This window comes from Pseudomonas libanensis (assembly GCF_001439685.1).
GTDB classification, from domain to species: Bacteria; Pseudomonadota; Gammaproteobacteria; order Pseudomonadales; family Pseudomonadaceae; genus Aquipseudomonas; species Aquipseudomonas libanensis.
The window spans coordinates 1-57,671 of record NZ_JYLH01000020.1 but is presented as its reverse complement, the minus strand read 5'-3'; the positions used below and the strand labels follow the sequence as shown (position 1 = coordinate 57,671).

The 57,671-nt window shown below is 61.3% G+C and carries 48 protein-coding genes (1 of these 48 running past the window's edge); 34 read left to right on the top strand and 14 right to left on the bottom strand.

The window, feature by feature from the left end; all coding sequences use genetic code 11:
- Positions 1-190: the start of a sigma-54-dependent Fis family transcriptional regulator gene (locus tag TU73_RS24840; protein WP_057014411.1), read on the bottom strand. It extends 1,631 nt beyond the left edge of the window; only the first 190 of its 1,821 coding nucleotides appear in the window; its start codon is at positions 188-190; its stop codon lies off the left edge, out of view.
- Between the two features lie 352 nt (positions 191-542).
- On the opposite strand from TU73_RS24840, the gene TU73_RS24835 reads away from it, so the two are divergent.
- The 10 genes from TU73_RS24835 (at position 543) to TU73_RS24790 (ending at position 11,533) form a co-directional block, all read left to right on the top strand.
- Positions 543-1,637, top strand: coding sequence for an ABC transporter ATP-binding protein (locus TU73_RS24835; RefSeq protein ID WP_057014410.1), 1,095 nt, complete (start codon positions 543-545; stop codon positions 1,635-1,637).
- The gene (locus TU73_RS24830; protein WP_057014409.1) at positions 1,637-2,734 is read left to right on the top strand and encodes an ABC transporter ATP-binding protein; all 1,098 of its coding nucleotides are present in this window, start codon (positions 1,637-1,639) and stop codon (positions 2,732-2,734) included. Before TU73_RS24835 ends, TU73_RS24830 begins: the two co-directional genes overlap by 1 nt.
- On the top strand, positions 2,731-3,597 hold the full coding sequence (locus TU73_RS24825) for a carbohydrate ABC transporter permease (protein ID WP_005789024.1): 867 nt from the start codon (positions 2,731-2,733) through the stop codon (positions 3,595-3,597). Before TU73_RS24830 ends, TU73_RS24825 begins: the two co-directional genes overlap by 4 nt.
- A gap of 10 nt (positions 3,598-3,607) precedes the next feature.
- Positions 3,608-4,408: a carbohydrate ABC transporter permease gene (locus tag TU73_RS24820; RefSeq protein ID WP_003232361.1), complete on the top strand. Its 801-nt coding sequence runs from the start codon at positions 3,608-3,610 to the stop codon at positions 4,406-4,408.
- Positions 4,409-4,419: 11 nt separating this feature from the next.
- Positions 4,420-4,692 (top strand): DUF2160 domain-containing protein, encoded by a 273-nt coding sequence (locus TU73_RS24815; RefSeq protein ID WP_003232363.1) that lies wholly within the window; start codon positions 4,420-4,422, stop codon positions 4,690-4,692.
- 32 nt (positions 4,693-4,724) lie between these two features.
- A complete protein-coding gene (locus TU73_RS24810; RefSeq protein WP_003192009.1) occupies positions 4,725-6,467 on the top strand; it encodes an ABC transporter substrate-binding protein in 1,743 nt (580 codons plus the stop codon).
- A 278-nt stretch (positions 6,468-6,745) separates the two neighbouring features.
- A complete protein-coding gene (locus TU73_RS24805; RefSeq protein ID WP_057014408.1) occupies positions 6,746-8,125 on the top strand; it encodes an iron-containing redox enzyme family protein in 1,380 nt (459 codons plus the stop codon).
- An 11-nt stretch (positions 8,126-8,136) separates the two neighbouring features.
- Entirely contained in the window at positions 8,137-9,081 is a 945-nt protein-coding gene (locus tag TU73_RS24800) for a methyltransferase (RefSeq protein ID WP_057014407.1), read from the top strand.
- Between the two features lie 5 nt (positions 9,082-9,086).
- Positions 9,087-10,205, top strand: a complete 1,119-nt coding sequence (locus TU73_RS24795; RefSeq protein WP_057014406.1) for a carboxylate-amine ligase — start codon at positions 9,087-9,089, stop codon at positions 10,203-10,205.
- Positions 10,206-10,288: 83 nt separating this feature from the next.
- A complete protein-coding gene (locus TU73_RS24790) occupies positions 10,289-11,533 on the top strand; it encodes a zinc-dependent alcohol dehydrogenase (RefSeq protein WP_057014405.1) in 1,245 nt (414 codons plus the stop codon).
- 116 nt (positions 11,534-11,649) lie between these two features.
- Here TU73_RS24790 and TU73_RS24785 read toward each other — a convergent pair whose 3' ends face one another.
- Together TU73_RS24785 and TU73_RS24780 are read right to left on the bottom strand one after the other, a co-directional pair.
- Positions 11,650-12,081, bottom strand: a complete 432-nt coding sequence (locus tag TU73_RS24785) for a hypothetical protein (protein WP_057014404.1) — start codon at positions 12,079-12,081, stop codon at positions 11,650-11,652.
- 492 nt (positions 12,082-12,573) lie between these two features.
- The gene (locus TU73_RS24780; RefSeq protein WP_057014403.1) at positions 12,574-13,362 is read right to left on the bottom strand and encodes an AraC family transcriptional regulator; all 789 of its coding nucleotides are present in this window, start codon (positions 13,360-13,362) and stop codon (positions 12,574-12,576) included.
- Positions 13,363-13,447: 85 nt separating this feature from the next.
- Between TU73_RS24780 and TU73_RS24775 the strand changes: the two genes are divergently transcribed.
- The 3 genes from TU73_RS24775 (at position 13,448) to TU73_RS24765 (ending at position 16,312) form a co-directional block, all read left to right on the top strand.
- Positions 13,448-14,446 (top strand): bile acid:sodium symporter family protein, encoded by a 999-nt coding sequence (locus TU73_RS24775; RefSeq protein ID WP_057014402.1) that lies wholly within the window; start codon positions 13,448-13,450, stop codon positions 14,444-14,446.
- Between the two features lie 96 nt (positions 14,447-14,542).
- On the top strand, positions 14,543-15,730 hold the full coding sequence (locus TU73_RS24770) for a sugar transporter (RefSeq protein ID WP_057014401.1): 1,188 nt from the start codon (positions 14,543-14,545) through the stop codon (positions 15,728-15,730).
- A gap of 21 nt (positions 15,731-15,751) precedes the next feature.
- Entirely contained in the window at positions 15,752-16,312 is a 561-nt protein-coding gene (locus TU73_RS24765) for a hypothetical protein (protein ID WP_057014400.1), read from the top strand.
- 54 nt (positions 16,313-16,366) lie between these two features.
- Here the strand turns inward: TU73_RS24765 and TU73_RS24760 are convergent, their stop codons facing one another.
- A complete protein-coding gene (locus TU73_RS24760) occupies positions 16,367-17,311 on the bottom strand; it encodes an aliphatic sulfonate ABC transporter substrate-binding protein (protein ID WP_057014399.1) in 945 nt (314 codons plus the stop codon).
- A 206-nt stretch (positions 17,312-17,517) separates the two neighbouring features.
- Here TU73_RS24760 and TU73_RS24755 point away from each other — a divergent pair, with 206 nt between their 5' ends.
- From TU73_RS24755 to TU73_RS24745, 3 genes are read left to right on the top strand one after another with little or no spacing between them, the layout of a single operon-like run.
- Positions 17,518-18,576 carry an ABC transporter substrate-binding protein gene (locus tag TU73_RS24755; protein WP_057014398.1) on the top strand — a complete coding sequence of 353 codons (1,059 nt, stop codon included), beginning with the start codon at positions 17,518-17,520 and terminating at the stop codon, positions 18,574-18,576.
- Positions 18,563-19,552, top strand: coding sequence for an ABC transporter permease (locus TU73_RS24750; protein WP_057014397.1), 990 nt, complete (start codon positions 18,563-18,565; stop codon positions 19,550-19,552). The genes TU73_RS24755 and TU73_RS24750 overlap by 14 nt, the downstream gene beginning before the upstream one ends.
- Complete coding sequence (locus TU73_RS24745; RefSeq protein ID WP_057014396.1) at positions 19,546-20,334, top strand: ABC transporter ATP-binding protein; 789 nt, start codon at positions 19,546-19,548, stop codon at positions 20,332-20,334. The genes TU73_RS24750 and TU73_RS24745 overlap by 7 nt, the downstream gene beginning before the upstream one ends.
- 177 nt (positions 20,335-20,511) lie before the next feature.
- Here the strand turns inward: TU73_RS24745 and TU73_RS24740 are convergent, their stop codons facing one another.
- Positions 20,512-21,183: a helix-turn-helix transcriptional regulator gene (locus tag TU73_RS24740; RefSeq protein ID WP_173668884.1), complete on the bottom strand. Its 672-nt coding sequence runs from the start codon at positions 21,181-21,183 to the stop codon at positions 20,512-20,514.
- 229 nt (positions 21,184-21,412) lie between these two features.
- Entirely contained in the window at positions 21,413-22,657 is a 1,245-nt protein-coding gene (locus tag TU73_RS24735) for a methionine gamma-lyase (protein ID WP_057014394.1), read from the bottom strand.
- A gap of 123 nt (positions 22,658-22,780) precedes the next feature.
- Here TU73_RS24735 and TU73_RS24730 point away from each other — a divergent pair, with 123 nt between their 5' ends.
- Complete coding sequence (locus TU73_RS24730) at positions 22,781-23,251, top strand: Lrp/AsnC family transcriptional regulator (protein ID WP_056846504.1); 471 nt, start codon at positions 22,781-22,783, stop codon at positions 23,249-23,251.
- Between the two features lie 19 nt (positions 23,252-23,270).
- Here the strand turns inward: TU73_RS24730 and TU73_RS24725 are convergent, their stop codons facing one another.
- Positions 23,271-24,695 (bottom strand): aminotransferase-like domain-containing protein, encoded by a 1,425-nt coding sequence (locus TU73_RS24725; RefSeq protein ID WP_057014393.1) that lies wholly within the window; start codon positions 24,693-24,695, stop codon positions 23,271-23,273.
- A gap of 158 nt (positions 24,696-24,853) precedes the next feature.
- On the opposite strand from TU73_RS24725, the gene TU73_RS24720 reads away from it, so the two are divergent.
- The 5 genes from TU73_RS24720 (at position 24,854) to TU73_RS24700 (ending at position 29,045) form a co-directional block, all read left to right on the top strand.
- Entirely contained in the window at positions 24,854-25,036 is a 183-nt protein-coding gene (locus TU73_RS24720; protein ID WP_057014392.1) for a rubredoxin, read from the top strand.
- A gap of 27 nt (positions 25,037-25,063) precedes the next feature.
- Positions 25,064-25,933: a sugar phosphate isomerase/epimerase family protein gene (locus TU73_RS24715; protein ID WP_057014391.1), complete on the top strand. Its 870-nt coding sequence runs from the start codon at positions 25,064-25,066 to the stop codon at positions 25,931-25,933.
- Between the two features lie 68 nt (positions 25,934-26,001).
- Positions 26,002-26,631 carry a LysE family translocator gene (locus tag TU73_RS24710; protein WP_057014390.1) on the top strand — a complete coding sequence of 210 codons (630 nt, stop codon included), beginning with the start codon at positions 26,002-26,004 and terminating at the stop codon, positions 26,629-26,631.
- A 78-nt stretch (positions 26,632-26,709) separates the two neighbouring features.
- Positions 26,710-27,768: a diguanylate cyclase gene (locus TU73_RS24705; protein ID WP_057014389.1), complete on the top strand. Its 1,059-nt coding sequence runs from the start codon at positions 26,710-26,712 to the stop codon at positions 27,766-27,768.
- Between the two features lie 47 nt (positions 27,769-27,815).
- Entirely contained in the window at positions 27,816-29,045 is a 1,230-nt protein-coding gene (locus TU73_RS24700; RefSeq protein ID WP_057014388.1) for a M20/M25/M40 family metallo-hydrolase, read from the top strand.
- Positions 29,046-29,275: 230 nt separating this feature from the next.
- Here TU73_RS24700 and TU73_RS24695 read toward each other — a convergent pair whose 3' ends face one another.
- The 4 genes from TU73_RS24695 to TU73_RS24680 all read right to left on the bottom strand — a co-directional run bounded on the left by TU73_RS24695 (position 29,276) and on the right by TU73_RS24680 (position 38,837).
- Complete coding sequence (locus TU73_RS24695; protein WP_057014387.1) at positions 29,276-29,695, bottom strand: hypothetical protein; 420 nt, start codon at positions 29,693-29,695, stop codon at positions 29,276-29,278.
- A 3-nt stretch (positions 29,696-29,698) separates the two neighbouring features.
- A complete protein-coding gene (locus tag TU73_RS24690; RefSeq protein WP_156421254.1) occupies positions 29,699-34,507 on the bottom strand; it encodes an RHS repeat-associated core domain-containing protein in 4,809 nt (1,602 codons plus the stop codon).
- 146 nt (positions 34,508-34,653) lie between these two features.
- A complete protein-coding gene (locus TU73_RS24685; protein WP_057014386.1) occupies positions 34,654-37,728 on the bottom strand; it encodes an efflux RND transporter permease subunit in 3,075 nt (1,024 codons plus the stop codon).
- Positions 37,729-37,730: 2 nt separating this feature from the next.
- Positions 37,731-38,837, bottom strand: coding sequence for an efflux RND transporter periplasmic adaptor subunit (locus TU73_RS24680; RefSeq protein WP_057014385.1), 1,107 nt, complete (start codon positions 38,835-38,837; stop codon positions 37,731-37,733).
- A gap of 101 nt (positions 38,838-38,938) precedes the next feature.
- Here TU73_RS24680 and TU73_RS24675 point away from each other — a divergent pair, with 101 nt between their 5' ends.
- The 4 genes from TU73_RS24675 (at position 38,939) to TU73_RS24660 (ending at position 43,187) form a co-directional block, all read left to right on the top strand.
- Entirely contained in the window at positions 38,939-40,144 is a 1,206-nt protein-coding gene (locus TU73_RS24675) for a Bcr/CflA family efflux MFS transporter (protein WP_057014384.1), read from the top strand.
- 75 nt (positions 40,145-40,219) lie between these two features.
- A complete protein-coding gene (locus tag TU73_RS24670; protein WP_057014383.1) occupies positions 40,220-41,086 on the top strand; it encodes a pirin family protein in 867 nt (288 codons plus the stop codon).
- Between the two features lie 124 nt (positions 41,087-41,210).
- On the top strand, positions 41,211-42,656 hold the full coding sequence (locus TU73_RS24665) for a mechanosensitive ion channel family protein (RefSeq protein WP_057014382.1): 1,446 nt from the start codon (positions 41,211-41,213) through the stop codon (positions 42,654-42,656).
- Between the two features lie 93 nt (positions 42,657-42,749).
- The gene (locus TU73_RS24660; protein WP_057014381.1) at positions 42,750-43,187 is read left to right on the top strand and encodes a carboxymuconolactone decarboxylase family protein; all 438 of its coding nucleotides are present in this window, start codon (positions 42,750-42,752) and stop codon (positions 43,185-43,187) included.
- A 19-nt stretch (positions 43,188-43,206) separates the two neighbouring features.
- Here the strand turns inward: TU73_RS24660 and TU73_RS24655 are convergent, their stop codons facing one another.
- Positions 43,207-45,357 carry a TonB-dependent siderophore receptor gene (locus tag TU73_RS24655; RefSeq protein WP_057014380.1) on the bottom strand — a complete coding sequence of 717 codons (2,151 nt, stop codon included), beginning with the start codon at positions 45,355-45,357 and terminating at the stop codon, positions 43,207-43,209.
- A 190-nt stretch (positions 45,358-45,547) separates the two neighbouring features.
- Between TU73_RS24655 and TU73_RS24650 the strand changes: the two genes are divergently transcribed.
- Positions 45,548-46,327: an acetoin reductase gene (locus tag TU73_RS24650; protein ID WP_057014379.1), complete on the top strand. Its 780-nt coding sequence runs from the start codon at positions 45,548-45,550 to the stop codon at positions 46,325-46,327.
- Between the two features lie 510 nt (positions 46,328-46,837).
- Here TU73_RS24650 and TU73_RS24645 read toward each other — a convergent pair.
- The gene (locus TU73_RS24645; protein ID WP_057014378.1) at positions 46,838-48,694 is read right to left on the bottom strand and encodes a sigma-54-dependent Fis family transcriptional regulator; all 1,857 of its coding nucleotides are present in this window, start codon (positions 48,692-48,694) and stop codon (positions 46,838-46,840) included.
- A 309-nt stretch (positions 48,695-49,003) separates the two neighbouring features.
- Here TU73_RS24645 and TU73_RS24640 point away from each other — a divergent pair, with 309 nt between their 5' ends.
- The 3 genes from TU73_RS24640 to TU73_RS24630 are packed head-to-tail and all read left to right on the top strand — an operon-like array spanning position 49,004 to position 52,127.
- The gene (locus TU73_RS24640; protein WP_057014377.1) at positions 49,004-49,981 is read left to right on the top strand and encodes a thiamine pyrophosphate-dependent dehydrogenase E1 component subunit alpha; all 978 of its coding nucleotides are present in this window, start codon (positions 49,004-49,006) and stop codon (positions 49,979-49,981) included.
- Between the two features lie 26 nt (positions 49,982-50,007).
- Complete coding sequence (locus TU73_RS24635; protein WP_057014376.1) at positions 50,008-51,027, top strand: alpha-ketoacid dehydrogenase subunit beta; 1,020 nt, start codon at positions 50,008-50,010, stop codon at positions 51,025-51,027.
- Positions 51,024-52,127, top strand: a complete 1,104-nt coding sequence (locus tag TU73_RS24630; protein ID WP_057014375.1) for an acetoin dehydrogenase dihydrolipoyllysine-residue acetyltransferase subunit — start codon at positions 51,024-51,026, stop codon at positions 52,125-52,127. Before TU73_RS24635 ends, TU73_RS24630 begins: the two co-directional genes overlap by 4 nt.
- A 54-nt stretch (positions 52,128-52,181) precedes the next feature.
- On the opposite strand, the gene TU73_RS24625 is transcribed toward TU73_RS24630, so the two are convergent.
- Positions 52,182-53,078 (bottom strand): helix-turn-helix domain-containing protein, encoded by an 897-nt coding sequence (locus TU73_RS24625; protein ID WP_057014374.1) that lies wholly within the window; start codon positions 53,076-53,078, stop codon positions 52,182-52,184.
- A 138-nt stretch (positions 53,079-53,216) separates the two neighbouring features.
- Between TU73_RS24625 and TU73_RS24620 the strand changes: the two genes are divergently transcribed.
- Genes TU73_RS24620 through TU73_RS24605 form a run of 4 tightly spaced genes read left to right on the top strand, consistent with a single transcriptional unit; the run spans position 53,217 to position 57,283 of the window.
- Entirely contained in the window at positions 53,217-54,575 is a 1,359-nt protein-coding gene (locus TU73_RS24620; protein ID WP_057014444.1) for a glutamine synthetase family protein, read from the top strand.
- Between the two features lie 25 nt (positions 54,576-54,600).
- Positions 54,601-55,689, top strand: a complete 1,089-nt coding sequence (locus TU73_RS24615) for a polyamine ABC transporter substrate-binding protein (protein WP_057014373.1) — start codon at positions 54,601-54,603, stop codon at positions 55,687-55,689.
- Positions 55,686-56,978, top strand: a complete 1,293-nt coding sequence (locus TU73_RS24610) for an NAD(P)/FAD-dependent oxidoreductase (protein ID WP_057014372.1) — start codon at positions 55,686-55,688, stop codon at positions 56,976-56,978. Before TU73_RS24615 ends, TU73_RS24610 begins: the two co-directional genes overlap by 4 nt.
- Positions 56,979-57,007: 29 nt before the next feature.
- Positions 57,008-57,283 carry an EamA family transporter gene (locus TU73_RS24605; protein WP_082642664.1) on the top strand — a complete coding sequence of 92 codons (276 nt, stop codon included), beginning with the start codon at positions 57,008-57,010 and terminating at the stop codon, positions 57,281-57,283.
- The last annotated feature ends 388 nt before the right edge of the window (positions 57,284-57,671 follow it).

The window sequence follows — 57,671 nt, the reverse complement described above, 5'->3', positions numbered from 1 at the left end:
TGTTCTCGTAGTAGGGCAGCACTTCCTGGTGGGTGGTCTGCACCAGTGAATGCTGGCTTTCCAACAGTTGGCGAATGCCTTCGGCAGGGAGCTGGTCAAAGCTGGGAGCGCTCTGGTGATCCAGGCCAAAGGCGCGGCAACGGCGCCAGGAATCCTGGATAAGGGTGTCGTGTGCCAGTGGTTCGGCCATGGTGCGACCTTCATTTTTATTGTTATTGGATGTGCACATTCAACCATTGAAATGGGTTCAAGTGTGGGAGGGGGCTTGCCCCCGATAGCGGTGTATCAGTGAAAAAATGCTGGCTGACACACCGCTATCGGGGGCAAGCCCACTCCCACATTTTTACCCTGTGTTGATCATGAGAGTGTTGTTCACAACTGTTCATTGTCAACCCCGGCAGTGTTCAGTTGTTCAGCCGGATTGTTCACTCCTGAACATCAGGATTCACCCATCTCCTTACACATCAAGTACTTGCGGTTTTGGCACGAAACTCGCTCTGACGACTGGCCAGATTCATTCCAATAATAAAAAAGGTCGTGTCATGTCATTGACCCTGGAACATGTCTCCCGCGTTGTCGACGGCCAAACCTGGATTGACGACGCCAACCTGCGTTTCGAAGCCGGCTCGTTCAACGTCTTGCTCGGTCGCACGCTGTCCGGCAAGACCAGCCTGATGCGCCTGATGGCCGGCCTGGACAAGCCCGACAGCGGGCGCATCCTGATGAACGGCGTGGACGTCACGCACAAGCCGGTGCGCCTGCGCAATGTGTCGATGGTCTACCAGCAGTTCATCAACTACCCGACCATGACCGTATTCGAGAACATCGCCTCGCCGTTGCGCCAGGCCGGTGTGTCCAACGAGCTGATCCAGAGCAAGGTGCTGGAAACCGCCAGGATGCTGCGCATCGAAAAATTCCTGCAGCGTCATCCGCTGGAGCTGTCCGGCGGTCAGCAGCAACGCACCGCCATGGCCCGTGCCCTGGTCAAGGACGCAGAACTGATTCTGTTCGATGAGCCGCTGGTCAACCTGGACTACAAACTGCGCGAAGAGCTGCGTCAGGAAATGCGCGAGCTGTTCAAGGCGCGCCATACCATCGCCATCTATGCCACCACCGAACCCAACGAAGCCCTGGCCCTGGGTGGCACCACCACCATTCTTCACGAGGGCCGGGTGATCCAGAGCGGCAAGGCCGCCGAGGTCTATCACCAGCCGCAGACCGTGCTCGCTGCCGAGCTGTTTTCCGAACCGCCGATCAACCTGATGCCCGGGCGTATCAGCGGCAACGAAGTCAGCTTCGCCAACTTTGTGCATTTCCCGCTGAACGTCGACCTGCGTCCTATCGGCGAAGGCGAATTTCGCTTTGGTGTACGCCCCAGCCACATCAGCCTGGTGCCGAGCAACGACGATGACCTGGAGTTGGCCGTGACCGTGGAAGTCGCCGAGATCAGCGGCTCGGAAACCTTCCTGCATGTGCGCAGCGAACATTTCCTGCTGGTGCTGCACCTGCCGGGGGTGCACGAGTACGACGTCGACGCGCCGATCCGCGTGTATATCCCCACCCATAAACTGTTTGTGTTCGATGGCCAGGGCCGTTTGGTCCAGGCCCCCGGGCGCCGAATCGCGAGGGTTGCCTGATGGCCGAGATCCATTTGCGTAACCTTGCCCATAGCTACAGTCCTACGCCAGCGGGGCCAGAGGACTACGCTATCCGGGAAATGAACCATGTGTGGGAGCAGGGCGGTGCCTACGCCTTGCTCGGGCCGTCAGGCTGCGGCAAGTCTACGCTGCTCAATATCATTTCCGGCCTGCTCAGCCCGTCCGAAGGCCAGGTGCTGTTCGATACCCAAGTGGTCAACGACCTGACCCCGGAAAAACGCAATATCGCCCAGGTGTTCCAGTTCCCGGTGGTGTACGACACCATGACGGTGTTCGATAACCTGGCCTTCCCGCTGCGAAACCAGGGCATGGCTGAGGCGAAAATCCACAGCAAGGTGCAGGAAATTGCCGAAGTCCTCGACCTGCAAACCCTGCTGAGCAAAAAAGCCCGCAACCTCACCGCCGACGAAAAACAGAAAGTCTCCATGGGCCGCGGCCTGGTGCGCGATGACGTCTCGGCGATCCTGTTCGACGAGCCGTTGACGGTGATCGACCCGCACCTGAAATGGAAGCTGCGGCGCAAGCTCAAGCAGATTCATGAGCAGTTCAATATCACCATGGTCTACGTCACCCACGATCAACTCGAAGCGTCCACCTTCGCCGACAAGATCGCGGTGATGTACGGCGGGCAGATCGTGCAGTTCGGCACCCCGCGTGAATTGTTCGAGCGCCCGAGCCATACCTTTGTCGGTTATTTCATCGGCAGCCCCGGGATGAATCTGATTGAGGTGCAGGCCAAGCCCGGCGGCGTAGGCTTTGCCGACACGCTGCTGCCGTTGTCCGAGGCGTTGCAGCAACGTATCAACGCCGCCGACTACCAGAAGCTCCAGGTCGGCATCCGCCCGGAATTTATCCACGTATGGGACGAGTACAACCCTGACGCCCTGCAAGCCGAGATCGTGCATGTGGAAGACCTCGGCACCTACAAGATCATGACCCTCAACCTCGACGGCGCACCGCTGAAAGTGCGCCTGGCCGAAGACAAGCCCGTGCCGGAGGGCAGGGCGTCGATCAGCTTCCCCGCGCAATGGCTGATGCTCTACGCCGACGATTACCTGCTGGAGGTGGCGCCATGAACAAGGTGCAGAACAACAAGGCCTGGTGGCTGGTGTTGCCGGTGTTCCTGCTGGTGGCGTTCAGTGCGGTGATCCCGATGATGACCGTGGTCAACTACTCGGTGCAGGACATTTTCGATCAGTCCAGCCGCTATTTCGTCGGTGCCGACTGGTACAAGCAGGTGCTGCTCGACCCGCGCCTGCACGACTCGCTGCTGCGCCAGTTCATCTATTCGGCCTGCGTGCTGCTGATTGAAATCCCCCTGGGCATCGCCATCGCCCTGACCATGCCAACCAAGGGGCGCTGGTCATCGCTGGTGCTGATCATTCTCGCCATTCCGCTGCTGATACCGTGGAACGTGGTCGGCACCATCTGGCAAATTTTCGGGCGTGCCGACATCGGCCTGCTGGGCTCGACCCTCAACGCCATGGGTATCAGCTACAACTATGCGGCCAATACCATGGACGCCTGGGTCACCGTGCTGGTGATGGATGTGTGGCACTGGACCTCATTGGTAGCGCTGCTGTGCTACTCCGGTCTACGGGCCATCCCGGACGTGTACTACCAGGCCGCACGGATTGATCGTGCCTCTGCCTGGGCAGTGTTCCGACATATCCAGTTGCCGAAGATGAAAAGCGTGTTGCTGATCGCGGTGATGCTGCGGTTCATGGACAGTTTCATGATCTACACCGAGCCCTTCGTCCTCACTGGCGGCGGGCCGGGTAACGCCACCACCTTCTTGAGCCAGACGCTCACCCAGATGGCCGTAGGCCAATTCGACCTGGGCCCGGCGGCGGCGTTTTCCCTGGTGTACTTCCTGATCATCCTGTTGGTGTCCTGGCTGTTCTACACCGCCATGACCCATTCCGACGCCAACCGCTGAGGCCACCGACATGAGCAAGCGCAAGCTTATTCCGTTACTGATCTACATCCTGTTCCTGCTGGTGCCGATCTACTGGCTGTTGAACATGTCGTTCAAGAGCAACACCGAAATCCTCGGCGGCCTGACCCTGTTTCCCCAGGACTTCACCCTGGCCAACTACAAAGTGATCTTCACCGACCCAAGCTGGTACACCGGCTACCTCAACTCGCTGTACTACGTAAGCCTGAACACGGTGATCTCTCTGAGCGTGGCGCTGCCCGCAGCCTATGCGTTCTCGCGCTACCGCTTCCTGGGTGACAAGCACCTGTTCTTCTGGCTGCTGACCAACCGCATGGCGCCACCGGCAGTGTTTCTGCTGCCATTTTTCCAGTTGTATTCCTCCATCGGCCTGTTCGATACGCACATTGCCGTGGCCCTGGCTCACTGCCTGTTCAACGTGCCGCTGGCGGTGTGGATCCTTGAAGGCTTCATGTCCGGTGTACCCAAGGAAATCGACGAAACCGCCTACATCGATGGCTATAGTTTTCCCAAGTTCTTCGTGAAGATTTTTATCCCGCTGATTGGCTCCGGCATCGGCGTCACGGCGTTTTTCTGTTTTATGTTTTCCTGGGTCGAGCTGCTGCTGGCGCGCACCCTGACTTCGGTCAACGCCAAGCCCATCGCGGCGGTGATGACTCGCACGGTTTCGGCCTCGGGTATCGACTGGGGCGTGCTGGCAGCGGCGGGGGTGTTGACCATCCTGCCGGGCATGCTGGTGATCTGGTTTGTTCGCAACCACGTGGCCAAGGGCTTTGCCCTGGGCCGGGTCTAGAGGAATCGATGATGGAATGGATGGCCTGGACCACCCCCACTGCGCTGTTCTTTGGCGGCATCGCGCTGATCCTGGCGGGCATGACCACCTGGGAACTGCGCTCGCCGAGCATCCCCCGGCGCGGTTTTCTGCCGATCAGCACCACCCGTGGTGATCGCTTGTTTATCGGACTTCTCGGCAGCGCCTACCTGCATTTGCTGGTGATCGGCGTTACTGACTGGAGCATCTGGGTGGCGTCCGCGCTCTCCCTGGTATGGCTGTTGAGTGTGATGCGTTGGGGCTAGTGCCCTTATGAATAAACAACCAGGAGGTCTCTATGTTGAATAAAAACAATAAGCTGCGACATAGCATTTCATTGGCCGCCGTACTGGCCCTCAGCGGGTTGAGCGCCTCGGCCTGGGCCGATGCCTATGAAGATGCCGCGAAAAAATGGATCGGCAGCGAGTTCAAGCCCTCCACCCTCACCGAAGCCCAACAGCTTGAGGAGTTGAAGTGGTTTATCAAGGCGTCGGAACCCTTCCGTGGGATGAAGATCAACGTGGTGTCGGAAACCCTCACCACCCACGAATACGAGTCCAAGGTGCTGGCCAAGGCCTTCAGTGAAATCACCGGGATCAAGCTGACCCACGACCTGCTCCAGGAAGGCGACGTGGTGGAGAAGCTGCAGACCCAGATGCAGTCCGACAAGAATATCTATGACGGCTGGGTCAACGATTCCGACTTGATCGGTACGCACTTTCGCTACGGCAAGACCGAATCCATCACCGACCTGATGGCCAACGAAGGCAAGGATTTCACTTCGCCGACCCTGGACCTCAAGGACTTTATCGGCCTGTCCTTCACCACCGCGCCGGACGGCAAGATCTACCAGCTGCCCGATCAGCAGTTCGCCAACCTCTACTGGTTTCGCGCCGACTGGTTCGAGCGCCCGGAGCTGAAAGCCAAGTTCAAGGAGAAATACGGCTACGACCTCGGCGTGCCAGTGAACTGGTCGGCCTATGAAGACATCGCCAAGTTCTTCAGCGAGGACGTCAAGGAAATCGACGGCAAACGCATCTATGGGCACATGGACTACGGCAAGAAAGACCCGTCCCTGGGCTGGCGCTTCACCGATGCCTGGTTCTCCATGGCCGGCGGCGGCGACAAGGGTTTGCCCAATGGCCTGCCAGTGGACGAGTGGGGCATTCGTGTGGAGGACTGCCACCCGGTGGGCTCCAGCGTGACCCGCGGCGGCGATACCAACGGCCCGGCGGCAGTGTTTGCCACGCAGAAATACGTGGACTGGATGAAGGCCTACGCGCCACCGGAAGCAGCCGGCATGACCTTCTCCGAATCCGGCCCGGTGCCGTCCCAGGGCAACATCGCCCAGCAGATCTTCTGGTACACCGCGTTTACCGCCGACATGGTCAAGCCGGGCTTGCCGGTGGTGAACGCCGATGGCACGCCGAAATGGCGCATGGCGCCGTCGCCGGTCGGGCCTTACTGGGAAAAGGGCATGAAGAAGGGCTATCAGGACGTAGGCTCCTGGACCTTCCTCAAGTCCACCCCCGAGAAGCAGAAACTCGCGGCCTGGCTCTACGCGCAGTTCGTCACCTCCAAAACCGTGTCGCTGAAGAAAACCATCGTGGGCCTGACGCCGATTCGTGAGTCCGATATCAACTCCCAGGCCATGACCGACATGGCCCCCAAACTCGGCGGCCTGGTGGAGTTCTACCGCAGCCCGGCCCGCACCGAGTGGTCGCCGACCGGCACCAACGTGCCGGACTACCCACGCCTGGCGCAACTGTGGTGGAGCAACATCGCCGCCGCCGCCAGTGGCGAGAAAACCCCGCAACAGGCGTTGGACAACCTGGCCAAGGAACAGGACGCGATCATGACGCGCCTGGAACGTTCCAAGGTGCAACCGGTATGCGGCCCGAAAATGAACCCCGAGCGTGACGCGCAATACTGGTTCGACCAGCCGGGTGCACCTAAACCGAAATTGGCTAACGAGAAGCCGAAAGGCGAAACCGTGAACTACAACGACCTGCTCAAGCAGTGGGAAGCGGCGCGTAAATAGTTCAGCAGAGTGTGATGAATGTGGGAGGGGGCTTGCTCCCGATAGCGGTGGTTCAGTCACAGATGGAGTGGCTGATACACCGCTATCGGGAGCAAGCCCCCTCCCACATTTGGACCTGCGTTGTGCCGTCAATGACCGCTTGTCCACCCCAACCCAACCTCATTTGAATTTTTCGCACATTCCAATGCTCTGCTTTTTAGAAGCGCACATTTTTGAGCGCTCTTGCGGGGCCACCTTGTGGGAGGCCCGTTGTAACGGACTTTGCGGAAACTGCCATCATGACACTCCTTACAGCGCTGTCAGGCCAGCCGGCCTCCATGACCCCATCGGCTCACGGCCCCTACCAGGAGCTTTACCAGCAGCTTTATGGGGAAACCCATGGCTGTGAAGAAGCTGCGCGCAACTTCCTGCAAGCGCAATTGGCCCAGGTACGCGAGGTATCCAGTGAATTGCCCGAAATGCCCGAGCAATTGCCGGCCTGGGTCGAACAGCGTTGTGCAGACGTGGCCCAGGCTTACGCGGACTACCTTGACCAACGCCAGCAAGGCCGGCCCCGTCGCTATTTCCAGAACAAGGCCCATGCGTTGTATTTCCTGCAGCGCGTAGGCCCGACCAAACAGGTGGATGGCGCCTGGCTCAACGGCTTGCTGCGTTATTGGCAGGACCCGCGTTTCGATGGCCTGCTCACCACCTACCTGGAAGAGTTGGGCGATGGCGAGGCCGCGCAGAACCATGTGGTGATCTACCGTAAATTGCTCAGCGACCACGATGCCGACAGCGAAGCCGGCCTCGACGATGACCACTACCTGCAAGGTGCGCTGCAATTAGCCCTGGGCCTGTGCGCCGAAGAGTTCCTGCCGGAGATCATCGGCTTCAACCTGGGCTACGAACAGTTGCCCCTGCACCTGCTGATTACTTCCTACGAGCTGAGCGAGCTGGGCATCGACCCCTATTACTTCACCCTCCACGTCACCATCGACAACGCCAGCAGCGGCCATGCCTGCAAGGCCGCGCAATCGGTGCTGAGCCTGTTGCCGCTGGGCGAGGGCCGGGCGGATTTCTACCGGCGCGTGGCGCAAGGGTATCGCCTCAATGATCTTGGCCCGGGCACCACGGCTGTGATCAAGCAATTCAACCTGCAGGACGAAGTGGTCGCCATGCTTGAACGCAAGCGCACCTTCGGCCAGCACATGCATTCGGATTACTGCCGCTTCGAAGGCAAGACCGTCAACCAGTGGCTGGCCAAGCCGGGGCAGATCGGCGATTTCCTCAAGGCCCTGGAAGACAAGGGCTGGATCAAACGCAACCAGGATCCCGCCGAGAGCCGCTTCTGGCAACTGATCGAGGGCGCCGGCGCGGCGATGTTTGGTGTGTTCAGCGGCTATGAAAAACAACTGATGCATGACTGGATCGCCGGGGACTGGAACAGCAGCCAGCGCGTGCCGCCGGTGCGTCCGGGACGTGGCAGCCGTTTCTCCCGCGAACAGCATCGCCCGGCAGACCCCGATACCCAGGCCTTGGTGGATTCGCTGTGGCAACTGCCAGACGAGCAGCAACTCAGTAGCCTTATTCCGTGGATGTCGGCACGACGTCACTGCACGCCCGCAGGGTTGTACGCGACCCGCCGCTTTATCCAACTGCGTGCGCGTCTGCGCTAAGGAACCTGCCCATGTCTGCACAACAACTCGCTGATCGCGCCTTGCTGAACCTGGGCCGAGGGTTGAAGGAAAGCGGCTATCGTTTTATCACGCCGACGCCCCTGACCCACGAGCGTGTCTACCGGCGATTGGCGACGCCGCTGGCGATGAATATGCGTGACGTATTCGGCTGGTCGATGCCGTTCGACAATGAGCTGCTGCCTGAGGCGTTTCGCGAAGAGTTGCTGCAAGCCGGCGCGATCGAAAAACATGACGCTTTGTGGCGCAGCACGGTGCGTTGGTCGAGCCTCGATGGGCTGCTGTTTGCCCATTCACCATTTCCTACCGTACAAGCCGATGCGGTATTTTTCGGCCCCGACAGTTACCGTTTTGCCCAAGTGATCGAAGCCCATCTGCAACAGCGTTTCGAGCCGCTCAAACGCGCGGTGGATATCGGCTGCGGTGCCGGTGTCGGCGCCCTGGTGGTTGCCCGCGCACGGCATGACGCCGAGGTGCTGGCGGTGGATATCAACCCCCGCGCCCTGCGCATGACTGCGGTGAATGCCGAGTTGGCCGGGCTGAGTAACGTCAGTGCCTATCACAGCGATGTGCTGGCCAGCGTCGAGGGTGAATTCGACCTGATCGTCGCCAACCCTCCGTACATGAATGACGATTGCCAGCGCGCCTATCGCCATGGCGGCGGCGCGTTGGGCGAGCAGTTGTCGGTGCGCATCGTCAGCGAGTCCATCGGGCGCCTGGCCCTTGGCGGCAGCCTGGTGCTCTACACCGGCGTGGCGATGGTGGCAGGTGGCGATCCGTTCCTGGAGGCAGTCAAGCCGTTGTTGGCCAACGATGCCTATGGCTGGACCTACCGTGAGTTGGACCCCGACGTCTTTGGCGAAGAACTCGACAAACCGGGGTATGAAGGTGTGGAGCGCATCGCCGTGGTCGCGCTTACCGTCACTCGGCTGCGCTGACGTCCATGCTTACCTTTGGTATCGAAGAGGAATATCTGCTCACCGATCTGCACACCCGCTGCATGCTCGCCGAACCCTCGGCGGCGGTGCTGGCGGCCTGCCGTGAGGCGATTGGCGGTGGCTTCGCCTATGAGATGTTCCAAGGGCAGATCGAGGCCGCCTCACCAGTCTTCACTACCAGCGGCGAAGCGGCGGATTACCTGGCGACAGTGCGCGGCAACCTGGCCGAGGCCCTGGGCGAATTCGGCCTCGGTGCCGTGTGTGCCGGCAGCCATCCCCTGGCCGATTGGCGCACGCAACGGCCAACCCCACAGGCGCATTTTCAGCAACTGTTCGATGATATCCAGTATGTGGCGCGGCGCAGTGTGTTGTGCGGGCTGCACGTGCATGTGCAGGTCCCGCAAGCACTGGACCGCATCGCCGTGATGAACCAGGTGTCGCCATGGCTGCCGTTGCTGTTGCTGCTCAGTTGCTCCTCGGCGTTTTGGGACGGCGCGCCCAGCGGCTTCATGAGCTACCGCCAGGCGGCTTGTGATGAGTGGCCGCGCATGGGCGTGCCCGAACATTTTGCCGATTGGAACGAGTACCTGCGCTACCTTGCCTTGCTGCAGCGCATGGGCGCGATCAAGGCCGATGGCAACGGCTGGTGGGGCATTCGCCCGGCGGCGCGTTACCCAACCCTTGAACTGCGCATGACCGATGCCTGCCCACGGCTGGCGGATGCCTTGGCCCTTGTCACGCTGTTTCGGGTGATGGTCACCCACGCATGCTCTATGGAACGCCCTGGCGCCGGGTTCAGCGCCCAAGCGCGTTGGCTGCTCAAGGAAAATCGCTGGCAGGCTAAACGCTACGGTGCAGCGGGCCGGTTTGCGTTGGACGACACGGGTGCCATGGGCAGCGCTGAGCAATGGTTGCAATGCGCCCGACAGACCTTTGCCGCCACCGCCGAAGCCATGGGCGAGGCGCAGCTGTTCGATTCCCTGCAAGCACTGCTGCGGCGCGGCAACAGCGCGACCGAACAATTGCGCTGGCACGCCCAGGCGCGGGCCGATGGGGCCGATGACTTGGAGTGCCTGCGCCATGTGGTCGACCAGTTGCTGGCCCAGAGCAGGGGCGACCACTGATCGGGTGCTGCACCGGTTGAAGGAACACTGACGCACTTGCGCCGCCCTTAACTAGTAACCCCTCAACGGCAGGAGCGCAGAGCATGCGAGCGATGACTTACCAGGGCGCACACAAGGTGCAGGTCGACACGGTGCCCGATCCGACCATTGAACAACCCGACGATATCATTCTGCGTGTCACCGCCACGGCCATCTGCGGCTCGGACCTGCACCTGTACCGAGGCAAGATCCCCACCGTGGAACACGGCGACATCTTCGGCCATGAATTCATGGGCATCGTCGAAGAAACCGGCCCGGCGGTCACCGCGGTGCAGCGTGGCGACCGCGTGGTGATTCCGTTCGTGATTGCCTGTGGCGATTGCTTTTTCTGCCAGCTCCAGCAATACGCCGCCTGCGAAACCACCAACGACGGGCGCGGGGCGATCCTGAATAAAAAAGCTATTCCACCGGGCGCGGCGCTGTTCGGCTATAGCCGCCTGTACGGCGGCATTCCCGGCGGCCAGGCGGAGTTGGTGCGGGTGCCCAAGGCCAACACCGGGCCGTTCAAGGTGCCGGGCACCCTGGCCGATGATAAGGTGCTGTTCCTCTCCGATATCCTGCCCACCGCCTGGCAGGCGGTGACCAATGCCGGTATCGGCAAGGGCTCAAGCGTGGCGATCTATGGCGCCGGGCCCGTGGGCCTGCTCAGTGCGGCGTGCGCGCAGATGCTGGGGGCCGGGCAAATCTTCATGGTCGACGACCATCCGTACCGGCTGGCCTATGCGCAGAAGATGTACGGCGTGATCCCGATCAACTTCGAAGAAGACGATGACCCGGCCGATACCATCATCCGCCAGACCGCCGGCATGCGTGGCGTCGATGGCGTGGTGGATGCGGTAGGTTTCGAAGCCAAGGGCAGCACCACGGAAACCATCCTCACCACCCTCAAGATCGAAGGCAGCAGCGGCAAGGCCCTGCGCCAGTGCATCGCTGCCGTACGCCGCGGTGGCGTGGTCAGCGTAGCCGGGGTGTACGCCGGATTTATCCACGGCTTCATGTTCGGCGATGCCTTCGACAAGGGCCTGACCTTCAAGATGGGCCAGACCCATGTGCAGCGCTTTCTACCCGAGCTGCTGGAGCATATCGAACTGGGGCACCTGAACCCCGAGGCGATCGTCACCCATCGGCTGTCCCTGGAACAGGCCGCGCGGGGCTATGAACTGTTTGATAAAGCCGAGGAAGAGTGCCGCAAGGTGATCCTCCTGCCGGGGGGAGACGACCGGCCGCTCACTGAACCGGTGGGCGAACTGACCCCTGAGTTGCGTATACAGGGCGTTCCTGGCTTCTGAGCCAATACCCGGAAAAATGTGGGAGCTGGCTTGCCTGCGATGGCGGTGTGACAGTCACTGCATCTGTTACTGCACTACCGCTTTCGCAGGCAAGCCAGCTCCCACATTGGCCTGTATCAGGCCGCAGCTTGCGGCTGAATGCGCAGTTCGCCGTCGACATCCTTGACCAGCCCACTGGCCACGAACAACGGCGCCAGGCGCTTGTGCAACTGCGGCTCGACAAACTCCTTCACCATCTCCAGCACCAGCACGCCACTGAGCGGCAGCTCGACCTTGGTGTACGACAACCACGCCTTCTTCAACGCCATCAACACATCACTGCCCGCTGTCGAAGCAAAGCGACGGTGCATCGGCTTACCGTCGAAGGTGAACGTGTGCTGGAACTCATAGCCGCTTTCATCACCGCCGCTGGCAGCACACCGTACGCAGGTGCACGGGCCGTCACCAAAGGCGCTGCGCAGGTAAGCGTTGAAGTCCACCACGGGCTTGAGTGACAGGCGCTTATCAACCTCGAACAGGTCCCCGGTCATTTTTTCGTCAGTGTTCAACGTCCATTTCCTCGCAGGTCAGTAGCGGCATTTCAAAGCGCGGCACAATACCAGCCGAGCGCGGGTTTGTGGGTTATTTGCATGACAATAGATCCCGATATCTGTTCGAGCCCTATGAAGCGCAGGCGGCCAACCCCATTCTAGACATGAAATGCCGTCAAAAGTGTGGGAGGGGGCTTGCCCCCGATGGCGGCCTGACAGCCGACCAGGATGTTGGATCAGACTGAGTACATATCCGTTATTTGGGCAACGGCCACTTAGGGTTCCGCTTTTACAGCGGGTCACTTTGGAAAAGAGCCCCAAATCCCTGTCGAATTCCGGCCTGCGTGGTTTAACGGGGCGCCTAAGATCAAGATCAAAAGCAGATCAAGATCAAGAGCGGCTCGCTTCGCATCGTGGTTACTGATAGTTGCTACGTCAGAGTTGTGTAGATACCCATGCTCATCGGGGGCAAGCCCCCTCCCACATTTTGATCCTCACAGCCCCAAAGGATCAGCGAAAAAACTCACCAGGTGTCGTTTCAAACTGCTGACGAAACGCATTGATAAATGCCGACGTCGATTCATACCCACACCCCAATGCCACATCCGTCACCCGCTCGCCTTGTTCCAGGGCGGGCAGGGCGCTCAGCAGGCGCAGGCGCTGGCGCCAGGCGCGGAAAGTCAGCCCGGTGTCACTCAGGAACACGCGGCTGAGGGTCTTTTCGCTGACCCCCAGCTTGGCGCTCCACCCCCCCAATGTGGTCTGCTGCTCCGGGCGCAGGCTCAGGCTGCGATAGATCTGCCGCAGCCGTGGGTCATGGGGCAACGGCAACATCAGGTCCACCTGGGGCGCGGCGGCGAGTTGGTCGAGCAGCACCTGGGCCAGGCGTCCATCGGGTCCGTCCTGGGCATATTCCACCGGCACTTCGCTGAAACTGCGGATCAACTCGCGTAGCAGGCTGCTCACCTCCAGCACCTGGCAACGCTCGGCGGCCCAGGCGGTGACGCTGCAATCGAGGTACAAACTGCGCATTTCGGTATGGGGCGAACTGAACACCCGATGGGGCATGCCCGCCGGGATCCACACTGCACGTTGTGGCGGCGCGACGAAGCGGCCAACGCTGGTCTGGATCTCCAGCACCCCGGAAATCGCATAGGACAACTGCACCCACGGGTGACTGTGCCGTCGTGTCAGCGCCCGATTGGGCAAAGATTCAGTACGCCCATACACCGGCCGTGGCAGGCTGTAAAGCCCAGGTACACTGCGTCGCACGGCTTTTTCATGTCCTTTAGGCGGCATTTACTGGCTCATTGGCGTTAGTCGGTAACAGGCGGTTACGTTAGAGTCGCCACGACGCTCTTGGCAACCCCCGGAAGACTTGCTTATGAACCGCCCGCGCTTTCTACCTGATAACTTCACCCTGACCCTGATCGCCACGGTGATCCTCGCCTCCCTGCTACCAGCCAGCGGCCAGACCGCCGTGGCCTTCGGCTGGGTCACCAACCTGGCCATCGCGCTGCTGTTTTTCCTGCACGGAGCCAAGCTGTCGCGCAATGCTATCGTCGCCGGTGCCGGCCACTGGCGTTTGCATTTGCTGGTGTTCAGCCTGACCTTCGTACTGTTTCCGCTGCTGGGCCTGGCGCTCAAGCCGGTGCTGTCGCCCCTGGTCGGCAAAGACTTGTACATGGGCATGCTTTACCTCTGCGCATTGCCGGCGACGGTGCAATCGGCGATTGCCTTTACGTCCCTTGCCCGGGGCAATATCCCGGCGGCGATTTGCAGCGCGGCGGCTTCGAGCCTGTTCGGAATTTTCCTGACGCCGTTGCTGGTGGCACTGCTGCTCAATGTGCAGGGGGACGGCGGCTCTACGGTCGACGCGATCTTGAAGATCAGCGTGCAATTGCTGCTGCCATTCATCGCCGGGCAAATCGCCCGCCGCTGGATCGGTGACTGGGTAGGTCGCAACAAAGCCTGGCTGAAATTCGTCGATCAGGGGTCGATCCTGCTGGTGGTCTATGGCGCGTTCAGCGAAGCGGTCACCGAAGGTATCTGGCACCAAATCCCATTGTGGCAACTGGGCGGTCTGGTGGTGGCCTGCTGCGTATTGCTCGCGCTGGTGCTGGTGGCGTCTACGCTGCTGAGCAAGGCGTTTGGCTTTAACCAGGAAGACCGCATCACCATCCTGTTCTGCGGCTCGAAGAAAAGCCTGGCCACCGGTGTGCCCATGGCCCAGGTGCTGTTCGCCGGGGCGAGCATGGGCGTGTTGATTTTGCCGTTGATGCTGTTCCACCAGATCCAACTGATGGTGTGCGCGGCGCTGGCCCAGCGTTATGCCCAGCGCCCGGAAAGCATTCCGGAGCTGATGGCACGGGTGGACCCGTGATCCGCCTCAACAACCGCCCGAGAAACCTATAGAATGCTCGGCGGCGGCGCTTGTCCTGGGCGGCGCTTGATCATCGCCAGAGTACCGCGCCCGTCAATGAGCCTTTCAGCCGCAACCCCCCAAGCCAATTGGCAACCGGTCATCGCCCTGGCGCTGGCCGCGTTTGTGTTCAATACCACCGAATTTGTCCCCGTCGGGCTGCTCAGCGCCATTGGCGCCAGCTTTGACATGCCCGTGGCCAGCGTCGGCCTGATGCTCACCATTTACGCGTGGATCGTGTCGCTGACCTCGCTGCCGGTGATGCTGCTGACCCGCAACGTCGAACGGCGCAAATTGCTGATCGTGCTGTTCGGCCTGTTTATCGTCAGCCATATCCTTTCCAGCGTGGCCACCAGCTTCGGCTTGCTGATGGTCAGTCGGGTCGGCATCGCCCTGGCCCATGCGTTGTTCTGGTCGATCACTGCTTCACTGGCTGTGCGCCTGGCGCCAGAGGGCAAGCAGGTGCAGGCCCTTGGCTTGTTGGCCACGGGTACTTCCCTGGCGATGGTGCTGGGCATTCCGTTGGGCCGTCTGTTGGGCGAGGCCATGGGCTGGCGTACCACCTTCCTGGTGATCGCCGCCTTCGCCGCCGCCCTGGTGTTCTGGCTGGCGCGCACCTTACCGCTGCTGCCCAGCCAGAACTCCGGTTCCCTGCGCAGCCTGCCACTGCTGTTCAAGCGCCCGGCGCTGGTGGCGCTCTACGTGCTGACCGCGATGACGGTCACCGCGCAATTCACCGCCTACAGCTATATCGAACCCTTCGTCGAAGGCGTCGCCGGGCTGGGCGGCAGTGCGGTGACGTTGATCCTGTTGGTGTTCGGTGGGGCCGGCATTATCGGTTCGTTGTTGTTCAGCCTGGTGCATCGCTTCAACCCCCATGTCTTCGTGATCAGCACGGTGTTCCTGCTTGCCGCGTGCCTGGCCCTGATGCTGCCGTTGAGCGGCGCCGAGTCTTACCTGGTGGTATTGAGCATTTTCTGGGGCATGGCGATCATGGGCTTTGGCCTGGCCATGCAATCCAAGGTGCTGGTGCTTGCACCGGACGCCACCGACGTGGCGATGGCGATGTTTTCCGGCATCTACAACATCGGCATCGGCGGCGGTGCGCTGATGGGCAGTTGGGTCGGCAGCCACTTCGGCTTCGCCTGGATCGGCGCGGCGGGCGGGTTTCTGGCGGCGCTGGCGCTGGTGGGGTATTGCCTGGCGATTCGGCGGTTTGGGCAGGGTGTGCCGCTCAACAAATAAATTCACAGGGACTGGTGATTGATGAAGTACTTAATTGTTGTATGTGTTCTGTTATCGCTCAGTGGCTGTGTTACCAACCAGTTGCACTTTGCGGCGTACTCGACGCAGACCGAGTTGGCGGCAATCAAAGGTCGTGTTGTACAGGCCGATATCGTGCAAGTGACTGGCGGTGAAAAGTGTACGCGCTGTAAGGAGTCGAGCAAGATTGTCTGGCATGCTGCGAATTACAATGTCGGCCTTTACGAGGGGTTCGCCAACGTTCCTGTTGACGACTGGACCGAGTTCACTAAACGTGCTGTGGGCGTTTCTCCCACTTCGGCACTCAAAACCAGCGTCGAAATCGACAGAGTCTTCGTCAAGACTTGGAACTCTCCTGACTATTACGCCTGTGAGGTTAGCCTGACGGTGGACATCGCCGGTGCGAAATACCCTGGGCGCTCCCGGCTCAAGTTGAAGCAGGTGGGGCAAAGCTTAATCGGTAATAAGCTTGCTGCTCTTAACGCGCAGGTATTGGATACTGTAGGCCTGACAGTTAAAGCGGCCTATATGGATGCTTTGACCAACTATCACAAGGTGCGCTGACTGCCGCCAAGCAGAATTAGGGTGGCGGACCACTTCCCGCCGGCCTTGTTTACCTTAGGGTTGCCAGGTCTGTACTGCCTTGGCATCCACCGCTTTGGGCAACAGCCCCGCCTTGAAGAATGCATCGGCAATCTTCTGCTGCTCCCCCAGTTGCTCGAGTGTCACCGGCTGCACCTGATAGCTGCGGTGCGCATTGGCAGCTTCCACCGTCGCTGCATCCAGGTTGCCCCATAACGGCCCGAGCACTTTTGCCGCTTCCTGCGGATGGGCCTTGACCCATTGACCGGCTTGTTCCAACTGCGCGTATACCACCTTCAACACCTCGGGATGAGCCTGGGCGTAAGGCGTGCCGGTCAGGTAATAACGCTTGTAGCTCGCCAACCCGGCGCCGTCCGCCAGGGTGCGCGTGGGCAGTTGCCGCTGCACGCTGGTGAGGAAAGGCTCCCAGGTGACCCATGCATCCACCTTGTTGTTTTCAAAGGCGGCGCGGCCGTCAGCGGGGGACAGATAGGCTGGCTGGATATCGGCAAACGCCAGGCCGGCTTTGTTCAACGCGGCGATCAATAAATAGTGAGTGCCTGCGGCTTTGGTCACGGCGATTTTCTTGCCCTTGAGGTCCGTCAACTGCTGGATTGACGAGTCCTTGCGTACAACGATGGCCTGGGCCGCGGGCGAGGGCGCTTCCTGGGCGAAGTAGGTGAGCTGGGCCTGGGCTGCCTGGGCAAAAATCGGCACGGTATCGGCCACATCGGCGCTGATATCCACGTTGCCGACGTTCAGCGCTTCGAGCAAGGGCAGGCCGCTGGGGAACTCATGCCAACTGACGTCGACGTGGTCGGCCTTGAGGGCTTTTTCCAGGGTGCCCTGGGTTTTGAGCAGGGTGATCAGGGTCGAGGATTTCTGATAGCCGATGCGCAGGGTTTCCTGAGCCTGGGCACTTACAGCGACAGAAAAAGCCAGCAATCCTAATACAGCGGCGAGAGGGTGGCGAAGGGGCATGAGGCGCTCGATTTTTCAACAAAATGAACCGAAGCATAATGTTCTGAAAACCATTCTATAAATACTCTTTTGATCTGAGCTTAAGGCGCTTTTTTCGGGTTTTGCTGAATCTGGTATATCCATAGAGTTATATGTTTCTATCATAATAACCTGTCATTAATATAATGAAAGCACAATCAATCTGCGTATAAACAAGGATATCGTGCATGGCTGCCTTCGACCCTTTAACCCGTCGCCGTCTGCTCGGCATGGCCGGCCTGACCCTGGCCAGCCTGACGCTGCCGCGCCTGGTCTTTGCTGGCGACGCACACGCCAGCCACAACACCCCCGAGGAACCCGCCGGCACCGGTGAGTTCATCCGCCTCGACGCACCGCGCAAGTTGAAATTGGCAGTCAATCTCAACGCGGTGTGCCTGGCGCCGGTGGTGATCGCCCACGGCCAGGGCTTCTTCACTCAACACAACCTGGACGTGGAACTGGTCAACTTCGGTAACTCCACCGAGGTATTGCTCGAAGCCATCGCCACCGGCAAGGCTGACGCTGGGGTAGGCATGGCGTTGCGTTGGCTCAAGGCTCTGGAACAGGGCTTCGACGTGAAGCTCACCGCCGGCACCCACGGTGGTTGCCTGCGCTTGCTCAGTGCGGCAAGCGGCGGCGTGAGCAAGCTGGAAGACCTCAAGGGCAAGGCCATTGGCGTCACCGACATGGCCAGCCCGGATCGCAATTTCTTTTCGATCCTACTGAAAAAGCACGGGGTCGATCCGGTGCGCGATGTGGAATGGCGCCTGTACCCGGCCGACTTGTTGGGCACCGCCTTGGAGCGTGGCGAAGTGCAGGCGGTCAGCGGCAGTGATCCGTTCATGTACCGCCTGATCAAGTCCGGCGTGGCACGCGAGCTGTCCACCAACCTGGTGGAGGAATACGCCAACCTCAGTTGCTGCGTGGTCGGCGTCACCGGCAAGTTGGTGCGCGAGGACAAACGCGTAGTCGCGGCCCTGACCCAGGCGATCCTCGAAGCCCATGATTATTCCGTGCAACACCCCGAAGCCGTGGCCAAAGGCTTCCAGGCTTTTGCACTGAACACCTCTACCGAAGAAGTGCAGGCGATTCTCCACGATCACACCCACGGCCACCACGCGGTGGGCGCAGCGCTGACTGAGGAAATCACCACCTATGTTACCGACCTGAAAACCGTGGAGGTGATCAGCAAAGGCACCGACCCGGTGGAATTCGCCAAGGAGATCACCGCCGATGTCTTCAGTTGACGCCACCACCCTCAACCCGCCCCTGGCCCTCAAGCTCGGCTGGCAGGGCGCAGCCGTAGTAGCAGCCTGGGTGGCCGTCGCGCTGCTGATCAGCTATTGGCCCAACGCGACACGCCACTGGCCGATGACCCAAGGCTTGGCCAATTTCTGCGTGGGCGTGGCCGTGGTGTTCAGTACGTTGAGCCTGTTGGGGCGCACGCTGTCGACACTGGCGCTGCGCCTGCGCAATGCCACGCCCTGGCTGATTGCGTTGCCGCTGCTGCTGGGTCTTTGGGAACTGCTCACGGCCAAGCTTGCGCTGTTACCGGTGCCGTTCTTCGCACCGCCCCAGGCCCTGCTGGCGGTGTATATCGAAGACTACCCGCGCTTGGCCGACAGCCTGCTGCACTCGGCATTGCTGCTGGGCTCGGGCGTGGCCCTCGGCGCGGCGACGGGGTTTATCGCCGGCGTGGCCATCGGTTGGTCCACGCGCATCGGCTATTGGCTGCACCCGGTGCTGCGCATCCTCGGCCCGGTGCCTTCCACTGCACTGTTGCCACTGTGTTTTTTTCTGTTTCCCAGCAGTTGGAGCGCCAGCGTGTTTCTAATCGCCCTGGCCACCTGGTTTCCGGTCACGGTGCTGACCTGGTCGGGGGTGGCTAGTGTCGATAAAGCTTATTACGACGTGGCCCGCACCCTCGGCGCCAAGCCCGGTTTCCTGATCTTCAAAGTGGCGATTCCGGCGGCGATGCCCCATGTGTTTGTCGGCCTGTTCATGGGCTTGGGCGCCTCATTCTCAACCTTGGTGGTGGCGGAAATGATGGGGGTCAAGTCCGGCATCGGCTTTTACCTGCAATGGGCCCAGGGCTGGGCGGCTTACGCGAATATGTACGCTGCATTGTTGATCATGGCCCTGGCCTGTTCGGGGTTGATCACCGGATTGTTCCTGGTGCGTGATCGGTTGCTTGCCTGGCAGAAAGGAACGATGAAATGGTAGCCCTCGCACCAACAGCAGCGGCATCGACAGGGTTGGCGCTGAGCATTGAAAACCTCAGCCACGGCTTTGCCTTGGACGGCCAGCATTTGCCGGTGCTGGAACGGGTCTCGTTGGACGTGGCAGCGGGAGAATTCGTCGCGTTGCTGGGCCCGTCTGGGTGTGGAAAATCCACCTTGCTGCGCCTGGTGGCCGGGCTTGAGCCGGCGGACAGCGGCAGGTTGCTGGCCGACGGGGAGCCCATCACCGGCCCGGACCCCAGCCGCGTGGTGGTGTTCCAGGACCCGACGCTCTACCCGTGGCGACGGGTGTGGGACAACGTCGCGGTGGGCCTGGAGGCCCAGGGCTTGCTCAAGAGCCATGCGGCGAAGGTCGACCAGGCCCTGGAGAAAGTCGGCCTCAGCCAGTTTGCCCGGGCTTACCCGCGACAACTCTCCGGCGGCATGGCGCAACGGGTGGCCCTGGCCCGCGCACTGGTCAATGAGCCGCGGCTGCTGATTCTTGATGAGCCACTGGGCAAGCTGGACTCCCTGACGCGAATCACCATGCAAAAGGAGTTGATTGGGCTGTGGCAGAGCCAGGGGTATACGGCGTTGCTGGTGACCCATGATGTGGAAGAGGCGCTGCTGTTGGCCAACCGGGTGGTTGTGTTCAGCGATCGGCCAGCCAAGGTTCAGGCGCAGTTGACGATTGAGCGGCCGTATCCCAGGCATCGGGATGATCCTTATCTAGTGGATTTGCGGCACAGCATTTTGGGGTTGTTGGGGTTGGGGGGCGATTGGTAGCCGGTCAGCCCTGGACACAAAATGTGGGGCTTGCCCCCGATATAGGTAGTCCTTATAGCCGACCTGATCATTGTCGCGTTGGGTAATACACGGGATCTCACATCCGATCGCTGATATGCAGTGACGAAGCGAAGGCTAGCCAGTGGATTGAGCAGGCGACACAGGCCAAATGTGGGATTAGAAGCTTGTGCTGTCGTCTGTGGCATACATCCACCGCAACAACGAATGCCGCCCGCTGATGCCCAGCTTGATCGCTGCGCGCTTGAGGTAACTTTCGATGGTGTTGACCTTCAACGCCATTTGCTCGGCCAGTTCCGGCGCAGTGCGGCCGGCCAGCAGGCCCACGCATACTTCCAGCTCACGCTTGGACAGGCTCAGCCCCGACTGCACCAGGCGCTCCTGGATGCGTCGGCGCAGGGTGTCGATGCCCTGGTTTTGCGGCACTGGCGTCGCATTGTCCTGGCGGCACGGCTGGATCGCGGTGATGTGCTTTTCCACCATGGGCAGCAACAGCGTGGAGAAGTCCTGCAGCATGCTGCGCTCTTGCGCGGAAAAACTCTCGGATGGGTGTGAGCGGTACACCGACAGTACGTAGCGCACATCGTCCTTGCGCCGTGTGAGGTGCAGTTGTGCCGCAGGTTGCTCAGGCCCCATGGCCGCCACCGAGTCGGTGTAGACCGGGCTGATCTTGCGGCGGCTGTGGCCTTGGCTGCTGACCCGCAGCTGGGTGATATGGGTGGCGTCCACTGCCAATTGGGTGAGGATAAGATCATGCAGCATGCGTGGGAAATGGCGGCTGCCGGTGCTGGCGATGACCTTGCCTATATGGGGGAACAGGTGTGAGTTCATCAATTCGTCCATGAGTATCGAGCGCGGGCATCCAGCCTTATAGCGACGGAGTTTAACAAGGTGACCAATATGAATAACCCGCAGTGATAATGCTTCCCGCCGAGACCCATGCTAGTACAGGCTGGCGAAGGGAAGGGGTTTCCAACCGAAAAAAAACAGATTAAACCCTATAGCGACGAGCGATAAGTTCGACCACCGCTGGTAGGAAAGAATAACGCGTGATGAGGCGTTACCTCAGGACGTGGGCTGCCGTTGCGGCAGGGCGCACGCTGGGGCGGCTGCACTTGGCCAGGGCCTGGTGCACATCCGCCAGCAGGTCCGCGACATCCTCAAGCCCCACCGACAAACGCACCAAGCCTTCGCTGATACCGTGCTGCGCTCGTTCCTCGGGGGTGTAGGTGGAATGGGTCATGCTCGCCGGGTGTTGGGCCAGTGACTCGGCGTCCCCCAGGCTCACCGCGCGGGTGAACAGGTGTAATGCGTTCATGAAGCGCCGGCCCATCTCGATGCCGCCCTTGAGTTCAAAGGCAATCATGCCGCCGGGCAGCTTCATCTGTCGTTTCGCCAGCTCGTACTGCGGGAAAGATCGCAGCCCGGGGTAGGTTACCCATTGCACGGCCGGGTGCGTCTGCAAGGCTTCGGCCACTGCCTGGGCGCTGCTGCAATGGCGGTCCATGCGCAGGGCCAGGGTCTTGAGGCCGCGCATCAGCAACGACGCGTCCTGGGGCGACATCACGGCACCGGTCAGGTCCTTGAGCCCTTGCAGACGAATGCGCTGCGCCAGGGCATGACTGCTCACGGCAATGCCTGCGGTGATGTCGCCATGGCCGCTGAGGTATTTGGTGGCAGAGTGCACCACCACATCCGCGCCCAACTCCAGCGGACGTTGCAGGTAAGGGGTGCAGTAGGTGTTATCCACCACCAGGGTGATATTCGGCTGGCGATGGGCTAGCTCGGCCACCGCGGCGATGTCGATCAGGCGCAGGTTGGGGTTGGCCGGGGTCTCGCAATAGATCATGCGGGTCGCCGGGGACAGCGCCGCTTGCAGGGCGGCCAGGTCGGTCAGGTCGACGTGCCGCACCTGGATGCCGAACTCGCCGATGCCGTGGTGCAACAGCGCGAAGGTACAGCCGTAGAGGGTTTGGCTGACGATGATCTCATCGCCCGGGCGCAGCAGGGTCCAGAACGTCGCGGCAATCGCGCCCATGCCGGAGCTGAACGCCACCGCGGCCTCGCCGTTTTCCAGGCTGGCCATGCGCGATTCCAGCAAGGCCAGGGTCGGGTTGGAAATGCGCGTGTAGAAGTGGCCGCTGGCTTCACCGGCAAAGCAGGCGGCGCCATATTCGGCGGTAGGAAAGGCGAAGGTGGCCGACAGGTAGATCGGTGGCACCAGGGCGCCGTGGTGGTCCTTGGGGTCGTAGCCGTGATGAATCGCACGGGTAGAAAAGCCGGATGCGGGATGTTTATTGTTCATGTCGGGCGCTCCTTATTTCCTACAATGCTATGCTCATAACCGCAGATGAACCTTGCAAAAAATGCTGGGAAAAGCCGCGTTTGTGGATCAAACACCGATAAAAACAAGGATTAGAGGCACGTCATGCCCATCAAGCTGGACCGTACTGATAAAGCGCTGTTAAACGCATTGCAAGGCAACGCCCGCCTGACCGTGGCCGAACTGGCCGAGCGGGTGGCCTTGACCACGTCACCATGCTGGCGGCGGGTGCGCGCCCTGGAGGACAGCGGGGTGATCAGTGGCTACCAGGCGATCCTCTCACCCAAGGCGCTGGGCTACGGCGTGACGGCCTTTGTCAGCATCATGATGGACAGCCACACCCAGGACATCGCCCGGGCGTTCGAGCAGCGGCTGTTGGAAATTCCGGAAATCGTGGCCTGCCATAACGTGTCGGGGCGCTATGACTTTTTGCTGGAAGTGGTGGCCAAGGACCTGGAGTCTTTTGGCGAGTTTGCTCGCGAAGTCTTGCAGACGTTGCCCTGCGTCAAGGAGATCTACTCAAGCTTTTCCTATAAGTCGGTGCGGCCGTTGCGGGTGATTCCGCTGCCGGGGTGAAAGGTTCATTGGGCGACGCTTACGCGCGGGAATTGCTCTGGGCAACCCCATGCAACAACAGCGCCTCAAACACCCGCTGCACCCGTGGCTCATCGCTATGGGCCACGTTGAAGCGCATCGAGTCACGATGGGCCGGGTCGTAGCCAAACAGCGCGCCGGGCGCGAGCACCATGCTGCGTTTCAATGCCTCCTGGGCCAGCAGTTCACCGTTGACCCCCGGCGGCAGGCGCGCCCAGATAAACATCCCGCCTTCATAGGCCATCGGCAGTTCGCAACCGCAACGCTTGAGCCATTGCTCGACGCGCCCGCCGGCCTCGACCAGGCGTTGCACCATGCGCTTGCGATGCTTGGCGTAGCTGCCTTCGCTGAGCATGCGGTAGACGATCTGCTCAAACAGTTCCGAGGTCACGCCGCCGCTCATCAATTTCATATTGGTCAGGTTGGCGGCCAGTTGCGGCGCGGCCACCACGTAGCTGACTCGGGTGTTGGCGCTGAGGATCTTCGAGAACCCCGACAGGTAGGTGACCTGGTCCAGCCCGGCAACGGCGGCCAGGCGCGGTGGCGGGTTGGGGTGCAGGTCGCCGTAGAGGTCATCCTCGACGATATGGCAGTGGTACTGCTGGGTCAGTTGCAGCAGGCGAAACGCCTGGCTTGGGCTGAAGGAGTGGCCGGTGGGGTTATGCAACACGCTGGTGGTCAGGTACAGGCTGGGGCGGTGTTCGGCGAGCAGGTGTTCGAGGGCGGTGAAGTCGAAACCGTCGGGGCGGCGCTCGATGGTGATGACCTTGACGCCGTGCAGCGCCAGGTTGGCGTGGAAGTTGAAGTAGCACGGCGCATCGAGCAGCACGGTGTCGCCGGGCCGGGCGAGCAGGCGCATAAGCATGTCCAGGCCCTGCACGGTGTTGGGCGTCGTGATGATTTGCTCCACCGGTACCGACAAGCCCTCGCCATGCAACTTCTGTTGTAACGCCTGGCGCAACGGCAGCAACCCGGCCGGCGTGCCCAGCCCGGCGATGCGCAACGACGGCGCGCGCACGACGCTGCGCATGGCCTGGCGAATTGCCTCGCCATTGAGCCATTCCTCCGGCAGGTGCCCGCCACCCGGACGCAGCTCGCCACTGGCGGTGACCAAAGGGCGGCGCAATACGCTGAGCAGGTCCTGGGGCAACAGGTCGACCCAGGTCACCGACGCCGGGCGGGCGTTGTCCATGGCCACGAAATAGCCACGACCCTGGCTGGAGGTGAGCAGGTGGCGCCCGCGCAAACGGTCCAGCGCTTCGTTGAGGGTGAACTTGCTGACGCCCAGGACCTGGGTCAATTCACGCACCGACGGCAACTTGCTGCCCGGTGCCCATTCGCCGTTTTCGATGGCCTGGCTGAATGCCTCGACGATCTGTTGCACCTTGGGGGTGCCATCCACAAAGGCGATAGCCGATACAAACATGAACCTTCCTTGTCTTTGCTGGTGCTTTTACCGGTGAAGTTAGGCCGGATTAGGCATCACTTTACCTGCCTTGTGCAATGCCAGTCCCCTAGACTGCGCGGCAGCTCGCCAGGAGTTGGCGAAGTTTCCTACACGCGGGCAATGGATTCTGCATTCTCATGAAGACTTATATGTGTGCTCCCTGCGGTTTTATGTACGTGGAAGAATTGGGTATCCCGGAGGACGGGATACCCGCAGGCACCCCTTGGGAAGAGGTGCCTGAAAACTGGACATGCCCGGATTGCGGCGTGACCAAGGCCGACTTCATGGCCATTGAGCTCCCCGAACCTCTAGAAGCCTGACGCTCCATCCACGAAAGGAATCGCCCCATGGAAAGCAAACTGATCAACGCCACCGTGCCGTTCTGCACCGGTGTGGCCCACCAGAAATACCTGGGCGCCGAGAAAGGCCTGGAAACCGCCATCGAAGGCAACTGCACCCATTGGTATATCGACGGCAGCCTGTTTGGGGAAATGGTCGACGACTGGACCGATGCGCGCATCGAAAGCCTGCAGGCGCAAATCGCGGCCACCGGCATCAAGCCGGTCTTCCATGGCAACTTCAAGGCGCCGCTGGCCAGTGACGTCGAGGCGTTCCGGGCCGCGGCCGTGGAATATGTAAAGAAAGAAATCGACATCGCCAGCCGCCTGGGCGCGCCGCTGATCATTCATGGCGGTTGCATCGTCGAACCGAAAATGGTGCTGATGGCCAAGAAGGTCGCCCTGGAGCATTACCTGAAGTCGGTGCAGGAGCTGGCGATTTACGCCGAGGCCAAGGGCACGGATATCTACCTGGAAAACCTGTCCAACTACGTCAACTACCGGCCGTTCCACTACATCTTCACCCATGAAGCGGAATACGCCTTTGTGTTCGAGCGCCTGCAAGCCCACAGCAATCTGTACTTTTTCCTCGATGCCGGCCACGCCAACATCGAGAACGGTCTGCCGGCGGAAGTGGTGCGCAAGTATCACCACCTGATCAAGGGCATTTCCTTCAGCAACAACAATGGCGTGCAGGATCAGCATTTCGGCATTCACGACGGCAACTGTGACTATGCCGACGTCATGCAGGCCATCGTCGAGACTAACTGGAAAGGCCTGGTGGCCTTCGAAACCCGCAACCAGACCGCCAAGGCGGCCCTGGCTGACCTGGCGGTGATGTACCGCGAATCCCTGACGACCGAAATCGCTGTCGCCTGACGGACACAGGGGCGGGCGCTTGCGGCGCTCGCCCCGTTGCTGTTTCTATCCATTCAAGGTCCCTGGCCATGACAAGTGCGTTAACCCTGTCTTCGTTTCTCTACTTCCTGCTGTTTTGCGCCACCATGACCTTCAGCCCCGGCCCCATGACCCTGCTGTTGCTGAGCCTGGGCTTGAAGGACGGCCTGCGCAGTTCGATCCCGGCGCAGATCGGCGCCAGCGTGTCGTACCTGATTTCCATCCTGATCTTTGCCGTCGGCTTCTCGGAGTTGATCAAGGGCAACCTCGCCATTACCCAGACTATCCAGTTTGTCGGCGTGGCCTACATCTTGTATCTGGCCTATAAACAGTGGACCAGCAGCGGTGTGGCAATCAACGCCGGCACAGTGGAGGGCTCGCGCAGCCTGTTCGGCAAAGGGTTGTTGACCGGGTTTTCCAACCCCAAGACCATCATCATGTTCAGTGCGGTGTTCCCGCAGTTCGCCGGGGCGGGGGAGCACAGTTCAGCGGCGGATATCGCCATCCTTGGCCTGACGTTCCTGCTGCTGCAATTTGCCAGCGGCTGCCTGTATTGCTATTTCGGCCAGCGTATCAAGCACGTGTTGGAAAACCCCAAGCGGCGGGTGTTGTTGCAGCGCATCACCGCGATGTTGCTGTTGGGCGTTGCGCTGATGCTGGCGCGTGGTTTTTCACACTGACGTCAGCTTCTAAGTGGTAGTGGCGATTTGCCGTTACCCTGATAGACTCCAGGCACTCCCCCTGGATTGCACTCCACCATGTCAGCCGTCGGAGGAAATGGACTTCCGCTCGCTTCGCGCTTGTACAAATCACGCCTCCTGGGGCTCGCGCTCGGCTTTATTTGCGTCGCGTTTGGCATGTACCCGCTGAGTCCCTCCGTGTGGGTGTGGGCCTGGATGCTGATCAACGCGTTTGTGTGGCCGCATGTGGCTTTTCAAATTTCGTTGCGTGCGGTCCACACGTTGCGCAGTGAGCGCCGCAGCCTGTTGTTCGACTCCTTCTGCGGTGGCTTCTGGGTCGGCGCGATGCACTTCAACCCGCTGCCCAGCGTCACCACCTTGTCGATGATGAGCATGAACAACGTCGCCATCGGCGGCCCGCGCTTCATGTTCGCTGGCTGGGTGGCACAGGCGCTGGGGCTGGGCACGGCGCTGCTGATATTCGCCCCGGCGTTCATCACCGTGACCACCCAGGCCCAGGTGTATGCCTGCCTGCCGATCCTGATGCTGTATCCGATGGCCCTGGGCTGGATCTGCTATCGCCAGGCGGTAACCCTGGCCCGCCACAAGCGCGAGCTGCTGGCCCTGAGCCGTACCGACAGCCTGTCCGGCCTGCTCAACCACGGGGCCTGGAAAGACCACCTGGACATCGAATTCCAACGCTGCCGCCGAGGCCCGGCGGGTGCAGCCATCGCCTTGATCGACATCGACCACTTCAAGACCATCAACGACACCTACGGCCATGTGACCGGCGATATCGTGCTGCGCCAGTTAAGCAAGGTGCTGCGCCAGAACCTGCGCACCACCGACCTGGCCGGACGTTACGGTGGCGATGAGTTCTGCGTGATCCTGCCAGACATGCCGCTCAACCGTGCCACTGAGGTCATGGAGGCGCTGCGCGATCGCTTCAACGCCTTGGCCTACGCTCAGGACCCGACACTGCGCGTCAGCTTGAGCATCGGCCTGGCGCTGTATCAGCCTGCCCATGCCGACGCCATCAGTTGGCTCAACGATGCCGACCAGGCGTTGTACGAAGCCAAGAGCAGCGGGCGCAACCGCGTCAGCGCAGTGCAGGGGAGTTGGTTGCGCTCGGTCTAGTGGGGTAGGGTATTGGCGCACTTTCCAACAAAAACAAGGATCGGCCCATGCTCTTCACCTTCCCGCGTACCCTCCTGGCCGCCACCCTGGCCTTGTCCTTCGTCCTGCCGGCCTACAGCGCCGAACCCCACAAACAGATCCAGGCCGAGGCCGAACAGTACAAGGCCGAGGCCCTGAAACTGCTCGAACGCCTGGTGAACATCGATTCAGGTTCAGGCTACGAGCCGGGCCTGACCCAAGTGCGCGACATCGCCGTGGACGAGTTAAAACAATTGGGTTTCAGCATTGAGCTGGTGCCGGACAAAGCCGCCAACAACAGCCATGTGATCGCCACGCTCAAGGGCACCGGCAAGGCCAAAATCCTGCTGATGGCCCACATGGACACCGTCTTCAAGGAAGGCTCGGCCGCCGAACGCCCGTTCCACATCAAGGACGGCCGCGCCTATGGCCCCGGCGTAATGGATGACAAGGGCGGCATCGTCGCCGGCATCTACGCACTTAAAGTCCTGAAAAACCAGGGCTTCAAGGACTACGCGCAAATCACCTTCCTGCTCGACGCCAGCGAAGAAACCGGCTCCGAAGCCGCCTCCGAACTGATCCGCAACACTGCCAAGGGCCACGACGTGACCCTCAACCTTGAACCCGGCCGCCCAGCCGACGGCCTGGTGGTGTGGCGCAAAGGCAGCGCCACCGCCGTGGTCGAAGTCAAAGGCAAGGCCGCCCACGCCGGCGTCGCCCCGGAACTGGGACGCAACGCCGCCATGGAAGCCGCGCACCAGATCCTGCAACTGGGCAAGCTGGGCGATGAAGACAAGAAAACCACCATCAACTTCACCGTGCTCAAGGCCGGCGACCGCACCAACGTCATCCCCGACCAGGCCACCGCCAAGGCCGACGTACGCGCCGCCTTGCCGGAAGAGTTTGACCGGATCGAAAAGGACCTGGCCCGGGTTTCAGCGAACAAACTGATCCCCGAAACCGACGTGAAGACCAGCCTGCAACGCGGCTTACCGCCGATGCCGCAGACGGCCGAGTCGGATAAGTTGGTGGCGATAGCCCAGGGTATTTATGGTGAGCTTGGACGCAAGTTGACCATCGAAGGCAGCGGTGGGGCGGCGGACGCGAGTTTGTCGGCCGGGGTAGGTACGCCGACGTTGGATGGGTTTGGGATAGTGGGCGGGAATATTCACACACCGGAGGAATATGCCGAGGTGGAGAGTGTAGTGCCGCGGGTTTATTTGTTGAGCCGGATGATTATGGAACTGGCCAAGCGCTGATCAGATCCGGGATTACAGAACGAGGTAGATATAAATGTGGGAGGGGCTTGGCTTGCAGCAGTGGCGATGTTTCAGCCGCCGAATATTTGCCTGATGTGCCTCAATCCAAATGTGGGAGGGGGCTTGCCCCCGATAGCAGTGGTTCAGTCAATGCATGTGCAAGCTGACACACCGCCATCGGGGGCAAGCCGCCTCCCACATTGGATATTTGGTGTATTCAATACTGGGGGTCACCATGTGGCAGGGTCTTCGAGGCTGGCTTTTTGGAGATCTTCTTTCCAGACCTCGTTGGCTAGCCGATAGATGTCCGCAAAGAAGCCTCGGGGGTCGGCTATTTCTGTTTCGTCCCAGGCCATCGATGAATGCTCATCAGGGTCGTCTTCAAAGAAGGAGCCAAAGTCAAAGTTTTCAGTGTTTAGAGCAGTAACTAGGTTTTCAATTAATTTGTATTTGTGACGATAAGAGTATCTGGTATGAGGGTCTAGGCAGTACTTTATAATTAGGTATTCCCTATCTTCCTCGTTGTTGGGGTTATAGGCATACAGCTCTTTTCCCTTGGTTTCTTCCCTATCGTAAATATCGAAAGCTCCCACGAAATAGCGTAAGCTTGCGTCGAAAGGTATGCTTTCAGAGCATGGATGAAATAGCATTTTTCACTCCTTAATAGGGAATAGGGTAAATGGCGTGCCATCTTCACGGAATTTCATTTCGGCACCATTCATCGAAGGGTTAAATAATGGATTGTTCGGGTCCATCTTGTTTGGCCTGTAGCCACGCCCAGCACCTGGCAGTTCTAGTCGGACTATATCGTTCTTGTTACCATCTATTCCGGTGTAACGCGGGAGTCCACGTTCAACCCTTGAAGTTGCCTTTGTCCAAGCCTGAAGCTGAAGCTTCCAACTGTTAAATTGTGAGCTGGGAACGCCTTTTCTCTTAAGCGGTAAGCTACCTGTTATGGGGTCCGTTCCATCTATCGAACGTTGACTCATTTTAGATGGCTCAACTTCTGGACCATGCTTGCCAACCATGTGCATGTCGTACTTTGCTTCGTATTCCAAAATTCGACGTTTCGCATTTGTCTCACTTAGCTCCTCTATTCTAGCCCGTCTATGATCCCCGGTCGGTTGAGGCGCTGAGGGTTGCCCCTCATCAACTCTTGCCTTTGCTATTGGGCTATCTGGGCCGGTTGTTGACTGACACCCATCCCTACCTGGGCACGTATTTAGACCCAACGGGTCCACCCATCCCGTCGGGTTGGGCACGTACTGGTACCCATTGATCCCACCCGCCAACTTCACCGGATCCGGCGTCAGGTAACGACCGATATCCGGATTGTAGTAGCGATGACGGTTGTAGTGCAGTCCGCTTTCCTGATCGAAATACTGCCCTTGAAAGCGCAACGGATTGTCGATCTTGCTTACGTCGAGCCGGGCGATCTGGCCGTAGGCGCGGTAGTGGGCGGACCAGACGATTTCGCCTGCGGTGTCGGTGAGTTCTTGTGGTGTGCCAAGGTGGTCGAGTTGGTAGTGGTAGGGCGTTGTGGCTTGTGGGCCGTAGCCTTCCAGCAGTACCAGTGGACGGAAGCTGCCGGGCTCGTAGATGTAGCTGCGATGACAATCCGCATGATGCTCGGCAATCAACTTATCGCCTTGCCAGAAAAACTCGGTGGTCTTGCCCTCCACGGTCTTGCTGATGCGCCGCCCAAAAGGGTCGTAGCGGTAACTGGCGGTTTCGTCGTTGGGCTTTTTGACCTCGATCAGCCGATGCTGGCAGTCGTAGCAGTATTCAGTGACGAGTTGCTGGCCTTTGCCGCGTCGTTCGCGTATCAGATTGCCGAAGGCGTCGTAGTCGTAGTGGCGGTCACCCTGGATCACCAGGCGGTTAGCGGCGACGATGTCCGGGCCGGGGCGGTCTTGCATGAGCAGGTTGCCCGCCGGGTTGTGGGCGAAGCGTTCTTGTACGTCCTGTGAATGATCGGCGCGGGTCAGACGGGTGAGCGGGTCGTAGCGGTAATCGTGTTGGCCTTTGCGGGTGTCGAGCAGGCGGGTGAGGTTGCCGGATTTGTCGTAGTCGTATTGGCGCTGGTAAAGGTAATTTTCCTGCTGTGTGACGGCGTGGGCGTGCAGGCGGTTTTGGTCGTCGTAGTGGTAGTGGCTGAGCAGTTGGCCTTGTTGGCGCTGGTGTTCACGACCGGCTCGGAAAAGGTGAGAGGTGAGCACTTCGCCGTTGAGCTCGACGGTGGCGAGGTGGCCGCCTTTGTCGTGGTTGAAGGTGAGGCGATTGTTGTCCGGCAGGCGCAGTTTTTGTAATTGGCCGCAGGCGTCGTAGCCGTAGCGCAGGGTGCCCCAGCCTTGGTGTTCGGCGGTGAGGCGGTTTTGGTGGTCGTACTCGTAGGCCAGCGCCCAGTGGCCGTCTTCGACACTGAGGAGGTTGCCTTGGCGGTCGTAGGTATATTCAACAATGCTGCCATCGGGCAGGGTTTTTCGGACGAGGCGCCCGGCGTGGTCGCGCTCGTAGCGGGTAATGAGCTGACTGCCGTCGTCGCCGTGTTCGGTCTTTTCCTGCAGGTTGCCGTTGAGGTCGTAGGCGTAGGCGGTGCGCTGGCCGTCGAAGCCGGTTTCCTGTTGGATCAGGCCGTTGGGGTGATAGGTGAGCTGGTAGGTTTCGCCGACTTCGTTTTCGATCTCGGTGAGCAACAGCCGGGCGTTGTCGTAGCGGTACTTGACCTGGGTGCCGTCGGCATTGAGGCGGCGGCTGATCAGGTGCAGGCCGTCGGCGTATTCGTAACGGGTGACGTGGCCGAGCTCATCGCGCTCGGCGATGATTTTTCCGTAGGGGTTGTAGCTGAATTCCCGAGTGGCGCCGCCGGGCTGGGTCAGTTTCAGTAGACGTCCTACGGCGTCCCATTCATAAAGAGCCTGCGCGCCATGTTCATCCTCACGGGCAATCTCCCGTCCAAGATCGTCATAGCGATAACGCTTGATCGCGCCATTGGGCAATTGCTCCTCGAGCAACTGCCCACGCTCATTCCACACCAACCGATGACAACTGTGATCGGGGTACCAAACCCCGGTTAACTGCCCGCGTTTGTTGTAGCTATAGTCCGTGACCTGCCCATCGGGATCGGTCCTACGCGTAACATCGCCCTGGTCATTACGCTCATATTTCCAGACCGCTTCGCCGCGCCTGACAACCCGTACGAAACCGTTGTCATGCTCGTAGGACGTCGGCTCGTCATCCCCCGGAAACAGCGCCACCAAGCGTCCGGCTTCGTCGTACTGATAGGCCGTCACCGCGCCCAGCGGATCTTGCTCGACGGTCAGCCGGCCTTTTTCATCGTAGGATTTGAAGTGCTGGGCACCGTCCGGATCAATGCGCTGTACCAAGCGCGCCCGATCATCGTGGACGTAAACTTCCTGGCTACCATCAGCGTTATGCACCGTGACACGGCCGTCATCCCCCCAGGCATACCGCGTGTCCATCTGCGAAAAACTCGCCCAATGCCGGACACAGCGTGCCGCCTTGCCAGAGCCTTCCCACGCCCAAAAGAAACTCGCCCCACCGGCCAACTGCCGCTCGAGAATGACGTGCTGCTCGTCGTACCGATAACGCTCGCTTTCCCCGACGGCATTGGTCGCGCAAACCAGTCGTCCGTCTTCGTCATAGGCGTAGGAAACGACGTTCTGCTCGGTCTCCCAGACGTAGGGCTCACGACCTTTGGCGCGATGAACCTGGTAGTCCACCGCGACGATGCGATCCAACTCATAGCGCAGCAGCAGCGAACGGCCACAACCGTTATCCAACCTCTCAATCCGCCCGGAACGATCACGGACAATGCGCAGGCGGTTGTCATACGCATCGCTGATCGAGACCAGCACCCCGTCGCGAAAGTGATAAAACCGCGACGCCTGGGCCAACACCAGTTCATCAGGCGCCGAGCCCAGGTAGATCGCCGCTTCGGCCAGGCTATTGGTGATCGCGGCTCGAGAATCGGTGGGCAACGGAAACTGCGTACGGCGATTCTCATGGTCGGTCCACACCACCGATTCGCCCGATACAGCAAGCCTGTGCGCCAGCCCATGACTCCAGCCAAACCCCAACCCACAATCCACTTCCACCGCACTGGTGCGATACAGCCGCGTCCACTCAAACGGCAAAATTCCATCCAGCACGCCATCGGTAAGGGTCAGTAACTCTTCCCCAGTGACCATCGACACCGGGCAGCCGCTGGTTGCAGTTTTATCCGCTGGGCCCGCCGCATCCCCTTTCGGATTCGAACCCACGGCTGGCACATCATCGACAGCCTCCTGCCGCACCAGCACCGTCTGCCGGGTCTTGCTGCGCACCGCCGGCACCGGATTCGCAACCAACTGCTCGCCAGCCTTCAACGGTACAGCCGGCACCACCTTGACCGGCGTCGCCGCACTGCCAAGCAACACAGGCTTGGCCACCTCCACATGGGTTTCCAACCGAGGCCCCGTTGCCTGCTTGGCCAGCAACTCCAACAACGCCCGCGCTTGCCCGGACTTGACGCGACTGAGCATCTGCGCACCCAGGCGCAGTTGTACCCCAATACCCCGCGTGGCCCAGATCAGCAGCAGGTTGATCAAGACTTCGCCGGTGATTTCACCCAGCAGCTCATACATCTGCGGTGGCGGCAGCATGCGTATCCACGCCACCATCGCCGCCAGGTAGATAAACAACAGCGGCTCATCACTGAGCACCAGCAAGCCTTTGGCCAACGTGTCTTTGCCCAGCTTGAGCAATTCATCCAGGTCGGCCTGGGAGATGTACTTGAGCAGTTTCTCGCTGTTGGATTTGAGGTTCGCGAGCAGGTCATACAGCTCGGTGATGTTGTCCCACAGGTTGTAGAAGGCCTTGCCAATCCCGGATGCAAAGGCAATGCCCTGTAGGCCGCTGCGCTTGTAGGCTGGCGCTTGGGAAAAGTCTGCCCACTGAGGCTTGAAACGCTCGTCCCATTGTTTACGCAGATCAGCTTCCAGCCCCGCAATCACTGACCCGTAGGAGGCATACAGCGCCTTGACGTGATCCTTGGAAACATTGGGGTAAAAGGTGATCTGGTAGCGCTGGTCGCGGCTGCAGTCGTTGACTTCAAGAATGCCGCTGGGGCCAATGGTGTGGTGGATCGGCGCGCCCACCGGGCTGCCATCCTGGGCAATGGCTTGCAGCATCACCCGGGTGTTGCCGATGGGGACGAATTGGGTACTTTCGAACAGATGCACCAGGGTCAACCCACCCTGGGCTTTGCATTGAGCGACCGTGCGGCTGGGTTTTTCGGAAGAGATAGGCGCGACTAGTGCGACGTCTTCCCCAACCTTGAACAGCTGCTCCACGGTCAGTGCCGAGCCACTCAACAGGCTGTCGGCCCACTCATCGAACGTGTTCAGGCAGGTGCGAAAATCCGCTAGTACGCCTTTGACGTCCGGCGCCTTGGGATCCATGGGAGCCAGCACAAAGCTGGCAAACGCCGGAATCAAGAGCCAGCCCCGGCAACCAGTGCACTAACAAGAAAAACCATCTGCAATCCCTCGCACTGTTTGATCAGGCGAGGGACTTTGCAGGGGTTTTCAGGGCGGGGGAGTAGAGCTTATCCGGCGTTTACGTGGGACGTTTCGGCAACCTCGTCGCGTAGCACCAGGCTGCACAGCGCCGGCAGGAACAACAGTGTCAGCACCGTGCCCACCAGCACCCCGCCAATCAACACATAGGCCAGGGACGACCAGAACACCGACAGCGTCAGCGGAATAAACGCCAGCGCCGCTGCCAGTGCGGTGAGGATCACCGGTCGCGCTCGGCGCACCGTGGCCTCGATGATTGCCTCGCGAATCGCCATGCCGTGGTCCTGGTTCTGGCGAATCTGGTCGGTGAAGATCAACGTGTTACGCATCAGGATGCCGCCGATGCCGATCAAGCCAAGGATCGCGTTAAACCCAAACGGCTGGTTGAACAGTAGCAAGGTCGGCACCGCGCCGATCAAGCCCAGGGGCGCAGTGGCGAAGACCATCAACATCACGCCGAAGGACCGCACCTGGAACATGATCACCGTGAGGGTCAGCAGGATCATGATCGGGAACAATGCCGCCAGCGCCACGTTGGCCTTGGCGCTTTCTTCCACCGGGCCGCCGATGTCGATGTGGTAGTCGGGCGGCAGCTTGGCGATCAGCGGTTGCAGGTCTTTGTACACGGCCATTTCCACGTCGGGCGGTTGCACCCCGTCGATGATGTCGGCGCGCACTTCCACGGTGGTTGCGCGGTTGCGGCGCTTGAGGATCGGCTCTTCCATCACCGCCTGGAAATGCCCGACCTGGGCCAGCGGCACCGACGTGCCGGCGCTGTTGGTCAGGGTCATGTTGTTGAGGTTGGCGAGGTCCTCGCGCTGGTTGCCTTGGGCGCGGGCCACCACGGATACGGTGCGGTTGCCCTCGCGCACTTCGGTGATCGGGTTGCCGCTGAGCAGGGCGTTGAGCTGGGATTTGACCTCGTCGGGGGTGAAACCCAGCAAGCGCAGGCGATCCTGGTCCAACACCAGGCGATAACCGCTGGCGCGCTCGCCCCATTCGAGGAAGGTGTCACGGGTCAGCCGATTGGCGGCCACCACTTGGCGCACTTGCTCGGACAGCCCGCGCAGCTCGTCCAGGTTGGGCCCGGATACACGGAACACCACGGGGAACGGCACCGGCGGGCCGAACACCAATTGCGTGACACGCACCCGCGCCGCTGGAAACTCACCCGCCGCGATGCGCTCGCGCATGCGCACTTTCAAAGCATCGCGGGCGTGGGAGTCCGGGGTTTGCACGATCAACTTGGCGAATGCCGGGTCGGGCATTTCCGGGTTCAGCGACAGGAAAAACCGCGGTGCGCCGCCGCCGACATAGGTGTCGACCATGCTCGTCTGCGGCTCTTGCAGCAGGGCTTGCTCCACCTGCGCCGCCACCGCCTCAGTGCTTTTGAAGGCGCTGCCGGGCGGCATGTACACTTCCAGAATCAGCTCCGAACGGTCGGAGTCGGGGAAGAACTGTTTCTTCACCACCGCCATACCCAGGCCGCACAGCACAAACGCGGCCACCACCAGCCCGGTCACCAGCCAGCGCCCGCGCACGCAGGCCTCCACCAAGCGACGGAGTTTCTGATAGTAACGCCCGGCATAAATCGCCTCATGCCCGCCGGGCACAGGCTTGATCTGCGGCAACAGCTTCACGCCTAGGTACGGGGTAAACACCACCGCCACCAACCACGATGAAATCAATGCAAAGCCGACGATCCAGAAGATGTTCCCGGCGTACTCGCCCGCTCCGGAGCGCGCAAACCCCACGGGTAAAAAGCCGATGATCGTCACCAGCGTACCGGTCAGCATGGGCGCAGCTGTGGAGCTCCAGGCGTAGGTCGCCGCATGGATACGATCAAAGCCTTCTTCGAGTTTCACCACCATCATTTCGATGGCAATGATCGCGTCATCCACCAGCAAGCCCAGGGAAATGATCAGCGCGCCGAGGGTGACGCGGTCGAATTCGCGCCCGGTGACCAGCATGATCACGAACACGATCGACAGCGTCAGCGGCACGGCTGCCGCCACCACCAGGCCCACGCGAAAGCCCAGGGCCAGCAGGCTGATCAGCATCACCACGGCCAGGGCGACGAAGAACTTGAGCATGAACTCATTCACCGCCAGGCTGATGTTTTTCGCCTGGTCGGAGACCTTGACGAAGTTCACGCCCAGGGGCAGGTCGGCGCGGATGTTGGCTTCCTGGGCCTGCAGGCTCTGGTCCAGCTCCAGGCCGTTCCAGTGTTTCTCCATGATCACCCCGAGCATCAACGCCGGGTCGCCCTGATGGCGGATGCGGTAGCTGGGCGGGTCCTCATAACCGCGGCTGACGCTGGCGACATCGGCAATGCGCAGCACCCGGCCATTGACTTGCAGGGGCACGTTTTCAATCAGCGCCAGGCTGTCGAAGGCACCGTCGATACGGATATACGCACGGGCGCCAGCGGTCTCGACAAAGCCCGAGGGCGCCACCGCGTTCTGGGCGGCGAGGGCGGCAAAAATCTGCTCGGGCTTGATGCCCAGGGTCGCCAGGCGCTCATAGGAAAACTCGACAAACACCCGCTGGGCCTGCTCGCCAAGAATATTGACCTTTTTCACCCCCGGCAGGTTGAGCAAACCCTGGCGCAGGGTCTCGGCCATTTGCACTTGCTGGCGATGGGGCAGGTGTTCGGCTTCCAGGGCGTACAGAGCGAAATACACATCAGAGTATTCATCGTTGAAAAACGGCCCGATCACGCCTTTGGGCAGTTGCGCGGCTTCGTCACTGAGCTTCTTGCGGGTCTGGTAGAACAGTGCCTGGATTTCGCTCGGGCGTGTGGATTCGAGAAAGGTCATGCGCATCGACACAAAACCCGGCTGGGCGATGGTCTCGACGCGGTCGTAGTAGTCCAGCTCCTGCAGGCGTTTTTCCAGGCGGTCGGCTACCTGCTCCTGCATCTCCTGGGCGGTAGCACCGGGCCAGGCGGCGGTGATGGTCATGACCTTGACGGTAAACGAGGGGTCTTCGGCGCGCCCGAGTTTGCCGAACGCGAACAGTCCGGCGACCAGGATTGCAATAAGCAAGAACAGCGTCACTGCGCGGTGTTTGACCGCCAGTTCAGAGAGGTTAAGCCCGTGCATGGTCATTGGTCCTGCTTGCGGTTGAGGGCCAGGGCCTGGGCGGGTAGCAAGCGTACCTTGTCACCGCTGTGCAGCAGGTGCGCCCCCAGGGCGACGATGGTTTGCCCAGGTAGCACGCCACTGTCGAGCAGGGCGTCTTCCTGGCCGAGGCGGGCGACTTTCACCGGCGCGAAGGTCAGTGTGTTGTCATCGCCGATCAGCCACACGCCGGGGCCTTGGCCTGCGTCCTGCAATGCGCCAATTGGCACGCGGGTTTGCGCGGCCTGGCCGTTGCCTTGCAGGCGTACGGTGATAGTGGAGCCGAGGGCGAAGCGTTCGACGGCGCCGTGCAACACATAGCGGGCGCGGTAGGTGCGGGTGATGGGGTCGGCGCTGGCGGACAGCTCGCGCAGGCTCGCGGCCACGGCCTGGTCGGGGGCGCCGAAGGGGAAGGCCAGGGCTTTTTGCGCGGCCAGGTCGCGCTGGTTTTCCGGCAGGTTGACGATGGCTTCACGGGCGCCGTCGTGGGCCAGGCGCGCGACGATTTGCCCTTCGGCCACCACTTGGCCGCGGTCGGCTCGCACGTCGGTGATGATGCCGTCGCCATCGGCCTTGAGCACCGAGTAGGTGCGGCGGTTTTCGATCTGGCTGGCATCGGACTGCGCCGCGGCCAGTTCCGCCTCGGCAACACGCAGGTTGGTGGCCGACTGGTCGAAGATCTGCCGTGACACTGCGCCGGTACTGGCCAGGCGCTGGTAGCGGTTTTCATCGTCGCGGCGTTGGCGCAACTGGGCCTGGGCGGCGTTGACGCGGTTTTTGGCCGAGCGCAGGGCCAGTTCGAAGTCGCCGATGTCCAGCACCAGCAAGGTATCGCCACGGGCAACGCGCTGGCCGGGGTCGACCTTGCGCTCGATCACCTTGCCGCTGACCCGGAAGCCCAGGTCGCTTTCGGTGCGGGCAGCGACCACACCGGTATACGCGCTTTGCTGGGTGCCGGCGGCTTCAACGGTGGCCGCCAATACGGGGCGAGGCTGCGGCGCTTGAGCGGCATTGTCAGCTTGGCCGTGGCAGCCACCGAGCACTATCAACAGGGCCAGGGGCGTGAGAAGACGCAGGGGGAGAGGGGGCATGGCGGGCTCCAGGGATAACCATCGGGCAAAAAATTATGGACATAATTTTTTACGCATATTATGGTCGAAATATAAATTAATCCAGCCCCCGGATAATCCCCATGGCAATCGCCCCGGCACCTTCACGCAGCTTGTTGTTATTACTGGTTGCCCTCACGGCCTTGGGTGAAGTCTCGACCCAGTTGATCATTCCGGGCCTGGGCGCCATCGAGCAGGCGCTGGCGGCGCCGGTGGGCTCGGCACTGCTGGCGCTGTCGGCGTTTGTCGGCGCCTTTGGCCTGGGGCAGTTGCTGTTCGGGCCGCTGTCGGACCGTATTGGCCGACGCCCGGTATTGATCGCCGGCTTGGCGTTGTATGTGCTGGCCACCCTATCGATGCTACTGGTCAGCGATATCCAGCAATTTATCCTCGCTCGCGTGTTCCAGGGCCTGGGCGCGTGCGCCGCGTTGGTATTGGCCCGCACGGTGGTGCGCGATGTGTGGAAAGCCGAGGCGGGCCCGGCCCTGGCGCTGACCATGATCGGCATGCTGTACGCCATCGTCGTCGCGCCGATACTTGGCGGCCTGTTGATCAAGCTGCTGGGGTGGCGCGCCCCGATCAGCCTGGCCCTGCTGATCGGCAGCCTGGTGCTGGTGCTGGCGTTGCTGTACTTTCGCGAGAGTAACCACCACCTCGATCCCAAGGCCGCGCACTGGCGCACCCTCGGCGGGCAATACCTGGACCTGCTCAAGGGCCGCCAGTACCGGGCCTATGCCGTCGCCCTGGCCTGCACCTACGGCGCCATGTTTGCGGTGATCGCCGGCTCCTCGGCGGTATTCATCAACCTGCTGGGGTTCAGCAGCCTGGAGTACGGCCTCAACTTCGGATTGATCGTGTCGATGCTGATCGTGGGCTCCACCTATACCCGGCGTAATATCCAGCGCCTGGGGCCGCAGCGGATTGTGGCGATGGGCGTGACAATAGTCGCGCTCGGCGGGGTGGCGGCGCTGGTGATCTACGCGCTGTTCGGGCTGTCGGTAGTGGGACTGGATGTGCCCATTGCCCTGGCCACCCTCGGCGGCGGCCTGGTGTTGCCCGGTGCGGTGACCGGTGCGGTGATGCCCAATGCGCATCGTGCCGGTTTGGCGGCGGGGCTGATGGGGTTCGCGCAGATGTTCGGTGCCACCTGCAGCGGTTTGCTGTTGAGCCAGCTGCGCGATGGCAGTGCCGCGCCGATGGTGATTATTCAAGCCGGGTTTGCGCTGTCGGCCTTTGTTGCATTCCACCTGTTGCGCCAGCGCCAGGCTAAAGCACTGTCCTATATATAGAACGATCAGGGCCGGTTTTGCCGTCTAGTGCTCAGGGGGGAGGCGTTTTATTGTGTACCCACTTTGGAGGTACACATGAAAAAGCTGATTGGTATCTACACCAGCCCCCGCGCCCATTGGGTCGGCGATGGCTTCCCGGTACGCACCTTGTTTTCCTACGACACCATGGGCAAGCACATCAGCCCATTCCTGTTGCTGGACCACGCCGGGCCGGCCGAATTCACGCCCACCGAACAGCGCCGTGGCGTCGGTCAACACCCGCATCGCGGCTTTGAAACCGTGACTATCGTTTACGACGGCGAAGTCGAGCACCGCGATTCTACCGGTGCCGGCGGCAAAATCGGCCCCGGCGATGTGCAATGGATGACCGCCGCCAAGGGCATTCTCCACGAGGAGTTCCACTCCCAGGACTTCGCCCGTCGCGGCGGGGCGCTGGAAATGGTGCAACTGTGGGTCAACCTGCCGGCCAAGGACAAAATGGCCGACGCCGGTTACCAGACCATCATCGATGGCGACATTCCGGTGCTGCCACTGGCGAACGACGCTGGCAACCTGCGCCTGATCGCCGGTGAATTCGCTGACGCTCATGGCCCGGCCCATACCTTCACGCCGATTGACGTGTGGGACTTGCGCCTCAATGCCGGTAAGGCGGTGACACTGGACCTGCACGCCGGGCGTAATACGGCGCTGGTGATCCTCAGCGGCACTGTGCTGGTCAATGGCGAGGAAGTTGCGCGCCAAGGGCAGCTGGCGCTGTTCGAGCGTGACGGTGACCAGCTCACCCTGGAGTCGAATGACGACGCCAAGGTGTTGCTGCTCAGCGGCGAACCCATCGACGAGCCCATCGTCGGCCACGGTCCGTTCGTGATGAACACCGAGCAGGAGATCCACCAGGCGTTCGCCGACTTCCAGTCGGGCAAGTTCGGGCAGATGCACGCCTGAATGCCGGGTTGGTTTAAATAACCCTTGTGGGAGGGGGCTTGCCCTCTCCCACATTTTTTCCTGCGCTATACCCGTCTTATCGATTTCATGCGATCTTCTCGGCATTCGCCCTGGAGTCGCCTGGATGCCCTCATTTATCGCTGATCACCCGATGCTGTGCGCCGTGGCGTTGATCTTTATCGACATCGCCGTGTGGCGTCTTATCTCCGCCGACCTGGCCAACTGGAAACTCGCCGCGCGGTTGGTGATTTTCGCGGTATTCAGCGTCGTGTTGTTCAATGACGGCATGAACCCCATGCAAACGGCGCCCTACGCTGACGATACCACCTTGCACCTGGCCGCCACGGCGTTGCAGATCGGTTGGTGGTTGTTTGCCGCACGCACCCTGACGGTATTGCTCGGCGCGGTGATGATGCAGCGGGTCGGGCATACCGGGCGCTTGCTGCAGGACTTGATGGGCGCGGTGATCTTCCTGATTGCAATCATCGCCGCCATGGCCTACGTGCTCGACCTGCCGGTCAAGGGCGTGCTGGCCACCTCCGGTGCGGTGGCGATCATCGTCGGCCTGGCGTTGCAAAGCACCCTGAGCGACGTGTTTTCCGGGATCGTCCTCAATACCACCAAGCCTTACCAGATCGATGACTGGATCTCCATCGACGGCACCGAAGGCCGTGTCACCGATATCGACTGGCGCGCCACGCGTTTGCAAACCTCCCAGGGCAGCCTGGCGGTCATCCCCAACTCCCTGGCGGCCAAGGCCAAGATCATCAACTTCTCGCGGCCGGCGGACATGTTCGGCCTGGCAGTGAGCCTGCAAGTCAGCCCCCACGCACGTCCGCAAACCGTGATCGAGGCCCTGGAACGGGCAATGCAGGGCTGCCGGCCATTGCTGGCCCAGCCGGCCCCGAGCGTGGCGTTCAAGGCTTCGACCAGTGGCGGCGTCGAATATGAAATCAGCGGCTTCGTGCCGGCCATGGGTCTCAAGCGCGAAACCCGCAACCTGCTTTACGATTTGGCCTACCGGCACTTGCAGGCGGCGGGTGTGGGCCTGTTGTCTGCCACCGAGGGCAGCACGCCGCCAGCAGCGTCCGGCGCACGGGCGTTGCTTGAACGCTCGTCGATTTTCTCCACCTTGCGTCAGGAAGAAAAAGACACTTTCAGCCAGAACATGACCCTGCATACCTACCGCGCCGGCGAGATGATTTTGGCGGCGGGGGAGGTCAGCGATCACTTGTTCATCATCGAATCCGGCGTGGTCTCGGTGCTGTTGGTCAAGGACGGGCACAAGTTCGAGGCCGGGCGCATGGGCCCCGGGGAGGTGATCGGCGAATCCGGCATCCTCTCGGAACAGGCGGCGCTGGCGGATTTTTCGGCCAAGACCTACTGCACGCTTTATCGCATCGAAAATGAATACCTCAAGCCCTGCCTGGACGCGCGGCATGATATCGGCGAAGCCATGAAGGCGCTGCTGGACTTCCGTCGGCATGCCGCCCAGGCCCTGACCGAAGACGCGCCCGTGGTGCCGGTGAAGAAGGGTTTCCTGCAGTGGCTGCGCAAGCGTGGGCTGTAGATTGGTCACCTGTTCTTCGCCCGGATTGGCTATTCCTCCAGGACGCCTTGGTGACTAACCTGCTCATCCATCCCAGCGTTCTGGAGCAACACCATGCAAACCCGTACCGATTTCTACACCGCTTCCCCCGACGCCATGAAAGCCATGCTCGCCCTGGAAGCGGCGGTCGGCAAACTTTCCATCGAATTGCCGCTGCTGGAACTGGTGCGCCTGCGCGTCTCGCAGATCAACGGCTGCGCGTTCTGCCTGGACATGCACACCGCCGACGCCCGCAAGGGTGGCGAAACCGAGCGGCGTTTGTACACCGTGTCGGCCTGGCGCGAGACCCCCTTCTTTACCCCGCGTGAACGCGCAGCGCTGGCCTGGGCTGAAAGCCTGACCCTGCTCAGCCAGACCCACGCCCCGGATGAAGACTTCAATGCCCTGGCCGCCGAGTTCAGCCCACAGGAACAAGTCGACCTGAGCGTGGCCATCGCCACCATCAACAGCTGGAACCGCCTGGCGGTGGGCTTTCGCAAGATGCCCAAGTAACTCCTGTAGGGCGAGTGAATCAGAAATTCACCGATGCACTCAAGCGCGCCGTCAACGGCGCGCCCTGGAACAGGTAGTCATCGCCCATGTACTCGCCCGCATCGCGCCAGTAGCGCTTGTCGAACAGGTTGTCGACGCTCAGGCGAAACACCGTTTCATACCCGTCGACCTTGGTGGTGTAGCGGCTGCCGACATTGACCACTGCATAGTCGCCCACCTCCACAGTGCCGTTGCGGTTGGCCGACTTCTTGGCGCTGTATTGCACACCGCCCAGCACCGCCAGGCCATTGACCCACGGCAACGCATAGTCGGCGTACACACTGGCACGCAGCTTGGGCACGTTGATCGCCTGGTGACCTTCATAGTCCGGGGTGCCGCTGCCGCTCACCCGTGCGCGGATAGCCGCGACGCTGGTTGCGATTTGCAGGCGCTCGGTGGCCCAGCCGTTGGCGGACAGTTCCAGGCCGGTGTTTTTCTGCTGGCCCTGTTGCACATAGGTAAAGTTGCCCGCGCCATCCGGCTTGGAATACTGGTAGGCCTGGCGTGTCTGGAACACCGCGACGGCGAAGCTGATGCGGCGCCAATCGTACTTCACCCCGGCTTCGATCTGCCGTGAAGTGGTGGGCGCCAGGGTTTCGCTGCTGTTGGTGGCGAACCACGGCGCGGTGCCGCCCAGGGACAGGCCCTTGCTGTAGCTGGTATAGAGCGAGATGTTCTCAATCGGCTTATAGATCAGCGAGGCCTGGGGCAGGAATACATACTGCTGGGTATGCCGTGACTCAATGCCGTTCTTGTCGAAAGCCTTTTCATCCAGGCGCACTTCACGCCCGCCAAGGATGGTTTGCCATTGCTCATTGAAGCGAATGCGGTCGGTGACGAACAGGCCGTACTGGCGGCTGTCGAGGTTGCGATGGCTATCATTGAGCGGCTTGTCGGTGGGTGGGAAGCTCGGCGCATCCTGATGGATATTGCCGCTGCCGATGTATTCATTGACCGAGTCGCGCTTGTCGACCACCCGGCGAAACGCACTGGTGCCGAAGGTCAACTCATGGCCCAGGCCGGCGGTGTCGAACAGCCCGGTCATGGCCGCCTGGATTTCATCATCGCGGCGGGTGTCGTCGGGGCTGCGGTAGTCGTAGATGTCGTAGTCGCCTTCGGGGCTGAAGGTGTTGGCATTGCAGTTGCTGACGTAATAACAGCCCCAGGCAAACGAACTGTAGTCATCAATCACCACCTTGCTACGCGCCGCGCTGATATTGCTTTTCCACTGGTCGCTGAAACGGTACTCGAACTTGCCGTTGAGGTTCAGCGAATCGATCCCCACCTGCTTGCCGCCGCTCTGGTGCCCCAGCAGCTTCTTCGGCGAGGCGTCGTGGGGTACTTCGGTGCCACCCAACAGTTGGTAACCCGGCACCGAGCGCTGTTGCTTGTTCTGGTATTCGGCATCCAGTTGCAGCAGGGCGTCGGGGCTGATGTTCCAGTCCAAGGCCAGGGATACAAAATCGCGCTGGCCATTGGCGTGTTCCACATAGGAATTGAGGTCTTCATGGGCGACGTTGGCGCGCAGGCCCAATTGCTGCTCGCTGCCAAACCAGCCACCGACGTCCGTGGCGATATAGCCGCTGCCGCGATCATCGGTAGAGACGGTTACCGAGCGTACATCCTCGGGGCGCTTGGTCACGTAGTTGATCACGCCGCTGGGCTCGGAAATACCGCTCTGCAACCCGGCCAGGCCCTTGAGCACTTCCACCTGCTGCTTGTTTTCCAGGGCGACATTCTGCTCGCCGGTGATGGTGCGCCCGTTGATCTTGTAGCTGCTGGCCGCATTCAGCGAGAAGCCACGCACCACGAAGTTTTCGTAATAGCCGATGGGCGCATAGCTGTCGCCCACCGAAGCATCGTTGCGCAGCACTTCACTGAGCAGGCGCGCTTGCTGATCCTTGATCAGGGCGGCGTTGATCACCGTGATCGAGGCCGGCGTGTCCAGCAACGGTGCTTCATCGAAACCGCCCACAGAGGCAGTTTCGTTACGGTAGCCGGACTCATCCTGCCCCTGGACCTTGACCGCCGGCAGTTCAATCTCCGCGGCCAGGCTGCTGCCGATGCCGCCGCTGAGCAGCAGGCCGAGAGCCAAACGTGTACTGACGACGGGACGAAAACGCAAAACCATGGGGCAGGGCCTTATAGCGCAGGGCGGGGGCGCATAAGCTAGGCATAACGGCCAGGTATTACAAGCGTTCGATATGCGGGCGTGCGCTGAGACACTGCGTCTCAACCCCCACGCCAAACCCCTTGCGCCTCGACAGCCCCTGCGGGCATCTGCGATAGACAAGGCTCTCTCATCCTTGCAGGAGATCATCATGAGTATCGCTGGAAAAGTTGCGCTGGTGACCGGCGCCGGGCAGGGCATTGGCCGGGCCATCGCCCTGCGCCTGGCACAGGACGGTGCCGACATCGCCCTGGTCGACATCAATGGCGCCAAGCTTGAAGCCGTAGCCGCAGAAGTGGTGGCCCTGGGGCGCAAGGCCTCGGTGTTTATCGCCGACGTGTCCAAGCGTGATCAGGTGGTGGCGGCAGTTGAGCATGCGCACCAGACCCTTGGCGGCTTCGACATTATCGTCAACAACGCCGGGGTTGCGCAGATCGACTCGTTGCTGGATGTCAGCCCGGAACAGGTCGAGCGTACCCTTGGTATCAATGTGCAAGGCGTGCTGTGGGGTATCCAGGCCGCCGCCAAGAAATTCAAGGCGCTCAAGCAAAAGGGCAAGATCATCAATGCCTGCTCTATTGCCGGCCATGAAGGCTTTGCGCTGCTGGGCGTGTACTCGGCCACCAAGTTCGCCGTGCGTGCCCTGACCCAGGCGGCGGCCAAGGAACTGGCAAGCGCCGGGATCACGGTCAATGCCTACTGCCCAGGCGTGGTGGGCACCGATATGTGGGTGGAGATCGACAAGCGCATGGCCGAGATTACCGGGGCCGAAGTGGGGGCGACCTACAAGAAGTACGTGGACGGGATTGCCTTGGGCCGTGCGCAAACGCCCGAGGATGTGGCGGGGTTGGTGGCCTACCTGGCCGGGCCGGACGCGGATTACATGACCGGGCAAGCGCCGTTGATCGACGGTGGCCTTGTCTACCGCTGATCTCTCAAGAGCTGCTCGGTCAAATGTGGGAGGGGGCTTGCCCCGGTAATCACGATGCGAAGCGAGCCGCTCTTGATCTTGCTCTGCTTTTGATCTCAGGCCCCCGTTAAACCACGCTGGCCGGAATTCGACAGGGATTTGGGGGGTAAACCGGCAGGGATGCCGGTTTAGCCGCCCCGCGCCATGGATGGCGCGTGGCGGCGGCCCCCCAAATCCCTGTCGGATTACGGGCACACCGAGCCTGGGCGAGGTGCCGAGTGGTGGGGCAAGAGCCCTTTGGTTACTTTGGGGCTCTTTTCCAAAGTGACCCGCTGTAAAAGCGGAACCAATAGCAGCCGTTGCCCAAATAACGGATATGTACTCGGTCAAAGTCCAACATTCTGGTCGGCTGCCAGGCCGCCATCGGGAGCAAGCCCCCTCCCACATTTGGATCGTGGTGCATCAGTTAGATAGCTATAGGCTGCCAAGGAGCAAGTCGCACCGCCCCCCCACATGTTTGACCTCGTTATGTCAGTGCTTGCCGGGCATATCGATGCCCAGTTGGTTGACCCGGCGGTACAGGGTCGCCCGGGAAATACCCAGCGCCTGGGCCGTCGGCAACGGCTTCCAGCGGTGCCGAACCAACGCGTCCAGCACCACCTGACGTTCGGGGCTCACGCTCGGTTCTGCAACCAGCGAAACCTGTTCGCCGCGCACTTGCACCGGTAGATCCGCCAACTGGATGGTCCCGCCCTCACACACAGCACAGGCATACGCCAGTACATGGTGCAACTGACGCACATTGCCCGGCCAGGCATAGCCCAGCAGCCGTTCCAGTGCGGCCTGGCCGATGCCCACCGAGACGCCGCCGCGTGCTTGCTGCTCCAGCAACCGGTTGATCAATGCCAGCTTGTCACTGCGCTCGCGCAGCGGCGGCAGGCAGAAGCGGGCGCAGCCGAGGCGAAAGTACAGGTCTTCGCGAAAGCGCCCGTCGCTGACCAGCGCGGCCAGGTCACGGTGACTGGCGCAGATCACTTGGATGTCCACCGTGCGGCTCTTGGCCCCGCCCAGGGGCGCGACTTCACCTTCGGCCATCACCCGCAGCAGGCGTGTCTGCAACGCCAACGGCATATCGCCGATTTCATCGAGGAACAACGTACCGCCATCGGCCTGCACCAACAGCCCCGCCATGCCTTTGCTGGATGCACCGGTAAAAGCCCCGGCCACATAGCCGAACAGCTCGCTTTCAATCAGGTTCTCGGGGATCGCTGCGCAGTTGACCGCGACAAAGGGCCCCGTACGGCGGGCGCTGCGTTCGTGCAGTTGGCGAGCGAAAACTTCCTTGCCGGCGCCGGTTTCCCCCTGCACCAGTACCGGCAGGTTGCGGTCCTTGACGCGCACGGCCAGGCGCAGGTGTTCTTCCACCCGCGGGTCGACTTGAGTGTGCGCAACGGCTCGCGGCGGTTTGCGTCGCGGGGTATTGACCCGCACGTGCAATACGCCAGGCTCACCCCGCCATTGCAGGTGTTGGGTCGATTGGTCCGTCACCGAGCGCAACGCATCCAGGTCGAACACTTCACCGATGTAGTCGGGCACCTGGCCGAAGCGCCGGCGCAGTGCCTGGCGGGCCTTGCTGTTCAGGGCCTGTAGCCGGCCGTCCTGATCCCAGGCCAACAGCAGGTCCGGCTGACTGTCCACATAGCCCGGTGTGCTGCGGGCCTGGAGCACCCAATGCTCGCGGGCGCTGTGCATGAAGAAAGCGTTTTCGATGGCTTGCGCACTCTGCGCCACCATCTGCCGCACCAGGTGCTGGCTGCGTCGGTCATCCGGGGATTTGAGCGCCGAGGCGTCCATCACCCCCAGCAGGTTGCCCTGGGGGTCGAAGATCGGGGCGGCGGAACAGGTCAGGCCGATAAAGGCGGCACGGAAATGGTCGCGCTTGTGCACGGTCACGGCGGCTTTGCTGGTCAGCACCGTGGCCACGCCGCAGGTGCCTTCCTCGGCTTCTGACCAGCAGGTGCCGAGGTACAGGCCGGCTTTGCGACAGTCACTGCGAATGGCGGTGTCCACGCGGTGGTCGAGGGTCTGGCCCTGGGCATCGGTGAGCATCACGCAGTAGTCGGCATGGCGCACACGGTGGTGCAGTTGCCCGACTTCTTCGCCGGCGATGCGCATGAACAGCTCAGCGCGCTCGCGGCATTCCTTGAGCAGGGGTTCGGTGAGAATGCGCGGCCCCTGCAGCGACCCGGGGTCGAGGTGGTATTGCTCCATGGACCGGCGCCATGAATCGAAAATCAGCGACGGCACTGGCGCCTGGGGCAGTCGATCGGCATTGCGGACCACGCGACTGACGCAGTCGACGTGTTCTCTGGAGTTCGCGGCGAGCATAAGGCCTCCGGTTCTCGATCCTTGTTGTTATGCCCGCCATTAAGCGCCCATGGGCGCCGACCGACAAGGTTGGCCTGACCAACAGCCAGCGCTGAGACGCAGCGTCTCAGTCCGCCTGAGACGGAGCCTGCACAGTGCAATGCCGGGTCTCATTCTGCGCTGGCATGGCGCAGCGGCACAACCGTCCGGCACTGCTCTGGGTCAAGGCTTTGCCGGTTTTTCGTGGGCCTTGGCACAGCCTGTGCTCAAGCGCTTACAGCTGGCCGCAGCCAGCCTTTTGTGTGTCGAGACAACCTGGAGAACAACAAGATGTCCACTCACCTGTCCACCGATCAATTGCTGCATGCCTACACGGTGATGCGCACCATCCGTGATTTCGAAGAACGCCTGCATGTGGAATTCGCCACCGGCGAGATCCCTGGTTTCGTGCACCTGTATGCCGGCCAGGAGGCCAGCGCTGCCGGGGTCATGGCGCACCTCAACGATGAAGACTGCATCGCCTCCAACCACCGTGGTCACGGCCATTGCATCGCCAAGGGCGTGGATGTGTTCGGCATGATGGCCGAGATCTACGGCAAGAAAACCGGCGTGTGCGGCGGCAAGGGCGGTTCCATGCATATTGCCGACCAGGAGAAGGGCATGCTCGGCGCCAACGGCATTGTCGGTGCCGGTGCGCCGTTGGCGGCAGGCGCTGCGCTGGCCTCCAAGCTCAAGGGCAGCCGGGGCGTGGCCGTGGCGTTCTTCGGCGACGGCGGCGCCAACGAGGGCGCGGTGTTCGAGGCGATGAACCTGGCGTCGATCATGAAACTGCCGTGCCTGTTCGTCGCCGAAAACAACGGCTATGCCGAGGCCACCGGTTCCGGCTGGTCGGTGGCGTGCAAGGACATTGCCGAGCGGGCAGTGGGCTTTGGCATGCCGGGGGTGATTGTCGATGGCAATGATTTCTTCGCGGTGCACGCGGCGCTGGGCGTGGCGGTGGAGCGCGCACGCCAGGGCGAGGGGCCGACCTTGGTGGAAGTAAAGCTCAGTCGCTTCTATGGCCACTTTGAAGGCGATGCACAAACCTACCGCGGCCCGGATGAAGTCAAGAACCTGCGCGAATCCCACGACTGCCTCGTCCTGTTCCGCCAGCGCTGCGATACCGAAGGCTGGCTCGATGCCGCGCAGTTCGAACGTATCGACGGCGAGGTCGCGCAGTTGATCGACGACGCCGTGCGCCTGGCCAAGTCCGATCCCAAGCCCCAGGCCGCCGATCTGCTCAGTGATGTCTACGTCGCTTACCGCTAATAACAACAACAGGTGGAGAAAACCCCATGGCTCGCAAAATCAGCTATCAGCAGGCAATCAACGAAGCCCTGGCCCAGGAAATGCGCCGGGACCAGAGCGTGTTCATTATTGGCCAGGATGTGTCCGGCGGCACCGGTTCGCCGGGCGAGCAGGACGCCTGGGGGGGTGTGCTGGGAGTAACCAAAGGCCTTTACCCTGAGTTCCCGGAGCGCGTACTCGATGCGCCGTTGTCCGAAGTCGGCTACGTCGGCATGGCCGTCGGCGCCGCCACCCGTGGCATGCGCCCGGTGTGCGAATTGATGTTTGTCGACTTTATCGGCTGCTGCCTCGACCAGTTGCTCAACCAGGCCGCCAAGTTTCGCTACATGTTCGGCGGCAAGACCACCACGCCGCTGGTAGTGCGCGCCATGTACGGCGCCGGCCTGCGCGCGGCCGCCCAGCATTCGCAGATGCTCACCTCGATGTGGACGCACATTCCCGGCCTCAAGGTGGTGTGCCCGGCTACGCCGTATGACGCCAAGGGCATGTTGATCCAGGCGATCCGCGACAACGACCCGGTGATCTTCCTCGAGCACAAGATGCTCTACAGCCTGCAAGGCGAAGTGCCGGAAGAGCTCTACACCGTGCCGTTCGGCGAGGCCAATTTTGTGCGCGAAGGTCGCGATGTGACCCTGGTGACCTACGGGCGCATGGTGCATATCGCCCTGGACGCCGCCGCCAACCTGGCGCGCCAGGGCATCGACTGCGAGGTGCTGGACCTGCGTACCACAAGCCCGCTGGACGAAGACAGCATCCTTGAGAGTGTGGAAAAAACCGGACGCCTGGTGGTGATCGACGAGTCCAACCCGCGTTGTTCCATCGCCACCGACATCAGTGCGTTGGTGGCCCAGCAAGGCTTTTCTTTCCTGCGTGCGCCGATCGAGATGGTCACCGCGCCGCACACGCCGGTGCCGTTTTCCGATGCCCTGGAAGACCTGTACATCCCCAACGCGGCGAAGATCGAGGCCGCGGTGCTGAAGATCGCCGACAGGAGGAATGCCGCATGATCCATACCTTGACCATGCCCAAGTGGGGGCTGTCGATGACAGAAGGCCGCATCGATGTCTGGCTCAAGCAGCCCGGCGACCGGGTGGAGAAGGGCGAGGAAGTGTTGGACGTGGAAACCGACAAGATCTCCAGCAGTGTCGAGGCGCCGTTCAGCGGCGTATTGCGCCGGGTGCTGGCGCTGAGCGACGAGACCTTGCCGGTGGGCGCGCTGTTGGGAATCGTGGTGGAAGGAGAGGCCAGCGAGGCGCAGATCGATGCGGTGATCGAAAGCTTCAACGCCGGCTTTGTCTCCAGCCGCACCGAAGCCGAAGCCACCGGGCCGAGTGCGCAGAAGATCGAGGTGGACGGGCGCCTGTTGCGCTATCTCGACCTGGGCGAAGGCCCAACGCCGCTGGTGCTGGTGCATGGTTTTGGCGGCGACTTGAACAACTGGCTGTTCAACCAACCGGCCCTGGCCGCCGAACGCCGGGTGATCGCGCTGGACTTGCCAGGGCATGGCGAGTCGGGCAAGGCCCTGCAAACGGGGGACGCCGAGGAACTGAGCCAGGCCGTACTGGCCTTGCTCGATCACCTGCAACTCGACCGCGTACACCTGGCCGGGCACTCCATGGGCGGGCTGGTCAGCCTGACGGTCGCGCGCCAGGCACCGGCACGCGTTGCCTCACTGACCCTGATCGCCAGCGCCGGGCTGGGGGCGGCTATCAATGGCGATTACCTGCACGGTTTTACCGAGGCCAACAACCGTAATGCGCTCAAGCCGCAACTGGTGCAACTGTTCAGCGACCCGGCGCTGGTGACGCGGCAGATGCTGGAGGACATGCTCAAGTTCAAGCGCTTGGAAGGCGTGGATCAGGCCTTGAAGCAACTCAATGCCCAACTGTTTGAAGGCGGGCGCCAGCGCGTGGATTTGCGCAATGTGGTGGGTCAGCAACCGAGCCTGGTGATCTGGGGCAGTGACGATGCAATCATCCCCGCCGACCATGCCCAGGGCCTGGAGGCCCAGGTGGAGATCCTGCCGGGGCAGGGGCATATGGTGCAGTTGGAAGCGGCAGAACACGTCAACCAACTGATCGCAACTTTCCTCAAATCCCAGCCTTGAAATGCGATCCACTGTGGGAGGGAGCAAGCTCCCTCCCACATTTTTGACTGCATATCACAGTGAGCGCTTGAGCGTTTCGCTGGGCAGTTCCTTGAACAATGCTCGATAGCTGTTAGAGAACCGCCCCAAATGCCAGAACGACCAGTTCATCGCCACTTCGGCGACGGTGGTGCAAGATGAATTGAGCAATTCCCGCCGCGCCCCATTCAACCGGCGCAACCTTAACCACTGCGCCGGGCTCATCCCGGTATAGGTCTTGAAGCCTTGCTGCAATTGGCGCAACGGCACGCCGGCAATCTGCGCCAGTTCCAGCAGGTTGACGCTTTCATCCGGCGCATCCGCCGCCCATTCGCCGATGCGCGCCATCAACCGGCGTGCTTCGCTGCGCTTTTGCAATGAGCCGCGGTCCAGGCACACGCAGGCGTTGTCGAGGATAAACAGGCAGTCGTCGAGCAGTTGCTGGGTAAGGGCATCGCGGCTGATGGGGTCGGCCAGTGCCGACAGACGCGTCAGCGTGCCACTGAGCCAGCGGGTGAACAGTGCGTTCTGCTGGCACCTCAGCGGTGCCATGAACAACCCTTCAAGTCTTGCTACGTCCAGCCCATGACGCTGCACAAACTGCGGGCCGAACACCACCGCCACTTCACGGTAGTTCTCCGGGGTGATCCAGGTGTTGCGGCTTTCTCCATTGAGCATATACAGGCTGTTGTCGCTGCCGTCGAAACAGAACGCCAGGGCTCCGGGTGGTGCGTTGAAATGCTGTTCCACGCGGGTGTTCATGCGCTCCTCGTACACCTGCACGCCTTGCAGGTCGAGGTAGCGCACCCGTCCGGCAAAATGCCCGGGGGACATCTGCTGGTACTGCTGCACCCAACCGGGTGTCGCACTGCATTGGGCGGCCACATCGCCGGTAGCGAAGGCCTGTACGCGCAAAGCGGTTGCCTGTGTCATGGGTGATCCGTGCGCACTCTATTGGTGCGTTGTGCTGCGTGCAAAGTGGATAGATGCGGTTTGAAGGCTGGCTCAAGATAGACCTCAATGCGCCGCAAGTACAAGCCGGCGTCGCATCCCACCCAAGATGAGGTCTTTATGAACGCCCCCTTCGATCAGCTCTCCACCTGGCTGAAAGAACACAAGATTACCGAAGTCGAATGCGTGATCAGTGATTTGACTGGCATCGCGCGCGGCAAGATCGCACCCACCAACAAGTTCCTGCATGAGCGAGGCATGCGCCTGCCGGAAAGTGTGTTGCTGCAAACGGTAACCGGGGACTTTGTCGACGACGATATCTACTACGACCTGCTCGACCCGGCCGATATCGACATGATCTGCCGCCCGGTGGCCAACGCCACCTACGTGGTGCCCTGGGCCATCGAACCCACTGCCATCGTGATTCACGACACCTTCGACAAACAGGGCAACCCCATCGAACTGTCGCCGCGCAACGTGCTCAAGAAAGTCTTGCAGCTCTACACCGACCAGGGCTGGCAGCCGATTGTCGCGCCGGAAATGGAGTTCTACCTGACCCAGCGCTGCGAAGACCCGGACCTGCCGTTGAAGACGCCTATCGGCCGCTCCGGGCGTGCCGAGACCGGGCGCCAGTCGTTTTCCATCGACGCCGCCAACGAATTCGACCCGCTGTTCGAAGACGTCTATGACTGGTGCGAAGCCCAGGGCCTGGACCTCGACACGCTGATCCACGAAGACGGCCCGGCGCAGATGGAAATCAACTTTCGCCACGGCGATGCCCTGGACCTGGCCGACCAGATCACCGTGTTCAAGCGCACCCTGCGTGAGGCCGCGCTCAAGCACAACGTCGCCGCGACCTTCATGGCCAAGCCGGTGGCCGATGAGCCGGGCAGTGCCATGCACCTGCACCAGAGCGTGGTGGAGATCGCCACCGGCAAACCGGTGTTCGTCGATGCCGACGGCCGCATGACACCCTTGTTTTTGCATCACATCGGCGGCTTGCAGCAGTACATCCCCAAGCTGCTGCCGATGTTTGCGCCCAACGTCAACTCGTTCCGCCGCTTCCTGCCCGACACTTCGGCGCCGGTCAACGTCGAGTGGGGCGAAGAGAACCGCACCGTCGGTCTGCGTGTGCCCACTTCCAGCCCGGAGGCGATGCGCGTGGAGAACCGCTTGCCGGGGGCAGATGCCAACCCGTACCTGGCGATTGCCGCCAGCCTGCTGTGTGGCTACCTGGGCATGATCGAGCAGATCGAACCCAGTGCGCCGGTGGAAGGCCGCGCCTATGAACGGCGCAACCTGCGCCTGCCATTCACCCTGGAGGATGCCCTGGCACGCATGGAGGACTGCGACACGGTTAAGCAGTACCTGGGAGAGAAATTCGTGCGCGGCTACGTCGCGGTCAAGCGCGCCGAGCATGAGAATTTCAAACGGGTGATCAGTTCCTGGGAGCGTGAGTTCCTGCTATTAAGTGTCTGACAACAATCATAAAAGGGGTGTCGATATGCGTCTTGTGAACAAGCTTTTCCCGCTGGCCCTGGTGGCGGCGTTCAGCAGTGCCGGGCAGGCCGCGCCGACGGTCAGCGTCTATAACTGGACTGATTACATTGGCGAGACCACCCTGGCGGATTTCCAGGCCGCAACCTCGATCAAGGTGATCTACGACGTGTTCGACTCCAATGAAACCCTGGAGGGCAAGTTGCTGGCCGGGCGTACCGGCTATGACGTGGTGGTGCCGTCCAACCATTTCCTGGCGCGCCAGGTGAAGGCCGGCGCGTTCCTCAAGCTCGACCGTGCGCAGTTGCCCAACTTCAAGAACCTCGACCCCAAGCTGCTCAAGTTGCTGGAACAGAACGACCCGGGTAACGCGCATTCGGTGCCGTACCTGTGGGGCACCAATGGCATCGGCTACAACGTCGACAAGGTCAAGCAGGTGCTGGGCATCGACCATATCGATTCGTGGGCGGTGCTGTTCGAGCCCGAGAACATCAAGAAGCTCAACCAGTGCGGCGTGGCCTTCCTCGACTCGGCGGACGAGCTGTTCCCGGCGATCCTCAACTACATGGGCAAGGACCCACGCAGCGAGAATCCCGACGACTACAAGCAGGCCGAAGCCAAGCTGCTGACGTTGCGGCCGTACGTTACCTACTTCCATTCCTCCAAGTACATTTCGGACCTGGCCAACGGCGATATTTGCGTCGCGTTCGGCTATTCCGGCGATGTATTCCAGGCCGCCAACCGCGCCAAGGAAGCCAAGAATGGGGTGAACATTGCCTACTCGATTCCCAAGGAAGGCTCCAACCTGTGGTTCGACCTGCTGGCGATCCCGGCAGACGCCACCAACCCCAAGCAGGCCCACGCCTTTATCAACTACCTGCTCGACCCCGAAGTGATCGCCAAGGTCAGCGCCTCGGTGGGCTACGCCAACGCCAACCCGGCGGCCAAGCCGTTCATGGCTCCGGAACTGGTGGACAACCCCGAGGTGTACCCGCCCCAGGCAGTGCTCCACAAACTCTATATTTCCACCACGCCGACCCCGGCAACCATGCGCCTGATGACCCGCGCCTGGAGCAAAGTGAAGACCAACAAATGATTCTGTCCCATGACCACGCCCAGTCCTATTATCGTGCCTCGGCCCACGCATTGCCTGAGCGCGCCGCCCTGGGTACAGACCTGAGCGCCGATGTGTGTGTGATCGGCGGCGGTTTTACCGGCGTCAACACCGCCATCGAACTGGCCCAGCGCGGGCTCTCGGTGATCCTGCTGGAAGCTCGGCGCATTGGCTGGGGTGCCAGTGGGCGCAACGGCGGGCAGTTGATCCGTGGCATCGGCCATGATGTCTCGGGGTTTGCCAAATATGTGGGTGAGCAGGGCGTGCGTTACCTGGAGCGGGCCGGCATCGACTCGGTGGCGCTGGTGGGCCAGCGCATTGTCGAGCATGGCATCGATTGCGACCTGCGCTGGGGCTTCTGTGAGCTGGCCAATACCCCGGCGCAGTTTGCCGCGTTCAAGGGCGAACAGGCGCACCTGGCGACCCTGGGCTATGCCCCTGAAACCCGACTGGTCGGTGCGCAGGATATGGCGCAAGTGGTGGGCTCGACGGTGTATGCCGGTGGCCTGGTCGACATGGGCTCAGGGCATCTGCACCCGCTCAACCTGGTGCTGGGCGAGGCCCAGGTGGCCGAGGCTCTCGGCGTGAAGATCTTCGAGCACACGCCAGTACTGGAACTGATCCATGGCGATACCGTGCAGGTGCGCTGCGCCGCTGGCACTGTGCGCGCCACCCACCTGGTGCTGGCGTGTAATGCACACCTGGAGGACCTGGAACCGCGTTTGAGCGGCAAGGTGCTGCCGGCCGGCAGTTACATCATCGCTACCGAACCGCTGCCTGAACGCGTGGCGCAACAGTTGATCCCACAGAACCTGGCGCTGTGCGACCAAAAAGTCGGGCTGGATTACTACCGGCTTTCCGCTGACCGCCGCCTGTTGTTCGGTGGCGCCTGCCATTACTCGGGGCGCGATCCCCAGGACATCGCCGCGTACATGCGCCCGAAAATGCTCAAGGTATTCCCGCAACTGGCCAGCGCCGCCATCGAGTTCCAGTGGGGCGGCAAGATCGGCATCACCGCCAACCGCTTTCCCCAGGTCGGGCGGTTGCAGCAGTACCCGAATGTGTTCTATGCCCAGGGCTATTCCGGCCATGGCCTCAACGTGACGCACTTGTGCGCACGGCTGCTGGCCGAAGCGATTCACGCCGGCAGCAGCCGCGGCCTGGATATCTTCAGCCAGGTGCCGCACATGACCTTCCCGGGCGGCAAGGCATTGCGCTCGCCGCTGCTGGCGCTGGGCATGTTGTGGTATCGCTTGCGCGAGATGCTCTGAGCCCAGGCGGTGTTTAAAGGGGCGGTGCAGTGTGGCGAAAAGCGGAAGGGCTTTTTTCAAGACACTTTTTCCGTTCCTTGCCTACCATCGTCGGGTACCGGGTATGGAACAACCTGATGAAGAAATACCCGACTTCGCGAATGGCGCCGTTGTTGTTGATGGTACCGGTATCTGGGCTGCTCACGTCCTATGTGTTCTTCGGCGAACAGCTGAGCCTGGGGCAGGGGGCTGCGATTGGGTTGGTGTTTGTGGGCATTGCGATTTTCGTCAATTCGGCGGGGATCATGGCGAGGTTGGCGCGCTAGAAATGTGGGGGGGGTGTGATGATTCGATGGCGGCCCCCCAAATCACTGGCGGATTACGGGCACACCGAGCCTAGGCGAGGTGCCGAGTGGTGGGGCAAGAGCCCTTTGGTTACTTTGGGGCTCTTTTCCAAAGTGACCCGCTGTCAGAGCGGAACCCTAAGTGGCCGTTACCGCAGGAATGGATATGTACCCGGTATAGCTGTGTCGCCTGTCAGGCCGCCTTCGCGAGCAAGCCCGCTCCCACAGTTTGATTGCGGGGTGTCAGGTAGATTGGCATCGGCTGGCAGGCCGTCATCGCAGGCAAGCCAGCTCCCACATTTGGATCGCGGTGCGTCAGCTAGATCAGCGTCGGCTGTCAGGCCGTCACGGGGGCAAGCCCCCTCCCACA

Coding starts and splice junctions, on each gene's coding strand:
- TU73_RS24835 (WP_057014410.1), top strand. CDS start 543: ATGTCATTGACCCTGGAACATGTCTCCCGCGTTGTCGACGGCCAAACC.
- TU73_RS24830 (WP_057014409.1), top strand. CDS start 1,637: ATGGCCGAGATCCATTTGCGTAACCTTGCCCATAGCTACAGTCCTACG.
- TU73_RS24825 (WP_005789024.1), top strand. CDS start 2,731: ATGAACAAGGTGCAGAACAACAAGGCCTGGTGGCTGGTGTTGCCGGTG.
- TU73_RS24820 (WP_003232361.1), top strand. CDS start 3,608: ATGAGCAAGCGCAAGCTTATTCCGTTACTGATCTACATCCTGTTCCTG.
- TU73_RS24815 (WP_003232363.1), top strand. CDS start 4,420: ATGGAATGGATGGCCTGGACCACCCCCACTGCGCTGTTCTTTGGCGGC.
- TU73_RS24810 (WP_003192009.1), top strand. CDS start 4,725: ATGTTGAATAAAAACAATAAGCTGCGACATAGCATTTCATTGGCCGCC.
- TU73_RS24805 (WP_057014408.1), top strand. CDS start 6,746: ATGACACTCCTTACAGCGCTGTCAGGCCAGCCGGCCTCCATGACCCCA.
- TU73_RS24800 (WP_057014407.1), top strand. CDS start 8,137: ATGTCTGCACAACAACTCGCTGATCGCGCCTTGCTGAACCTGGGCCGA.
- TU73_RS24795 (WP_057014406.1), top strand. CDS start 9,087: ATGCTTACCTTTGGTATCGAAGAGGAATATCTGCTCACCGATCTGCAC.
- TU73_RS24790 (WP_057014405.1), top strand. CDS start 10,289: ATGCGAGCGATGACTTACCAGGGCGCACACAAGGTGCAGGTCGACACG.
- TU73_RS24780 (WP_057014403.1), bottom strand. CDS start 13,362: ATGCCGCCTAAAGGACATGAAAAAGCCGTGCGACGCAGTGTACCTGGG.
- TU73_RS24775 (WP_057014402.1), top strand. CDS start 13,448: ATGAACCGCCCGCGCTTTCTACCTGATAACTTCACCCTGACCCTGATC.
- TU73_RS24770 (WP_057014401.1), top strand. CDS start 14,543: ATGAGCCTTTCAGCCGCAACCCCCCAAGCCAATTGGCAACCGGTCATC.
- TU73_RS24765 (WP_057014400.1), top strand. CDS start 15,752: ATGAAGTACTTAATTGTTGTATGTGTTCTGTTATCGCTCAGTGGCTGT.
- TU73_RS24760 (WP_057014399.1), bottom strand. CDS start 17,311: ATGCCCCTTCGCCACCCTCTCGCCGCTGTATTAGGATTGCTGGCTTTT.
- TU73_RS24755 (WP_057014398.1), top strand. CDS start 17,518: ATGGCTGCCTTCGACCCTTTAACCCGTCGCCGTCTGCTCGGCATGGCC.
- TU73_RS24750 (WP_057014397.1), top strand. CDS start 18,563: ATGTCTTCAGTTGACGCCACCACCCTCAACCCGCCCCTGGCCCTCAAG.
- TU73_RS24745 (WP_057014396.1), top strand. CDS start 19,546: ATGGTAGCCCTCGCACCAACAGCAGCGGCATCGACAGGGTTGGCGCTG.
- TU73_RS24740 (WP_173668884.1), bottom strand. CDS start 21,183: ATGAACTCACACCTGTTCCCCCATATAGGCAAGGTCATCGCCAGCACC.
- TU73_RS24735 (WP_057014394.1), bottom strand. CDS start 22,657: ATGAACAATAAACATCCCGCATCCGGCTTTTCTACCCGTGCGATTCAT.
- TU73_RS24730 (WP_056846504.1), top strand. CDS start 22,781: ATGCCCATCAAGCTGGACCGTACTGATAAAGCGCTGTTAAACGCATTG.
- TU73_RS24725 (WP_057014393.1), bottom strand. CDS start 24,695: ATGTTTGTATCGGCTATCGCCTTTGTGGATGGCACCCCCAAGGTGCAA.
- TU73_RS24720 (WP_057014392.1), top strand. CDS start 24,854: ATGAAGACTTATATGTGTGCTCCCTGCGGTTTTATGTACGTGGAAGAA.
- TU73_RS24715 (WP_057014391.1), top strand. CDS start 25,064: ATGGAAAGCAAACTGATCAACGCCACCGTGCCGTTCTGCACCGGTGTG.
- TU73_RS24710 (WP_057014390.1), top strand. CDS start 26,002: ATGACAAGTGCGTTAACCCTGTCTTCGTTTCTCTACTTCCTGCTGTTT.
- TU73_RS24705 (WP_057014389.1), top strand. CDS start 26,710: ATGTCAGCCGTCGGAGGAAATGGACTTCCGCTCGCTTCGCGCTTGTAC.
- TU73_RS24700 (WP_057014388.1), top strand. CDS start 27,816: ATGCTCTTCACCTTCCCGCGTACCCTCCTGGCCGCCACCCTGGCCTTG.
- TU73_RS24695 (WP_057014387.1), bottom strand. CDS start 29,695: ATGCTATTTCATCCATGCTCTGAAAGCATACCTTTCGACGCAAGCTTA.
- TU73_RS24690 (WP_156421254.1), bottom strand. CDS start 34,507: ATGGATCCCAAGGCGCCGGACGTCAAAGGCGTACTAGCGGATTTTCGC.
- TU73_RS24685 (WP_057014386.1), bottom strand. CDS start 37,728: ATGCACGGGCTTAACCTCTCTGAACTGGCGGTCAAACACCGCGCAGTG.
- TU73_RS24680 (WP_057014385.1), bottom strand. CDS start 38,837: ATGCCCCCTCTCCCCCTGCGTCTTCTCACGCCCCTGGCCCTGTTGATA.
- TU73_RS24675 (WP_057014384.1), top strand. CDS start 38,939: ATGGCAATCGCCCCGGCACCTTCACGCAGCTTGTTGTTATTACTGGTT.
- TU73_RS24670 (WP_057014383.1), top strand. CDS start 40,220: ATGAAAAAGCTGATTGGTATCTACACCAGCCCCCGCGCCCATTGGGTC.
- TU73_RS24665 (WP_057014382.1), top strand. CDS start 41,211: ATGCCCTCATTTATCGCTGATCACCCGATGCTGTGCGCCGTGGCGTTG.
- TU73_RS24660 (WP_057014381.1), top strand. CDS start 42,750: ATGCAAACCCGTACCGATTTCTACACCGCTTCCCCCGACGCCATGAAA.
- TU73_RS24655 (WP_057014380.1), bottom strand. CDS start 45,357: ATGGTTTTGCGTTTTCGTCCCGTCGTCAGTACACGTTTGGCTCTCGGC.
- TU73_RS24650 (WP_057014379.1), top strand. CDS start 45,548: ATGAGTATCGCTGGAAAAGTTGCGCTGGTGACCGGCGCCGGGCAGGGC.
- TU73_RS24645 (WP_057014378.1), bottom strand. CDS start 48,694: ATGCTCGCCGCGAACTCCAGAGAACACGTCGACTGCGTCAGTCGCGTG.
- TU73_RS24640 (WP_057014377.1), top strand. CDS start 49,004: ATGTCCACTCACCTGTCCACCGATCAATTGCTGCATGCCTACACGGTG.
- TU73_RS24635 (WP_057014376.1), top strand. CDS start 50,008: ATGGCTCGCAAAATCAGCTATCAGCAGGCAATCAACGAAGCCCTGGCC.
- TU73_RS24630 (WP_057014375.1), top strand. CDS start 51,024: ATGATCCATACCTTGACCATGCCCAAGTGGGGGCTGTCGATGACAGAA.
- TU73_RS24625 (WP_057014374.1), bottom strand. CDS start 53,078: ATGACACAGGCAACCGCTTTGCGCGTACAGGCCTTCGCTACCGGCGAT.
- TU73_RS24620 (WP_057014444.1), top strand. CDS start 53,217: ATGAACGCCCCCTTCGATCAGCTCTCCACCTGGCTGAAAGAACACAAG.
- TU73_RS24615 (WP_057014373.1), top strand. CDS start 54,601: ATGCGTCTTGTGAACAAGCTTTTCCCGCTGGCCCTGGTGGCGGCGTTC.
- TU73_RS24610 (WP_057014372.1), top strand. CDS start 55,686: ATGATTCTGTCCCATGACCACGCCCAGTCCTATTATCGTGCCTCGGCC.